General features: G+C 65.9%; 48 protein-coding genes (2 of these 48 cut by a window edge). 30 read left to right on the top strand and 18 right to left on the bottom strand.

The genetic code is table 11. The features are described 5' to 3' along the window. The 4 genes from ABIB38_RS17730 to ABIB38_RS17715 form a co-directional block, all read left to right on the top strand. Positions 1-815 carry the end of a molybdopterin-containing oxidoreductase family protein gene (locus ABIB38_RS17730; RefSeq protein WP_429205836.1) on the top strand. The gene continues 1,288 nt to the left of window position 1, outside the view, so 815 of the gene's 2,103 nt are visible here — the last part of the coding sequence; its start codon lies beyond the left edge, outside the window; the stop codon is at positions 813-815. Positions 816-840: 25 nt separating this feature from the next. Further along, the gene (locus ABIB38_RS17725) at positions 841-1,917 is read left to right on the top strand and encodes an aminopeptidase (protein WP_429205851.1); all 1,077 of its coding nucleotides are present in this window, start codon (positions 841-843) and stop codon (positions 1,915-1,917) included. 161 nt (positions 1,918-2,078) lie between these two features. Then, positions 2,079-3,770, top strand: coding sequence for a long-chain-fatty-acid--CoA ligase (locus ABIB38_RS17720; protein WP_429205834.1), 1,692 nt, complete (start codon positions 2,079-2,081; stop codon positions 3,768-3,770). Between the two features lie 85 nt (positions 3,771-3,855). After that, positions 3,856-5,538: a long-chain-fatty-acid--CoA ligase gene (locus ABIB38_RS17715; RefSeq protein WP_429205832.1), complete on the top strand. Its 1,683-nt coding sequence runs from the start codon at positions 3,856-3,858 to the stop codon at positions 5,536-5,538. Between the two features lie 179 nt (positions 5,539-5,717). Here ABIB38_RS17715 and ABIB38_RS17710 read toward each other — a convergent pair whose 3' ends face one another. Continuing rightward, positions 5,718-6,164 carry an acyl-CoA thioesterase gene (locus tag ABIB38_RS17710; protein WP_429205831.1) on the bottom strand — a complete coding sequence of 149 codons (447 nt, stop codon included), beginning with the start codon at positions 6,162-6,164 and terminating at the stop codon, positions 5,718-5,720. A gap of 62 nt (positions 6,165-6,226) precedes the next feature. On the opposite strand from ABIB38_RS17710, the gene ABIB38_RS17705 reads away from it, so the two are divergent. Beyond that, positions 6,227-8,104 carry an ABCB family ABC transporter ATP-binding protein/permease gene (locus ABIB38_RS17705; RefSeq protein WP_429205829.1) on the top strand — a complete coding sequence of 626 codons (1,878 nt, stop codon included), beginning with the start codon at positions 6,227-6,229 and terminating at the stop codon, positions 8,102-8,104. A 4-nt stretch (positions 8,105-8,108) separates the two neighbouring features. On the opposite strand, the gene ABIB38_RS17700 is transcribed toward ABIB38_RS17705, so the two are convergent. Next, entirely contained in the window at positions 8,109-9,392 is a 1,284-nt protein-coding gene (locus ABIB38_RS17700; protein WP_429205828.1) for an amidohydrolase family protein, read from the bottom strand. A gap of 89 nt (positions 9,393-9,481) precedes the next feature. Then, positions 9,482-10,750, bottom strand: a complete 1,269-nt coding sequence (locus tag ABIB38_RS17695; RefSeq protein ID WP_429205826.1) for a dicarboxylate/amino acid:cation symporter — start codon at positions 10,748-10,750, stop codon at positions 9,482-9,484. A 310-nt stretch (positions 10,751-11,060) separates the two neighbouring features. Here ABIB38_RS17695 and pyrC point away from each other — a divergent pair, with 310 nt between their 5' ends. The 5 genes from pyrC to ABIB38_RS17670 all read left to right on the top strand — a co-directional run bounded on the left by pyrC (position 11,061) and on the right by ABIB38_RS17670 (position 15,123). Further along, a complete protein-coding gene (gene pyrC, locus ABIB38_RS17690) occupies positions 11,061-12,110 on the top strand; it encodes a dihydroorotase (protein ID WP_429205824.1) in 1,050 nt (349 codons plus the stop codon). 8 nt (positions 12,111-12,118) lie between these two features. After that, positions 12,119-12,910 carry a DUF3025 domain-containing protein gene (locus ABIB38_RS17685; protein WP_429205822.1) on the top strand — a complete coding sequence of 264 codons (792 nt, stop codon included), beginning with the start codon at positions 12,119-12,121 and terminating at the stop codon, positions 12,908-12,910. A gap of 14 nt (positions 12,911-12,924) precedes the next feature. Continuing rightward, on the top strand, positions 12,925-13,914 hold the full coding sequence (locus ABIB38_RS17680) for a Gfo/Idh/MocA family protein (protein ID WP_429205821.1): 990 nt from the start codon (positions 12,925-12,927) through the stop codon (positions 13,912-13,914). Between the two features lie 10 nt (positions 13,915-13,924). After that, positions 13,925-14,284, top strand: a complete 360-nt coding sequence (locus ABIB38_RS17675; protein WP_429205819.1) for a glyoxalase superfamily protein — start codon at positions 13,925-13,927, stop codon at positions 14,282-14,284. A 95-nt stretch (positions 14,285-14,379) separates the two neighbouring features. Beyond that, complete coding sequence (locus ABIB38_RS17670; RefSeq protein ID WP_429205817.1) at positions 14,380-15,123, top strand: NYN domain-containing protein; 744 nt, start codon at positions 14,380-14,382, stop codon at positions 15,121-15,123. 63 nt (positions 15,124-15,186) lie between these two features. Here the strand turns inward: ABIB38_RS17670 and ABIB38_RS17665 are convergent, their stop codons facing one another. The 3 genes from ABIB38_RS17665 to recG all read right to left on the bottom strand — a co-directional run bounded on the left by ABIB38_RS17665 (position 15,187) and on the right by recG (position 18,598). After that, complete coding sequence (locus ABIB38_RS17665; protein WP_429205816.1) at positions 15,187-15,933, bottom strand: hypothetical protein; 747 nt, start codon at positions 15,931-15,933, stop codon at positions 15,187-15,189. A gap of 176 nt (positions 15,934-16,109) precedes the next feature. Further along, the gene (locus ABIB38_RS17660) at positions 16,110-16,511 is read right to left on the bottom strand and encodes a hypothetical protein (protein WP_429205815.1); all 402 of its coding nucleotides are present in this window, start codon (positions 16,509-16,511) and stop codon (positions 16,110-16,112) included. Between the two features lie 26 nt (positions 16,512-16,537). Then, a complete protein-coding gene (gene recG / locus ABIB38_RS17655) occupies positions 16,538-18,598 on the bottom strand; it encodes an ATP-dependent DNA helicase RecG (RefSeq protein ID WP_429205813.1) in 2,061 nt (686 codons plus the stop codon). 105 nt (positions 18,599-18,703) lie between these two features. On the opposite strand from recG, the gene queA reads away from it, so the two are divergent. The 5 genes from queA to secF all read left to right on the top strand — a co-directional run bounded on the left by queA (position 18,704) and on the right by secF (position 24,362). Beyond that, the gene (gene queA / locus ABIB38_RS17650) at positions 18,704-19,726 is read left to right on the top strand and encodes a tRNA preQ1(34) S-adenosylmethionine ribosyltransferase-isomerase QueA (protein ID WP_429205812.1); all 1,023 of its coding nucleotides are present in this window, start codon (positions 18,704-18,706) and stop codon (positions 19,724-19,726) included. Positions 19,727-19,746: 20 nt separating this feature from the next. Continuing rightward, positions 19,747-20,886, top strand: coding sequence for a tRNA guanosine(34) transglycosylase Tgt (gene tgt, locus ABIB38_RS17645; RefSeq protein WP_429205810.1), 1,140 nt, complete (start codon positions 19,747-19,749; stop codon positions 20,884-20,886). 178 nt (positions 20,887-21,064) lie between these two features. Further along, a complete protein-coding gene (yajC, locus tag ABIB38_RS17640; protein ID WP_429205809.1) occupies positions 21,065-21,394 on the top strand; it encodes a preprotein translocase subunit YajC in 330 nt (109 codons plus the stop codon). Positions 21,395-21,449: 55 nt separating this feature from the next. Further along, positions 21,450-23,324, top strand: coding sequence for a protein translocase subunit SecD (gene secD / locus ABIB38_RS17635; RefSeq protein WP_429205808.1), 1,875 nt, complete (start codon positions 21,450-21,452; stop codon positions 23,322-23,324). Positions 23,325-23,339: 15 nt separating this feature from the next. Beyond that, positions 23,340-24,362, top strand: a complete 1,023-nt coding sequence (secF, locus tag ABIB38_RS17630; protein WP_429205807.1) for a protein translocase subunit SecF — start codon at positions 23,340-23,342, stop codon at positions 24,360-24,362. Between the two features lie 372 nt (positions 24,363-24,734). Here the strand turns inward: secF and ABIB38_RS17625 are convergent, their stop codons facing one another. Together ABIB38_RS17625 and fabG are read right to left on the bottom strand one after the other, a co-directional pair. Beyond that, the gene (locus ABIB38_RS17625) at positions 24,735-26,564 is read right to left on the bottom strand and encodes a glycoside hydrolase family 15 protein (protein ID WP_429205806.1); all 1,830 of its coding nucleotides are present in this window, start codon (positions 26,562-26,564) and stop codon (positions 24,735-24,737) included. Then, entirely contained in the window at positions 26,557-27,354 is a 798-nt protein-coding gene (gene fabG, locus ABIB38_RS17620) for a 3-oxoacyl-ACP reductase FabG (RefSeq protein ID WP_429205805.1), read from the bottom strand. Before fabG ends, ABIB38_RS17625 begins: the two co-directional genes overlap by 8 nt. A gap of 346 nt (positions 27,355-27,700) precedes the next feature. Between fabG and ABIB38_RS17615 the strand changes: the two genes are divergently transcribed. Continuing rightward, positions 27,701-28,669, top strand: coding sequence for an IS1595 family transposase (locus ABIB38_RS17615; RefSeq protein WP_429205803.1), 969 nt, complete (start codon positions 27,701-27,703; stop codon positions 28,667-28,669). 37 nt (positions 28,670-28,706) lie between these two features. Here the strand turns inward: ABIB38_RS17615 and ABIB38_RS17610 are convergent, their stop codons facing one another. From ABIB38_RS17610 to ABIB38_RS17600, 3 genes are all read right to left on the bottom strand, one after another. Then, on the bottom strand, positions 28,707-29,540 hold the full coding sequence (locus ABIB38_RS17610; RefSeq protein ID WP_429205801.1) for an HDOD domain-containing protein: 834 nt from the start codon (positions 29,538-29,540) through the stop codon (positions 28,707-28,709). A 90-nt stretch (positions 29,541-29,630) separates the two neighbouring features. After that, complete coding sequence (locus ABIB38_RS17605) at positions 29,631-29,912, bottom strand: hypothetical protein (protein ID WP_429205799.1); 282 nt, start codon at positions 29,910-29,912, stop codon at positions 29,631-29,633. Next, on the bottom strand, positions 29,909-30,400 hold the full coding sequence (locus ABIB38_RS17600) for a MarR family winged helix-turn-helix transcriptional regulator (RefSeq protein WP_429205797.1): 492 nt from the start codon (positions 30,398-30,400) through the stop codon (positions 29,909-29,911). Before ABIB38_RS17600 ends, ABIB38_RS17605 begins: the two co-directional genes overlap by 4 nt. A 170-nt stretch (positions 30,401-30,570) precedes the next feature. Here ABIB38_RS17600 and ABIB38_RS17595 point away from each other — a divergent pair, with 170 nt between their 5' ends. The 11 genes from ABIB38_RS17595 (at position 30,571) to ABIB38_RS17545 (ending at position 47,335) form a co-directional block, all read left to right on the top strand. Further along, the gene (locus ABIB38_RS17595; protein ID WP_429205795.1) at positions 30,571-31,509 is read left to right on the top strand and encodes a GlxA family transcriptional regulator; all 939 of its coding nucleotides are present in this window, start codon (positions 30,571-30,573) and stop codon (positions 31,507-31,509) included. 133 nt (positions 31,510-31,642) lie between these two features. After that, positions 31,643-32,884, top strand: a complete 1,242-nt coding sequence (locus ABIB38_RS17590; protein ID WP_429205793.1) for an acetylornithine/succinyldiaminopimelate transaminase — start codon at positions 31,643-31,645, stop codon at positions 32,882-32,884. Positions 32,885-32,985: 101 nt separating this feature from the next. Further along, on the top strand, positions 32,986-34,047 hold the full coding sequence (locus ABIB38_RS17585) for an arginine N-succinyltransferase (RefSeq protein ID WP_429205791.1): 1,062 nt from the start codon (positions 32,986-32,988) through the stop codon (positions 34,045-34,047). Beyond that, positions 34,038-35,111, top strand: coding sequence for an arginine N-succinyltransferase (gene astA, locus ABIB38_RS17580; RefSeq protein WP_429205789.1), 1,074 nt, complete (start codon positions 34,038-34,040; stop codon positions 35,109-35,111). The genes ABIB38_RS17585 and astA overlap by 10 nt, the downstream gene beginning before the upstream one ends. Further along, positions 35,104-36,600: a succinylglutamate-semialdehyde dehydrogenase gene (astD, locus tag ABIB38_RS17575; RefSeq protein WP_429205788.1), complete on the top strand. Its 1,497-nt coding sequence runs from the start codon at positions 35,104-35,106 to the stop codon at positions 36,598-36,600. The genes astA and astD overlap by 8 nt, the downstream gene beginning before the upstream one ends. Positions 36,601-36,603: 3 nt before the next feature. Then, entirely contained in the window at positions 36,604-37,944 is a 1,341-nt protein-coding gene (gene astB, locus ABIB38_RS17570) for an N-succinylarginine dihydrolase (RefSeq protein ID WP_429205786.1), read from the top strand. Positions 37,945-38,058: 114 nt separating this feature from the next. After that, on the top strand, positions 38,059-42,762 hold the full coding sequence (locus ABIB38_RS17565; RefSeq protein ID WP_429205784.1) for an NAD-glutamate dehydrogenase domain-containing protein: 4,704 nt from the start codon (positions 38,059-38,061) through the stop codon (positions 42,760-42,762). A gap of 3 nt (positions 42,763-42,765) precedes the next feature. Next, positions 42,766-43,752, top strand: a complete 987-nt coding sequence (locus ABIB38_RS17560; protein ID WP_429205782.1) for a succinylglutamate desuccinylase — start codon at positions 42,766-42,768, stop codon at positions 43,750-43,752. A gap of 101 nt (positions 43,753-43,853) precedes the next feature. After that, entirely contained in the window at positions 43,854-44,966 is a 1,113-nt protein-coding gene (locus tag ABIB38_RS17555; RefSeq protein WP_429205780.1) for an NADH:flavin oxidoreductase/NADH oxidase, read from the top strand. A gap of 214 nt (positions 44,967-45,180) precedes the next feature. Beyond that, positions 45,181-46,662, top strand: coding sequence for an APC family permease (locus tag ABIB38_RS17550; protein WP_429205778.1), 1,482 nt, complete (start codon positions 45,181-45,183; stop codon positions 46,660-46,662). 13 nt (positions 46,663-46,675) lie between these two features. After that, entirely contained in the window at positions 46,676-47,335 is a 660-nt protein-coding gene (locus ABIB38_RS17545; protein ID WP_429205777.1) for a CatA-like O-acetyltransferase, read from the top strand. A 92-nt stretch (positions 47,336-47,427) separates the two neighbouring features. Here the strand turns inward: ABIB38_RS17545 and ABIB38_RS17540 are convergent, their stop codons facing one another. The 3 genes from ABIB38_RS17540 to ABIB38_RS17530 form a co-directional block, all read right to left on the bottom strand. Next, positions 47,428-49,587 carry a S46 family peptidase gene (locus tag ABIB38_RS17540; protein WP_429205775.1) on the bottom strand — a complete coding sequence of 720 codons (2,160 nt, stop codon included), beginning with the start codon at positions 49,585-49,587 and terminating at the stop codon, positions 47,428-47,430. A 145-nt stretch (positions 49,588-49,732) separates the two neighbouring features. Continuing rightward, positions 49,733-50,998, bottom strand: a complete 1,266-nt coding sequence (gene cls, locus ABIB38_RS17535) for a cardiolipin synthase (RefSeq protein ID WP_429205773.1) — start codon at positions 50,996-50,998, stop codon at positions 49,733-49,735. Between the two features lie 81 nt (positions 50,999-51,079). Further along, positions 51,080-51,349: a GlsB/YeaQ/YmgE family stress response membrane protein gene (locus ABIB38_RS17530; RefSeq protein WP_123067791.1), complete on the bottom strand. Its 270-nt coding sequence runs from the start codon at positions 51,347-51,349 to the stop codon at positions 51,080-51,082. 299 nt (positions 51,350-51,648) lie between these two features. Between ABIB38_RS17530 and ABIB38_RS17525 the strand changes: the two genes are divergently transcribed. Continuing rightward, the gene (locus ABIB38_RS17525; RefSeq protein ID WP_429205771.1) at positions 51,649-52,971 is read left to right on the top strand and encodes a hypothetical protein; all 1,323 of its coding nucleotides are present in this window, start codon (positions 51,649-51,651) and stop codon (positions 52,969-52,971) included. A gap of 100 nt (positions 52,972-53,071) precedes the next feature. Here ABIB38_RS17525 and ABIB38_RS17520 read toward each other — a convergent pair whose 3' ends face one another. The 4 genes from ABIB38_RS17520 to purB all read right to left on the bottom strand — a co-directional run bounded on the left by ABIB38_RS17520 (position 53,072) and on the right by purB (position 56,555). After that, positions 53,072-53,641, bottom strand: coding sequence for a YceI family protein (locus ABIB38_RS17520; protein WP_429205769.1), 570 nt, complete (start codon positions 53,639-53,641; stop codon positions 53,072-53,074). Positions 53,642-53,699: 58 nt separating this feature from the next. Further along, on the bottom strand, positions 53,700-54,254 hold the full coding sequence (locus ABIB38_RS17515) for a YceI family protein (protein ID WP_429205767.1): 555 nt from the start codon (positions 54,252-54,254) through the stop codon (positions 53,700-53,702). Beyond that, complete coding sequence (locus ABIB38_RS17510; RefSeq protein WP_429205766.1) at positions 54,251-54,799, bottom strand: cytochrome b; 549 nt, start codon at positions 54,797-54,799, stop codon at positions 54,251-54,253. The genes ABIB38_RS17515 and ABIB38_RS17510 overlap by 4 nt, the downstream gene beginning before the upstream one ends. Positions 54,800-55,175: 376 nt before the next feature. Then, positions 55,176-56,555 carry an adenylosuccinate lyase gene (purB, locus tag ABIB38_RS17505; RefSeq protein WP_429205764.1) on the bottom strand — a complete coding sequence of 460 codons (1,380 nt, stop codon included), beginning with the start codon at positions 56,553-56,555 and terminating at the stop codon, positions 55,176-55,178. A gap of 157 nt (positions 56,556-56,712) precedes the next feature. On the opposite strand from purB, the gene ABIB38_RS17500 reads away from it, so the two are divergent. Both ABIB38_RS17500 and ABIB38_RS17495 read left to right on the top strand, forming a co-directional pair. Beyond that, entirely contained in the window at positions 56,713-57,327 is a 615-nt protein-coding gene (locus ABIB38_RS17500; RefSeq protein ID WP_429205762.1) for a glutathione S-transferase C-terminal domain-containing protein, read from the top strand. A 14-nt stretch (positions 57,328-57,341) separates the two neighbouring features. Further along, positions 57,342-57,671: the 5' end (the start) of a PfkB family carbohydrate kinase gene (locus tag ABIB38_RS17495; protein ID WP_429205760.1), read on the top strand. It continues 597 nt past the right edge of the window; only the first 330 of its 927 coding nucleotides appear in the window; its start codon is at positions 57,342-57,344; the stop codon falls past the right edge of the window.

Raw genomic sequence — 57,671 nt, 5'->3', positions numbered from 1 at the left:
TGCCGGCCACTACCCAGCTCGAGCACGTCGATGCGCACCTGGCCTATGGCCACCTGTACATGATGGCGAATAATGCCGCCATCGCCCCGGTCGGCGAATCGAAGCCGAACACCGAATTCTTCCGCCTGCTGGCGGCGCGCATGGGTTATGACGACCCGTGCTTCCAGGAAAGCGACGACGAGATCGCGGCCCAGGCTTTCAACAAGAACGATGCGCGCGCGATCCACTTCGACTGGGAGTCGCTCAAGCGCAGCGGCTGGAAAAAGCTGAACATGCCGGCCGCGCCGTTCGCCGCGGGCGGTTTCTCGACCCCCTCCGGCAAGTGCGAATTCTTTTCCGAGAGCATGCTGGCCGATGGGCTCGATCCGGTGCCCACCTATATTCCGCCATACGAGTCCGTGGCGTCCAATCCGATTCTTGCCGAAAAATACCCGCTGGCGATGATTTCTCCGCCGGCACGGAACTTCCTCAACTCGACGTTTGTCAATGTAAAGAGCCTGCGTGCAACTGAGGGCGAACCGCACCTCGACATCCACCCGAACGACGCCGCGGCACGCGGCATCGCCCACGGTGACATGGCGCGCATTTTTAATGACCGCGGTTCGTTCATCGCCCGCGCACGCGTGACCGACAAGGCGCGTGCTGGATTGGTGGTGGGCTTGTCGATCTGGTGGAAGAAACTCGCCAGCGACGGCAAGAACGCCAATGAAGTCACCAGCCAGCGTCTGACCGACATGGGCCGGGCGCCCACTTTCTACGACACCCTGGTGCAGGTCGAAAGAGCTGCACCCTCGACGCGAGATGAAACCCTCTAGATTCTCCCAGGCCTTCAAGCCAGTCATGGTCGCGGCAGCCGCGGCCCTCATGTTGTCAAGCTGCTCATCCCTCTCCTACTACACCCAGGCCGCGCAAGGCCAGCTGCAATTGCTGACCAATGCGCGTCCGATCGACGACTGGATCGCCGACAGCAACACCAACGTCAAGCTGCGTCATCGCCTCGAGTCGGCGCGCCAGATCCGCCGCTTCGCCATCCAGGAAATGAAGCTGCCCGACAACGGCAGCTATACCAACTACACCCATCTCGGCCGGCCCTACGTGTTGTGGAACGTGGTCGCCACGCCCGAGCTGTCGCTCAAGCCAGTCCAGTGGTGCTTCCCGGTGGCCGGCTGCGTGAACTATCGCGGCTACTACAGCAAGGCCGAGGCCCAGGCGTATGCAAAGAAACTGCGTGCGCAGGGCAACGACGTCGAGGTCGGGGGCGTGAGCGCCTATTCGACCCTGGGCTGGTTCAGCGATCCGCTGATGTCGACCTTCATCAATTATCCGGACGCCGAGCTGGCGCGCCTGATCTTCCATGAACTGGCGCACCAGGTGGTCTACGTGGCGGGCGATTCGCAGTTCAACGAATCGTTTGCCAGCGCGGTGGAGCAGGCCGGCGTGGAAGCCTGGCTCGAGCGCTTCGGCAATCCCCAGATGAACGAAGCGTACGAGCGCTACAAGAACCGCAAGAGCGACTTCCTGGCCTTGCTGCTGCGCTATCGCGGCGAGCTGGAGCGTACTTACAAGAGCATGGAGCCCGACAGCGTCAAGCGCGCGGCCAAGGCGCGCCTGTTCCTGGGGCTGCAGGATGATTACCTGGTGCTCAAGGCGAACTGGGGCGGCTACGCCGGCTACGACCGCTTCTTTGCCGAGCCGCTGTCGAACGCCCATCTGGCTTCGGTGGCGACCTATAATGATTTCGTGCCGGCGTTTCGCGTTTTGCTGCACCGCGAGAAGTCGTGGCGCGGCTTCTACAAGGCCGTCAACCAGCTGGCCAAGCTCGGCAAGGAAGAGCGTCATCGCGTACTCAAGCGCCTCGGCGCGAAGGCCACGCCGGGCACGCTGGTGGTGCAGCGCACCATGGGAGCCTCTCCGTAGAGGGCCGGTTCCAATCGCCGCAAAACCGCTTGCGTACAGGGGCGCTGCCCGATAGCATCACCACCAGCGATGGCAAAGGCATAAGCCACGTGCACAGGCGCGCCCGGCAAGCCCCTCCGGCCGCCCGACCAAAACGATAAAAATCGAGACAGAGGTGAGCGATGGACAAAATTTGGCTGCAGTCGTATCCCCCGGGCGTGCCTGCGGAGATTGATCCGGATCAATACCGCTCCTTGGTGCATTTGCTCGAAGAATCCTTCAGCAAGTATGCGGACCGCAAAGCCTATGTGTGCATGGACAAGTTCCTTACCTATGGCGAACTCGATGCGTATTCGAAGCGGCTCGCCGCCTGGCTGCAGAGCCGCGGCCTGGCCCCGGGCGCGCGCGTGGCGATCATGATGCCGAACGTGCTGCAGTATCCGATCGCACTGGCCGCCGTGCTGCGCGCCGGCTACACCGTCGTCAACGTCAATCCGCTGTACACCGCGCGCGAACTGGAGCACCAGATCGGCGACTCGGGCAGCGAAGCGATCATCGTGCTGGAGAATTTCGCCCACACCGTGCAGAGCGTGATGGGCAAGACCCCGCTGCGCCACGTGGTGGTGGCCAGCATGGGCGAGATGCTGGGCGGCGTAAAGGGCATGCTGGTCAACTTCGTGGTGCGCAACGTCAAGAAGATGGTGCCCGAGTTCTCGCTGCCGAACATGGTCACCTTCAAGGAAGCGCTGGCCCAGGGCGAGCGCATGCCGTTCAAGCCGGCCGAACTCAGAGGCGACGACGTCGCCTTCCTGCAGTACACGGGCGGCACCACCGGCGTCTCGAAAGGCGCCACGCTCACCCACCGCAACGTGATCGCCAACGTGCTGCAGACCGAGGCCTGGGCAGAGCCGTGCATGAAGCAGACCGCTGGCGAGCAGGTCACGATCGTGTGCGCGCTGCCGCTGTACCACATCTTCGCGCTGACCGCCTGCGCGATGTGGGGCATGCGCATGGGCGCCCTGAACGTCCTGATCGTCAATCCGCGTGACATTCCCGCCTTCGTCAAGGAACTGGCGAAGTACCGCGTCAACATGCTGCCGGCCGTGAACACGCTGTACAACGCGCTGGCCAACAATCCCGAATTCGCCCACCTCGATTTCTCGTCGCTGCGCATGTGCAACGGCGGCGGCATGGCGGTGCAAAAGCCGGTGGCCGACAAGTGGCGCGAGCTGACCGGGGTGGCCATCGTCGAAGGCTACGGCCTGTCCGAGACGTCGCCAGTGGCCACCTGCAACCGTGCCGACAGCAAGGAATTCACCGGCACGATCGGCCTGCCGGTGCCGTCGACCGACATCGCGATCATCGACGACGAAGGCCGCCACATGGCGCCGGGAGAGATCGGCGAGATCGCCATCCGCGGCCCGCAGGTGATGGCCGGCTACTGGAACCGTCCCGACGAAACCGCGAAGGTGATGACCGCGGACGGCTTCTTCCGCTCGGGCGACGTCGGCATCATGGACGCAGCCGGCTTCGTGAAGATCGTCGACCGCAAGAAGGACATGATCCTGGTCTCGGGCTTCAACGTCTATCCGAACGAGCTCGAAGGCGTGATCGCCGGCCATCCGGGCGTGCTCGAATGCGCCGTGGTCGGCGTGCCCGACGACCATTCGGGCGAGGCGGTCAAGGTATTCGTGGTAAAGAAAGACCCTGACCTTACGGCCGAGCAGCTGATGGACTACTGCAAGCAGCAGTTCACCGGCTACAAGCGACCGAAGTACATCGAGTTCCGCGACGAGCTACCGAAGACCAACGTCGGCAAGATCCTGAGGCGCGCGCTGAGGGACGAGAAAAAGCAGGCGGAGACCGTGACGTAAGCATTGTGATGGGACTGACCCGGCGAAAGCCGCCCCGTCGGGCGGCTTTCGCGTTTTATTGGAACCAACAAGGAAGGCAGGACAGATGGACAAATTTTGGCTCTCGTCGTACGAGAACGGCGTGGCGGCTCAGATCGATCCGACCCAGTACCGCTCGCTGACGCATCTGCTGGAGGAGGCGTTTCGCAAGTACGCCGACCGCAAGGCCTATGCCTGCATGGGCAAGTCCATCACCTTCGCGGAACTGGATGCGATGTCGCTGCGCATGGCTGCCTGGCTGCAGGCGCGCGGCCTGAAGCCAGGCGCGCGCGTGGCGATCATGCTGCCCAACGTGCTGCAGTATCCGGTGGCGCTGGCCGCCGTGCTGCGCGCAGGCTACGTGGTCGTCAACGTCAACCCGCTGTACACGCCGCGCGAGCTGCAGCACCAGCTGGTCGATTCCGGCGCCGAGGCGATCGTGGTGCTCGAGAACTTCGCCCACACGCTCGAGCAGGTGGTGCGCCAGACGAACGTCAAGCACGTTGTGCTGGCCACCATGGGTGACCTGCTGGGCGGCCTGAAAGGCACGCTGGTCAATCTGGTGGTGCGCAAGGTCAAGAAGATGGTGCCGGCCTATTCGCTGCCGGGCGCGGTCGGCTTCAACACGGTGCTGGCCGACGGCGCGAGCGAGACGCTCAAGCCGGTCGCGGTCGGCCACGACGACATCGCCTTCCTGCAGTACACGGGCGGCACCACCGGGGTGTCGAAGGGCGCGGTGCTGCTGCACCGCCACGTGATCGCCAACGTGCTGCAGAACGAAGCCTGGTTCGGGCCGACCCTCGCCAAGCTGAAGGCCGGCGAACAGCCGCAGTTCGCCTGCGCGCTGCCGCTGTACCACATCTATGCGCTCACGGTCTGCGCACTGCTGGGCCTGCGCACCGGCGGCATGAACCTGTTGATCCCGAACCCGCGCGACATCAATGGCTTCATCAAGGAGCTGAAAGGCTATCGCATCAACATCTTCCCGGCCGTGAACACGCTGTACAACGGCCTGCTCAACAACGACGATTTCGCCAGGCTCGATTTCTCGGGCCTGATGGTGTGCCCGGGCGGCGGCATGGCGGTGCAGAAGGCCGTGGCCGACAAGTGGCTCAAGACCACCGGCATCCCGATCGTCGAGGGTTACGGCCTGTCCGAGACCTCGCCGGTGGTGACCGCCAATCGCTGCGACATTACCGAATTCACCGGCACCATCGGCCTGCCGCTGCCCTCGACCGAGCTGCGCATCCTGGACGAGGCGGGCGCCGAAGTCCCGTTCGGCACCGCCGGCGAGATCGCCGTGCGCGGCCCGCAGGTGATGGCCGGCTACTGGCAGCGCGACGACGAGACGGCCAAGGTCATGACCGCGGACGGCTTCTTCAAGACCGGCGACATCGGCATCATGGACGACAAGGGCTATACCCGCATCGTCGACCGCAAGAAGGACATGATCCTGGTCTCGGGTTTCAACGTCTATCCGAACGAGGTGGAGGGCGTGGTGGCCGCGCACCCGGGCGTGCTGGAAGTGGCGTGCGTGGGCGTGCCTGACCAGAACTCGGGCGAGGCCGTGAAGCTGTACGTGGTGAAGAAGGACGCCGATCTCACCACCGAACAGCTCAAGGAATTCTGCAAGGACCAGCTGACCGGCTACAAGCGGCCCAAGTTCATCGAATTTCGCGAGTCCCTGCCGAAGACGAACGTCGGCAAGATCCTGCGGCGCGAACTGCGCGACGAGAAGAAGAGCGCGTGATCGGCGATTGCGCGATCATGCGCAACGCCGACAATTTACGTTAGCCCCCGCACGTCGTTCCCGCGCAGGCGGGAACCTAAGTACTGCGTGCGTTGCGATAACGCGGGCAAACTTGGGTTCCCGCCGAGGCGCCCGGCGAGGGCGGGAACGACGTTTTTGGGCTAACAAAAAGGGGAAACTTAGCGGTGCGCCACCAGCGACTCGAGCGGCGGCAGCTGGCGCGGCTTGCGGTCCGGGCCGGTGGCGACATAGGTCAGCGTCGCCTCGGTCACCTTGACCACCTCGGCCGCCAGGCGGTTGCGCTCGGCGTACACCTCGACGAAGACGGTGACCGAGGTGTTGCCGACCTTGGTGATGTCGGCGTAGAACGACAGCAGGTCGCCCACGAACACCGGGTTCTTGAACAGGAAGGAGTTGACGGCGATGGTCGCCACGCGGCCGTTGGCGCGGCGGGTGGCCGGCAGCGAGCCGGCCAGGTCGACCTGGGCCATGATCCAGCCGCCGAACACGTCGCCGTACACATTGGCGTCGGACGGGGCGGGCATGACGCGCAATTCGGGCATTTTTCCTGCCGGCAGACGTACCGTGGTCGGGATGGTGGGTGGGGCGTTTTCGGGCGTGGTCATCGTGAATTCTCGGTAAAAGCTACAATCGACCCGAATTGAACCATAAATCCAGAAGCCCCGTCATGCGCCGTAACTCCGCACCGCTCCCTCCCGATACCCAAGCTGGCCCCCGTAACGACTGGGCCACGCTGACAACGCTGTTCCCCTACCTGTGGGTCTACAAGTGGCGGGTGATGGCCGCCATGGCCGCGCTGGTCGGCGCCAAGATGGCCAACGTCGGCGTGCCGCTGGTGCTCAAGAAGATCATCGACGGCCTGGCGATCGACCCGGCGCACCCGCATGCGCTGCTGGTGCTGCCGCTCGGCCTGCTGGTCGGCTATGGCCTGCTGCGCCTGTCGATGACGGTCTTCACCGAGCTGCGCGAATTCCTGTTCGCGCGCGTGACCCAGCGCGCGGTGCGCACCATCGCGCTCAAGGTATTCCGCCACCTGCATGCGCTGTCGCTGCGTTTCCACCTGAACCGCCAGACCGGCGGCATGACGCGCGACATCGAGCGCGGCACGCGGGGCGTCAATTCGCTGATTTCGTATTCGCTGTTTAACATCTTGCCGACCCTGGTCGAGATCACGCTGGTGCTGGTCTACCTGGTGTTCAACTACGACATCTGGTTCACGATCATCACGGCGGGGGCGCTGGCGTCCTACATCACCTTCACGGTGATCGTGACCGAGTGGCGCACGCACTTCCGGCGCACGATGAACGAGCTGGAGTCAAAAGCCAGTACCCGTGCAATCGACTCGCTGCTCAACTACGAGACGGTCAAGTACTTCGGCAACGAGGACTACGAGGCGCGGCGCTACGACGAAGGCCTGAAGAACTACGAGAACGCCGGGGTGCGCTCGCAGACCTCGCTGTCGTTCCTGAACACCGGACAGTCCTTGATCATCGCCACCGCCGTCACGCTGATCCTGTGGCGCGCGACCGAGGGCGTCATTGCCGGCACCATGAGCCTGGGCGACTTGGTGCTGGTCAATACCTTCATGATCCAGCTCTACCTGCCGCTCAACTTCCTGGGCGTGATCTACCGCGAGATCAAGCAAAGCCTGGCCGACATGGAGCGCCTGTTCGGCCTGCTGGACCAGAACCGCGAAGTGGCCGACAGTCCCAAGGCCCAGGCGCTGGTGACGAAAGGCGCCGAGGTCGCGTTCTCGCACGTCGAGTTCAGCTACGAATCCAAGCGGCAGATCCTGTTCGACGTCGACTTCACGATTCCCGCCGGGACCACGACCGCGGTCGTGGGCCATAGCGGCTCGGGCAAGTCGACCCTGTCGCGGCTGCTGTTTCGCTTCTACGACGTCAACGGCGGCGCGATCCGCATCGACGGCCAGGACCTGCGCGACGTCACCCAGGAATCGCTGCGCGCCGCGATCGGCATCGTGCCGCAGGACACGGTGCTGTTCAACGACACGATCGAATACAACATCGCCTATGGCCGGCCCGGCGCCAGCCGCGCGGACATCGTGGCGGCGGCGCGCGCGGCCTCGATCCACGACTTCATCGAGAGCCTGCCGGACGGCTACGGGAGCATGGTGGGCGAGCGCGGCCTGAAACTGTCGGGCGGAGAGAAGCAGCGGGTGGCGATCGCGCGCACCTTGCTCAAGGATCCGGCGATCCTGATCTTCGACGAGGCCACGTCGGCGCTCGATTCGCGCTCGGAGCAGGCGATCCAGGCGCAACTGAAGGAGATCGCGAAGAACCGCACGACCCTGGTGATCGCGCACCGCCTGTCGACGATCGCCGATGCGCAGCAGATCATCGTGCTCGACCACGGCAGGATCGTCGAGCGCGGCACGCATTATTCGCTGCTGGCGGAGCAGGGCCTGTATGCGCAGATGTGGGAACGGCAGCTGGCGCGGCCCGACGAGGACGTGGCCTCGCCGCCGCTGGAAATGATGGAGGGCATGGACGGCGCGCCATCCATGCCGAAGGCGCACTCCTGACGGCTCAGGGCTTCTTGTAGACCACGCCGTCCTTCATCACGAACTTGACCTGCTCGAGCACCTTGACGTCCTTGAGCGGGTCACCCTCGACCGCGATGATGTCGGCCGCGAAGCCCGCTTCGATCGCGCCCAGGCGCTTCGGCTGGTCGAGCAGGATGGCCGCGTTCACGGTGGCCGCGCGGATCGCGTCGAGCGGCGTCATGCCCGCTTCGACCATGTAGCCGAATTCCTTGGCGTTCTCGCCGTGCGGGAACACGCCGGCATCGGTGCCGAAGGCGATCTTCACGCCGGCTTGATAGGCGCGGCCGAAGGTGGCTTGCAGCTGCGGGCCGATCGCGGCCGCCTTCGGGCGCACCAGGGCCGAATAGTAATTCGGATCCTTGGCCTTGTCCGCCACGTAGCGGCCGGCCGAGATGGTCGGCACGTACCAGCCGCCGCCTTTCTTGAACAGCGCGACGACCTCGTCGTCCATCAGGGTGCCGTGTTCGATCGAGTCGACGCCGACGCGCAGCGCGCGCTTCATGCCTTCGGCGCCGTGGGCGTGGGCCGCGACGCGGAAACCGTAGTCCTTCGCGGTGCTCACCACGGCGCGCAGCTCGTCCTCGGTGTACTGCGAGTTCTGGCCGCTGGCCGCCTGGCTCAGCACGCCGCCGGTGGCGGTGACCTTGATCAGGTCGGCGCCGTCCTTGTAGCGGGTGCGCACCGCCTGGCGCGCTTCCTCGGGGCTGTTCAACACACCCTCGACCGGGCCGGGCGTGCCGATCTTCTCGGACAGGAAGTGCGACAGGTTGTTGGTCGGGTCGGCGTGGCCGCCGGTGGTGGCCAGCGATTTTCCGGCGGTGAACATGCGCGGGCCCGGCACGTCGCCGGCGGCGATGGCGCGCTTGAGCGCGATGTTCAGGTTGTCGGCGGCGCCCAGGTCGCGCACCGTGGTGAAGCCGGCCATCAGGGTGCGCTCGGCGTATTTCACCGAACGGAAGGCCATGTCGGCCGGGTTGGCGGTCAGGCGGTCGCGGTAGGCGTCGACCGCCGGCTGGGTTTCGCTGGTCAGGTGCACGTGCATGTCGATCAGGCCCGGCAGGCAGCTGTGGCGCGACAGGTCGATGTTGCCGGCGGCCTGCGCCATCGGCCCCACCGACACGATGCTGCCGTTCTCGATCACGATGCTGACGCGCTCGCGCCATGCGCCTTTCTGGACGTCCAGCAGCCGGCCGCAGTCGACCGTCTGGGTGGCGGCGTGCGCGCCGTTCAGGGCCAGCAGCATGCCGGCGGCAACCATCTGTTTCATCTCTCGCTCCCTTTTTTCATTATTGACGCATAAAAAAAGGCCCTCCATCGCTGGAAGGCCCCGTTACTACAAGCAGCCGTTCGCCGTCTTCATCGCAGCGGCGAGACGGCCGGTTCCTTGTTCGGTTCCCCCAGGTCGCCCTCCCACTTGGCGACGACGGCGGTGGCGATGCCGTTGCCGATCACGTTGGTGGCCGAGCGCGCCATGTCCAGGAAGTGGTCGATCGCCAGCAGCAGCAAGAGGCCCGCTTCCGGGATGTCGAACTGGTTCAGCGTGGCCGCGATCACGACCAGCGAGGCGCGCGGCACGCCGGCCATGCCTTTCGAGGTCAGCATCAGCACCAGCATCATGGTGATCTGGGTGCCCAGCGACAGCTCGATGCCGTAGGCCTGGGCGATGAAGACGGCGGCGAAGGTGCAGTACATCATCGAGCCGTCCAGGTTGAACGAGTAACCGATCGGCAGCACGAACGAGGCCAGGCGGTTCTTGACGCCGAAGCGCTCCAGGCTTTCCAGGGTTTTCGGGAAGGCGGCTTCGGACGAGGCGGTCGAGAAGGCCAGCACGGTCGGGCCGCGCAGCTCCGAGATCAGGCGCAGGATGCGCGGGCCGATCACGGCCATGCCGATGCCGATCAGGACGATCCACAAGAGCGCGATGCCGAAGTAGAACTGGGCCATGAAGATGCCATAGGTCGACAGCACGCCCAGGCCGCTCTTGGCGATGATGCCGGCCACCGCCGCGAACACCGCGATCGGCGCGAAGTTCATCACGTAGCCGGTCAGCTTGAGCATCACGTGGGCGACGCCGTCGATGACGTCGATCATCGGCGTGGCGCGCGCGCCGACGGCGGCGGCGGCGGTGCCGAAGAACAGCGAGAACACCACGATCTGCAGGATCTCGTTCTTGGCCATGCCGTCGACGATCGAGGTCGGGATCAGGTGGGTGATGAAGTCCTTCAGCGTCAGGCTGCCGCTGGTGATGCCCGATTGCGCGTCGACCGGCGGCATCATGCCCGCCGCGAACAATGCATCGCCCGGGCGGAAGATGTTCACCAGGACCAGGCCCAGCGACAGCGAGATGATCGAGGCGATCACGAACCAGCCCAGCGCCTTGACGCCGATGCGGCCGACTTCCTTGGCGTCGCCCATCCTGGCGATGCCGACCACCAGGGTCGCGAACACCAGCGGCGCGATGATCATCTTGATCAGGCGGAGGAACATCGTGGTAATCAGCGACATCGTGTCGGAGAAGCTCGTCGCGCCCGCCGTGTCCGTATTGGCGTTGACCAGGTAGCCGACCACGATGCCGATCACCAGGGCGATCATGATGAAGGTAGTCAGGCGGTTTCGGTTGTTCATAAAGCTTCCTGTCGTGTGGACCTGTGCAGGGCCGGCAACGGCGGATCGCGCTGTCGCGGGCGGATTGTTCGGGCAGTGACCGGTTTTCGAGGACCGAAGGCCGGGCGATTCTGAAGATTATGGCAAGTTCCGCAGTATCCTAGGCACTGTTAGTGCTGTCAAGCATGCTTACAAGGTTGACGTAACGGCATGCCGGCTACCCCGTCGGTATTCTCGGGCGGTCAACGCCGATGCTCTTGCGTGGTGGATGAAACGCACCTCCGGGCCCGCCGCGCGGGTAAAATACGCCATTCGTTTTTCGAGATCCGCCATGTCCACCATCGAGACCCCAGACACCATCACCATCACCCGTCCAGACGACTGGCACCTGCACCTGCGCGACGGCGCGGCGATGGCCAGCGTATTGCCGCACACCGCCCGCCAGTTCGGCCGCGCGATCGTGATGCCGAACCTGAGGCCGCCCGTGACCACGGCCGCCGCCGCCCTGGAGTACCGCGCCCGCATCCTGGCCGCGCTGCCGGAGGGGATGCGCTTTACGCCCTTGATGACGCTGTACCTGACCGACAATACCGATCCGGACGAGATCCGCCGCGCCCAGGACACCGGCTTCATCCACGCGGTCAAGCTGTACCCGGCCGGCGCCACCACCAACTCGGACGCCGGCGTCACCGACCTGAAAAAGTGCTACAAGACGCTGGAAGTGATGCAGGAAGTGGGCATGCCGCTGCTGGTGCATGGCGAAGTGACCGACAACGAGATCGACCTGTTCGACCGCGAAGCCGTGTTCATCGAGCGCGTGATGCGCCCGCTGCGCCGCGACATGCCGGCCCTGAACGTGGTGTTCGAGCACATCACCACCAAGGACGCTGCCCAGTACGTGGCCGAGGCCGAAGGCCCGATCGCGGCCACCATCACCGCCCACCACCTGCTGTACAACCGCAACGAGATCTTCCGCGGCGGCATCCGCCCGCACTTCTACTGCCTGCCGGTGCTCAAGCGCGAAGAACACCGCCTGGCGCTGGTCACCGCCGCCACCAGCGGCGACGAGCGCTTCTTCCTGGGCACCGACTCGGCCCCGCACGCGGTGCACACCAAATACGCCGCCTGCGGCTGCGCCGGCTGCTACACCGCGCTGCACGCGATGGAGATGTATACCGAAGCCTTCGCCCAGGCCGGCGCGCTCGACAAACTGGAAGCCTTCGCCAGCTTCAACGGCCCGGCCTTCTACAACCTGCCGCGCAACGAGGGCACGATCACGCTCAAGCGCGAAAGCTGGACCCTGCCGGAATCGGTGCCGATGGGCGAACACCAGCTGGTGCCGCTGAACGCGGGCGAGAGCATCAACTGGAAGATGGTGTAAGCCGTACCGTGCTGCCGCCGATCGACTGGGCGCAGCGGTGGTACGACGCGGTGCGCCCGGCGTTCGAGCGCGCCGCGCCGCCGCCGGATGGCTTCGTCGAGGCCTTCAACGCGGCGGCGCGCGCGCTCGACCTGCGTAACGGCGCCGGCATGCCGCTGTCCTTCGTGCCGCAGGCCGCGCTGCCGGAAGGGGCGGCCTATGAAGAATTCATCGGCGCCACCGGCCAGGTGCCGACCCGCGACAACCTGCACGACTTCTTCAATGCGTTGGTGTGGCAGACCTTCCCGGGTATCAAGCGCGCGCTGAACGCGCTGCAGGCGGCGCAGATCGCGCAGGCCGGCGTCGGCAAGTCGCGCGGGCCGGCGCGCGATGCCGCCACCATCTTCGACGAGAACGCGGCCTTGCTGGTGGTGCGCGACGATGAAACCGGGCGGGCGCTGGTCGAGGACTTGCGTGCGCACCGCTGGCTCGCGGCCCTGTACGATCGGCGTGACGCGTTCGGCAAGGACGTCGAGGTCTGGCTGTTCGGCCACGCGCTGATGGAAAAGCTGGTGGCGCCGCGCAAGGCGATCACCGCGCATACGCGGGTGGTGTTCGCCGGCGACGATTACTTCGCGCTGGCGTGGGACGCGCGCCGCGCATGGCTCGACCGCGAGGTGGCCGCCAGCCTGGCGCATCAGGAACTGACGCCGGGCGCCTTCACGCCCCTGCAGGTGCTGGGCATTCCAGGCTGGTGGCCTGGGCAAGACCCGGAATTTTATCTGGATACGACTGTGTTCCGTCCGAAGCGGACGGCTTGAATTGGGAGCAGCCAATGGCTGAAACGGTACGCTGGGGAATACTCGGCACGGGCAAGATTTCGCGTGCCTTTGCCAATGCACTGAAGGACGTGCCGGGGGCCGTGCTGGCCGCCGTGGGCTCGCGCAGCCAGGACAAGGCCGCGGCTTTCGCCGCGGAATTCGGCGCGCTGGCCAGCTACGGCTCCTGCGAGCTGCTGGCCGAGGCCAAGGGCATCGACCTGATCTACATCGGCACGCCGCATCCGGAACATGCCGGCAACGCCTTGATGGCGCTGCGCGCCGGCAAGGGCGTGCTGTGCGAGAAGCCGTTTACGATGAACCTGCGCGAGGCCGAGCAGGTGGTGACCCTGGCGCGCTCGAAGCGCCTGTTCCTGATGGAGGCGATGTGGACGCGCTACCTGCCGGCCTACCTGGAAGTCAAGCGCATCCTGGCCTCGGGCGAGATCGGCGCCCCGCGCCAGATCGTCGCCGACTTCGGCTTCGCCGCCGCCTTCGGTCCCGAGCACCGCGTGTTCAACCCCGATCTCGGCGGCGGCGCGCTGCTCGACCTGGGCATCTATCCGCTGTCGGTCGCGGCGGGCCTCTTGGGCCCCGTGCTCGAGGTCCGTGCGCAAGCCCAGATGGGCCCGACCGGCGTCGACGTGCAGACCGGCTTCATGCTCAAGCATGAAGGCGGCGCCATGTCGGTGTGCAGCTGCTCCTTCCTGGCGCGCTCGCCGGCCGAACTGACCGTGTCGGGCGAGCGCGGCCAGGTGCGGATGAACACCATGTTCCACCGCGCGACCTCGGTCACCGTCAAGCTGCACGACGGCAGCGAGCGCACGATCGAGACCCCGTATCTCGGCAACGGCTACGTGCACGAGGCGATCGAAGCCCAGCGCTGCTGGCGGCAGGGGCTGCTGGAAAGCCCGTCGATGACGCAGGACGAGACGCTGGCGCTGATGGGCGTGATGGACGAGATCCGGCGCCAGATCGGCCTGCGCTACGCGGCCGACCGCGCCTGAGGGACGCGCCATGAAGCTCGGGAGCGTTACGCCGATCCTGCGCATCTTTGATGAGGCCAGGGCGCGCGAATTCTACGTCGACTACCTCGGCTTCACGGTCGACTGGGACCACCGCTTCGGCCCCGGCATGCCGCTCTACCTGCAGGTCTCGCGCGGCGGCTGCGTGCTGCACCTGAGCGAGCACCACGGCGATTGCTGCCCCGGCGCGGCGCTGCGCATCGAGGTCGACGACATCGATGGCCTGCATGCCGAGCTGGCCGCCAGACAATATGGCTATGCGCGGCCCGGGATCGAGGACACGCCGTGGGAGGCGCGCGAGCTGAGCGTGAAGGATCCGTTCGGGAACCGGCTGACGTTCACCGGCGGGTGATGGTGCCGGGCGGCCTGCGGCAGTGGTGAGGAAGCGCGCATATTGATGCGTAGCGGCTCTGCTACAGTAGGTCGACCTGTAGCGCCGGAGACGCCATGACGAATGAAACAAAAGTCGCTGTCCTGCTCGACTGCGACAACACCAACCCGGCAGTCGTCGCCCATGCCATGCGGATCGTCCCCAAGCTGGGAAGGGTCGTGATCAAGCGCGGTTACGGCAACCACGCCACCCTGGCCAATAAATGGCAAGAGACCCTCGTCCAGCAGGCGTTTACGCCTTGCCTTCAATACCAGTACGCTGCCGGCAAGAACACCTCGGATATCGCGCTCGCGCTCGACGCGCTGGAAGCCTTGTTCGATCATCGCGCCGACTGCTTCTGCGTCGTGACGAGCGACTCGGATTTTGTCTACCTGTGCCGCAAGTTGCGTGAGCGCGGCGCCACCGTGCACATCGTCGGCGAAGCGAAAACGCCGCTAGCGCTGCGCAACGCCAGTGACCAGTTTCACGAATGGACGCCAGAATCGCCGGCGTCCGAGCCGGTTCCAGGGGCGGCCATGGCGATCGAACCGACGCGCAAGGCCGGTGTGCCGCCGCCTGCACAGGGGAAGCGTCGTCCGAAAATGGTGGTCGAGGCCGTGGCGCTGCTGGCTGGCGATTCGTCTGAGGGCAAGGTCCATCTCGGCACGCTCGGGCAGTACCTGCGCCGCATCGACCCCGGTTTTTCTCCGGACGGTCATGGCTACTCCGGCTTGCTCGACATGCTGCGTGCCTACAACCGGCTTGCGCTGACCAAGGAAGACGGTGGTCATTACACCGTCAAGCTGGCGCCGGCGCAGTAAATCCAGCGCCCTTTCGTCACCGGACGGGGGCACTGCTACAGCCTCGCTACTTGTGTTGCGATTTCATGTCGGCGGCGTGGCGGCATCCAGCCGCCTGAACAGGTCACGATGCAGTTCCCGCGTGTGTTTCTCCATGTGCGTGCGCGCATGCCGGATTTCTTTCAACTCGCGCTGCGCCACCGCCTCCTTGCCATTGGCGAGCGCCCACAGCGCCAGTTCGACGCGCGCCTCGACGCTGCCGAAGCGGTCGACGACCGCCTCGAACTCGGCGCCTGCGTCTTCTGGCCGGCCGGCAGCGGCATAAGCCCGGCCCAGCGCCAAGCCGACTTCGTCGGCGCGAAAGTTCGGATGCTTCGACTGCAGCGGCGCCAGCAGCGCGATCGCCGCCGCCGGCTGCCCATGCGCCGCATTGGCGCGCGCCGCGCCCAGGATCACCTCGGGATCGCCCGCGAACGGTCCGTTCAGGCAGGCGTCGAAATGCCGCACCGCTTCCTCGGATTCGCCGGCGTCCAGCAGGGCGGCGGCCAGGCGCATCCGGTTGTGGGCGGTCGGGGTCAGGTCGAAGGCGTGCCGGGCTGCGCGCACGTCGCGGCCCGGGTCGAGGCTTTGCTGGAGCGCGCGACCGGCGATGCGCCCGCGGCGCTCGAGGCGCGAGGCCGGCAGGTATTCCACGACGAAGTAGGCAAGGCTGCCGAGCAGCGGGAAAGAGAAGAGGATCAGCAGCCAGTACAGCTGGCGGCGGTTGCGTACGGCATGGACCGCGAAGAAGAGGGCGATGAGGAAGTGCAGGCCGAGTCCAAGAAAGGGCATTGTCGGTTCCGTGTCGGGTGATGAACGAGTGACGCGACTTGCTGAGCGTGATATCGCGCTGCCGCCACGATAGCCGGAATCGACGGTGAAATTTCTAACCGATTGTCACGGCGCCCGCCTGTGAGATGGTTATCCAGCCTGGTTATCCACCACGGTTATCCACCGCAGCAGGTTCATCAGTCGGCCACCGGCGCATCCACGATGTGCCGCGCATCGAGCGCGCGGATGCGCGGCTCGACGTAGTAGCCGCCCGCCTCGACATAGGTGAGGCAGTAGCGCAGGCATACGGTGCATTGCTGGACCGCGCAGCGGTTGTAAGGAAAATGGTGGATGGCGATCGGCGCGTCCGGCGACCAGTAATTGGTCCCGTGCGGATGGTATTCGGCGAAGGTCGGATCACAGTACGGATCGCCGGCCAGCGTGCCGGCCGGGCGCATCTGCGCCTGTGGGAACGAGACCGGCGTGCGCGTCCACCCGGGGTAGCTGGCGACCTCGCACGTGCAGTCCTGCGTCACCCGCGCCATGGCCTGGGCCAGGGCAGTCAGTTCGTCGATGTTCAGCGCCTGTTCCTGCTTCATTGCGTGTCTTTCCTTATGTTGAACCGTCAGACCTTCAAGAACTCTTCCCGTCCGCCCAGCCAGCGCGCCAGGTGCGCATCGACCACCGCGATCTTCTCGGGCTTTTCGCCGTCGAGCAGGTATTGCGCCACGTCGCGCGCCCGGTCGACAAGCCAGCCATCGAGCTCCAGGTCGGCAAAGCGCAGCATCGCCTGGCCCGACTGGCGCGCGCCCAGGAACTCCCCCGGCCCGCGGATCTCCAGGTCGCGCCGCGCGATCTCGAAGCCGTCGGTGGTCTCGCGCATCGTCATCAGGCGCTGCTTGGCCACCTGGCCCAGCGGGCTCTGGTACAACAGCAGACAGACCGACGCCGCCGAACCCCGCCCCACGCGTCCGCGCAGCTGGTGCAGCTGCGACAGGCCGAAGCGCTCGGCATGCTCGATCACCATCAGGGACGCGTTCGGCACGTCGACCCCGACCTCGATCACGGTGGTCGCCACCAGCACGTGCACCTGGCCGGCCGTGAAGGCGTCCATCACTTCCTGCTTTTCGGCCGGTTTCATGCGGCCATGCACCAGCCCCACCTGCAGTTCGGGCAGCGACTCGGCCAGGGTTTCGTAGGTCTCGGTCGCGGTCTGCAGCTGCAAGGCTTCGGATTCCTCGATCAGCGGACAGACCCAGTACACCTGGCGGCCTTCGAGCGCCGCCGCGTAGACGCGCTCGATCACCTCGTCGCGCCGCATCTGGTCGATCGCGCGCGTGACGATCGGGCTGCGCCCCGGCGGCAGCTCGTCGATCACCGACACTTCGAGGTCGGCGTAATAGGTCATCGCCAGCGTGCGCGGGATCGGCGTGGCCGACATCATGAGCTGGTGCGGCACCAGGCCGTCGCTGCCCTTGTTGCGCAGGGTGAGGCGCTGGCCGACGCCGAAGCGGTGCTGCTCGTCGACGATCACCAGGCCCAGTTTCGCGAACTGCACCGTGTCCTGGATCAGCGCATGGGTGCCGATCACCAGATTCGCCTGGCCCGACTCGATCAATTCGTTGGAGGCGGCCTTTTCTTTTTTTTTGAGGCTGCCGGTGAGCCAGGCCACCTTGACCCCGAGCGGCTCCATCCAGGCCGCGATCTTGCGAAAATGCTGCTCGGCCAGGATCTCGGTCGGCGCCATCAGCGCCGCCTGGTAGCCGCTGTCGATCGCCTGCGCCGCGGCCAGCGCCGAGACCACGGTCTTGCCGCTGCCGACGTCGCCCTGCAGCAGGCGCTGCATCGGATAGCCTTCGCGCAGGTCGTTGCGGATCTCTTGCACCACGCGCTGCTGGGCGCCGGTGAGCTTGAACGGCAGCGCCGCCAGGAAGGCTTCCGACAGCCGGCCCACCGCTGCCAGGATCGGCGCGCCTTTGTCGCGCCGCGCGCGCTGCGCGCGCTTGAGCGACAGCTGCTGCGCCAGCAGCTCGTCGAACTTCATGCGCTCCCAGGCCGGGTGCGATTTTTCGCCCAGCGCATGCTCGTCGACGTCGGCCGGCGGATAGTGCAGCAGCTTCACGGCCGGCTCGAAGTCGATCAGCCCCATTTTCGTGCGGATGCCCGCGGGGACGGTATCGCTCCAGTCGATACGCTTCATCGCATCGGCGATCGCGCGCCGCAGCACCGTCTGCGACAGGCCTTCGCCGGCCGGATACACGGGCGTGAGCGAGGAGGGGAGCGGCGCGCCCTCGTTGACCACTTTATAGGCAGGGTGCACCATCTCGGCCCCGAAGAAGCCGTGTTTCAGTTCGCCGCGCGCGCGAATCCGCACGCCTTCGGCCATCTGCTTGACCTGGCTGCCGTAGAAGTTCATGAAGCGCAGCAGCAGGTCGCCCGATTCGTCGGCGATGGTCACCAGGAGCTGGCGCCGCGGTTTGAACGAGATTTCGTTCTTGGTCACCACGCCTTCGACCTGCGACACGTGGCCGCCGCGCAGGCAGGCCTCGCGGATCGACACGATCCGGGTCTCGTCCTCGTAGCGCATCGGCAGGTGCAATACCAGGTCCATGTCGCTGCGCAGTCCAAGGCGGGCGAGCTTGCTTTCGAGGGTCTTGGGTGGATTTGTGGTCTTGGAGGCGGGCATATCGCGGCAAAATGGCGCTCGCTGGCGTAAAATAGAAGGTTCGCCATCAGCGCTGGAGCCTGTATTGTAAAGCTGGCAGCGCTTATTTTCCCAGAATTGAGAATAATGTACTCGCTTTCCGATTTCGACTTCGAGCTGCCCCCCGAGCGCATCGCGCAATTGCCGCTGCCTGACCGCAGCGCCTCGCGCCTGCTCCAGCTCGACGGTGACCAGATCACCGACCGCCACTTCGCCGACATCGTCGGCCAGCTCCAGCCGGGCGACCTGCTGGTGATGAACAATACCCGCGTGCTCAAGGCGCGCTTCTTCGGCGTCAAGGAAACCGGCGGCCAGGTCGAGGTGCTGGTCGAGCGCGTGCTCGACAGCCGCTCCGTGCTGGCCCAGGTGCGCGCCTCCAAATCGCCCAAGCCGGGCAACCGCATCCGCCTGGCCGACGCCTTCGACGTCACGGTCGGCGAACGCGCGGGCGAATTCTTCACCTTGCAATTCGAAGGCGATGTGTTCGAACTGATCGACGCCCACGGCCGCCTGCCGCTGCCGCCCTATATCGAGCACACCGCCGACGAATTCGACGAGCAGCGCTACCAGACCGTGTACTCGAAGGAGCCGGGCGCGGTCGCCGCGCCGACGGCCGGCCTGCACTTCGACCAGCCCCTGCTCGACAAGTTGGCGCAAAAAGGCGTCAAGTTCGCCTATGTCACCCTGCACGTCGGCGCAGGCACTTTCCAGCCGGTGCGGGTCGAGGATTTGAGCGAGCACAAGATGCACACCGAGTGGTACACCATTTCGCAAGAGACGGTGGATGCGGTGCGCGCCGCGAAAGCGGCGGGCCGCGACGTGGTCGCCGTCGGCACCACCAGCTTGCGCGCGCTGGAATCGGCCTCGCAAAGCGGCGAGCTGGTCGCCGGCAGCGCCGATACCGCGCTGTTCATCACGCCCGGCTATCGCTTCAAGACTGTTTCGCGCCTGATCACCAACTTCCACCTGCCCAAGTCGACCCTGTTGATGCTGGTGTCGGCCTTTGCCGGTTTCGATCCGATCCGCAAGGCCTATGCCCATGCGATCGCCAACGAATACCGCTTCTTCAGCTATGGCGACGCCATGCTGCTGACGACGCAGTCACGCTGAACCCTACGTTAAAGAACACGATGCTCGAATTTACCCTGCTCAAGAAAGACACCAGCGGCCTGTCGCACGCCCGTCGCGGCCGCCTGAAGCTGAACCACGGCACCATCGAAACGCCGATTTTCATGCCGGTCGGCACCTACGGGTCGGTCAAGGCGATGTCGCCGGTCGAACTCAAGGAAGTCGGCTCGCAGATTATCCTCGGCAACACTTTCCACCTGTGGCTGCGTCCCGGCGTGGACGTGATGAACAAGTTCGGCGGCCTGCATCAGTTCATGGGCTGGGACAAGCCGATCCTGACCGACTCGGGCGGCTTCCAGGTGTTTTCGCTGGGCGCCATGCGCAAGATCACGGAAGAGGGCGTCAAATTCGCCTCGCCGATCGACGGCTCGCGCCTGTTCCTGTCGCCCGAGATCTCGATGCAGATCCAGCGCGCGCTGAACTCCGACATCGTGATGCAGTTCGACGAATGCACGCCTTACGAAATCGACGGCCGTCCGGCGACGAGCGAAGAAGCGGCCAAGTCGATGCGCATGTCGCTGCGCTGGGCCCAGCGCTCGATGAACGAGTTCAACGGTGGCGGCAACCCGAACGCGCTGTTCGGCATCGTCCAGGGCGGCATGTACGAGCACCTGCGCGACGAGTCGCTGGCCGGCCTGGAAGACATCAACTTCCCGGGCCTGGCGATCGGCGGCCTGTCGGTGGGCGAACCGAAGGAAGACATGAAGCGCATCCTGGCCCACGTCGGCCCGCGCCTGCCCGAGCACAAGCCGCACTACCTGATGGGCGTCGGCACGCCGGAAGACCTGGTCGACGGCGTGGCGAACGGCGTCGACATGTTCGACTGCGTGATGCCGACCCGCAACGCGCGCAATGGCTGGCTGTTCACCCGTTTCGGCGACGTCAAGATCAAGAATGCGCGCTACAAGGATGACAAGGCGCCGCTGGACGAGAGCTGCGACTGCTATTGCTGCAAGAATTTCTCGCGCGCCTATCTGCATCACCTGCACCGCTCGAATGAAATCCTGGGCGCCCGCCTGAATACCATCCACAACCTGCATTATTACCTCAAGCTGATGCAGGAAATGCGCGACGCCATCGATGCCGACCGTTTCAATGAGTTCCGCATCGCCTTCAATGCGGGCCGCGCACGCGGCGTGTAAGCGCTCGCTCAGTCGCCGAGCCCGGCGCTGTCGTATTGACGGTAGCGCCGGATTTTAATTCCAGCAGGCTCTTGTAATACCTAAAAGCAAGATCACCTATTCCCGGATTTGGTTTTCGGTGACTGGCCGATGCTAGAATACACCGCTTATTTTTTTAACTTCACCATCGGAGTTCCTTGTGTTTATTTCCAACGCTTACGCGCAAACCGCCGCCGCAGACCCGGGCATCATGGGCAGCCTGACGACCTTCCTGCCGCTGATCCTGATGTTCGTGGTCATGTACTTCCTGATGATCCGTCCTCAGCAGAAACGCCAGCGCGAGCTGAAAGCGATGATGGAAGCACTGGCCAAGGGCGACGAAGTCGTGACCGCCGGCGGCATCGTGGGTCGCGTCTCGAAAGTGACCGACGCCTACGTGACCCTGGAAATCGCGGCCGGCACCGAAATCACCGTGCAGAAGAACGCGGTGACCACCCTGCTGCCGAAGGGCACCCTGAAAGCCCTGTAAGAGCAAGCCCGTGCGGCCCGCGGGCCGCACTGCCCAACCTGAACGCCGGAACACTATGAATCGCTATCCCGTCTGGAAATACCTAATGATCGTCATCGCGCTGCTGCTCGGCGCGTTGTACACGGCGCCCAACTACTTCGGCGAAACGCCGGCGTTGCAGGTGACATCGGGCCGTTCGACCCTGAACATCACCAGCGCCTCCACTACCCTGGTCGAGGATGCGCTCAAGCGTGCCGGCATTGCCCATACCGGGATCTCCCTTGAAGGCAGCGGTCACACGACGTCCGTACGTGCGCGCTTTGCCGGTACCGAAGAACAATTCAAGGCCAAGCTGGCCCTGGAACGCGAATTGAACCGCGACCCGGCCAATCCCGATTACATCGTCACCGTCAACCTGGTCACCAATACCCCGGCCTGGATGGAAAAGATCGGCGCGGGGCCAATGAGCCTTGGCCTGGACTTGCGCGGCGGCGTGCACTTCCTGCTGCAGGTCGATACCCGGGCAGTGGTCGACAACAAGGTCAAGGCGCTGCAGGCCAGCGTGCGCAGCAACCTGCGCGACGAAAACGTGCGCCACGCCGGCATCGAGCGCGTGGGCGACACCATCGAAGTGCGCTTCCGCGACGCCGCGACCCGCTCCACCGCACGCAATGTGCTGACCACCCGTTCGAACGAGCTGAACTTTGCCGACGCCGCCGACGGCGCCGACCAGAAGCTGGTCGTCAGCCTCAAGCCCGACGCGATCAAGCGCAGCGTCGAAGAGGGCGTCAAGCAGAACATCGTGACCCTATCCAAGCGCATCAATGAGCTGGGCACCACCGAGCCGATCATCCAGCAGCAGGGCGCCGACCGCATCGTGGTCCAGCTGCCTGGCGTGCAGGACGTGGCGCGCGCCAAGGACATCATCGGCCGCACCGCGACCCTCGAGCTGCGCATGGTCGACCAGACCGTGACCCCGGGCACCGAACTGTCGGCGGCGATCCCGCTCAATTCCGAACTGTTCACCGAAGGCCGCGGCGCCCCGGTCGTGCTGTCGCGCGACATCATCCTGACCGGCGAGTACATCTCGAGCGCCACCGCCAGCTTCGACCAGAACCAGCAGCCGGCCGTCTCGATCGACCTGAACGGCGACGGCGGCCGCCGCATCCGCCAGGCGACCCGCGACAACGTCGGCAAGCGCATGGCCATCCTGCTGAAAGAGAAGGGCGTGTACAACGTCCTGTCTGCCCCGACCATCCAGAGCGAGCTGGGTTCGACCTTCCAGATCACCAATATGGGGACCTCGCAGGACGCCAACGAACTGGCGCTGCTGCTGCGCTCGGGCGCGCTGTCGGCGCCGATGGAATTCGTCGAGGAACGCGTGATCGGCCCGCAGCTGGGCGCCGAGAACATCGAGCGCGGCCTGCAATCGACGATCTGGGGCTTCGTGGCGATCGCGGTCTTCATGGTCCTCTACTACCACCTGTTCGGCGTGTTCTCGGCGCTGGCGCTGGCGGCCAACGTGCTGTTCCTGCTGGCCCTGCTGTCTCTCCTGGGCATCACCCTGACCCTGCCGGGCATCGCCGCGATCGCGCTGGCGCTGGGCGTGGCGATCGACTCCAACGTGCTCGTCAACGAGCGCATCCGCGAAGAGTTGCGCGCCGGGGCGCCGCCGCAGGCGGCGATCGCGGCCGGTTCCAAGCACGCCTGGGACACCATCGTCGACTCCAACGTGACCACCCTGATCGTTGGCCTCGCGCTGCTGATCTTCGGTTCCGGCCCGGTGCGCGGCTTCGCCGTGGTGCACTGCCTGGGCATCCTGACCTCGATGTTCTCGGCCGTCGTCGTGGCCCGCGGCTTCGCCAACCTGTGGTACGGCCGCCAGAAGAAACTGACCAAGATTTCGATCGGCACGGTCTGGCAGCCGGGCATGTCGCCCACCAAGAAGTAAGGACTCGAGACTGACATGGAATTTTTCAAGATCAAACGGGACATCCCGTTCATGCGCCACGCCCTGATCCTCAATGCGATCTCGGTGATCACCTTCGTGCTGGCGGTGTTTTTCCTGTTCAGCAAAGGGCTGAATTTCTCGGTGGAATTCACCGGCGGCACCGTGATGGAGCTGCGCTATCCGCATGCGGCCAACCAGGAAAAGATCCGCGACACGCTGCGCGGCATGGGCTATTCGCACCCCGAGGTGGCCAGCTTCGGCACCGCCCAGGACATCATGCTGCGCCTGCCGATCCTGGAAGGCGCGGAAGCGGCCGGCACCTCGGCGCGCGTCTTCAACGCCATCTGCGCCGCCGAAGGCGGTGCGCCAAAGCAGCGCCAGGTCACGACCGACAAGGGTGAGGTGGTCAATCACACCAGCTGCGCCAGCGCTTCCGGTGAAGAGCTGATCAGCCTGCAGCGGGTGGAGTTCGTCGGCCCGTCGGTCGGCGACGAGCTGGCCCAGAACGGCCTGAACGCGCTGATCATGGTCATCGTCGGCATCATGATCTACCTGGCGATCCGCTTCGAATGGAAGTTCGCCGTCGCCGCCGTGGTCGCCAACCTGCACGACGTGGTCATCATCCTCGGCTTCTTCGCCTTCTTCCAGTGGGAATTTTCGCTGACGGTGCTGGCGGCAACGCTGGCGGTGCTGGGCTACTCGGTCAACGAGTCGGTCGTCATCTTCGACCGGATCCGCGAGATGTTCCGCCGGCAGCGCCGGATGTCGACGGCGGAAGTCATCGACCACGCGATCACCAGCACCATCTCGCGCACCATCATCACCCACGGATCGACCCTGATGATGGTGATGTCGATGCTGTTCTTCGGCGGCTATGCGCTGCACTACTTCGCGATCGCGCTGGCCATCGGCATCCTGTTCGGCGTGTACTCGTCGGTGTTCGTGGCGGCGGCGGTGGCCATGTGGCTGGGCGTCAAGCGCGAAGACCTGATCAAGCCGGTCAAGGAAAAAGACGAGACCGACGGCGCGGTGGTCTGAGCCGCCGTCCCCCGCATGAACATGCCGCCCCGGCCCTGTCGCGGCGGCATGTTGTTTGATGCGACTCCGTTATACGGCGAATTTGACAGTGTTGTGTGTGGCAGCGCACGGATTTGCCTTTCTGGCGCGCCTATAGTGAACCTGTCTCTTTCAGGACATCCCTAGTTTTGGACTTCACCCGCTTCGGTAACGAAGCGGGTTTTTTTTGGCCGGCATTTCTTGCCTTGGATTGAGAATATTAAAAAGACATGTTCAGTGTGAAATGACGCACCGAGGGCCGGGCGCCGCTCGCATAAGATGGACTCGTCTCTTTCAGGACATTCCTAGTTTTGGACTTTACCCGCACCGGCAACGGCGCGGGTTTTTTTTGTCCTAGAGCTGCCAGGGATGCTTGATATCGCCGTCGAGCGCCGCATCCAGATAGGTCGCGGCGCTGATCAAGGCCAGGTGGGTAAACGCTTGCGGGAAGTTGCCGAGCAGCTCAGCCTGGTTGGTAAACTCTTCGGCATACAAGTGGACGTGGTTGCCGTAGGCGAGCAGCTTTTCCATATTGTTGCGGGCCTGGTCGATGCGGCCGGCGCGCGCCAGGCATTCGACGTACCAGAAGGAGCAGGCCGCGAACGCGCCTTCCTGGCCCTCGAGGCCGTCGTCGCGGTCGTAGCGCAGCACCAGCGCATCGTCGCCGAGCTGTTCGCCGATCGCGTCCAGGGTGGCCAGCCACTGCGGATCTGTCGAGCCGACGAAGCGCACCAGCGGCATCATCAGCAGCGCGCCGTCCAGGTCGCGCGAACCCTTGCTGCGCACGAAGTGGCCCAGCTCCTCGTTCCAGAACGTGTCCCAGATATAGCGCGAGATCTCGTTGCGCGTCGCGATCCAGCGCTCGAACGGCGCCCTGAGCGAGCGCTTGCCGGCCAGCCGCACCGCGCGGTCGACCGCCACCCAGCACATGAGTTGGGAATGCAAATGCTCGCGTGGCGGCTCGCGTCCTTCCCAGATGCCGGCATCCGGACGCTGCCAGTTTTCGCAGACAAAATTGACGACCTGACACACGCCGACCCAGTCGGCATGGGAAATCGCCTCGCCATATTTATTGCTGAGGTAGATCGAATCGAGCAGGGCGCCGAAGATATCGAGCTGCAACTGGGTGGCGGCGGCATTGCCGATGCGAACCGGTTTGGAGCCGGCGTAGCCCGCCAGGTGGTCGAGGTCGATTTCCTCCTTCACCGGGCTGCCGTCCAGCGCATACATGATGCGCAGGTGGCTGTCGGTCGAATCGTGCTTCGGCCGTTCGGCCGACCAGCGCGTGAACGCCTTGGCCTCGTCGACGTAGCCGAGCCGCATCAGCGCGTACACGGTGAACGAGGCGTCGCGGATCCAGGTGGCGCGGTAGTCCCAGTTGCGCGAACCGCCCAGCACCTCGGGCAGGCCGAAGGTCGCGGCTGCGACCATCGAGCCGTGGCGGCACGAGGTCATCAGCTTGAGCACCAGCGCCGAGCGGTTGACCGCTTCGCGCCAGCGGCCCTTGTAGGTCGAGCGTCGGGTCCAGTCCTGCCAGCGCCGCACGACTTCGGCGAGCAGGGCGTCGCGTGCGCTGGCATCGAGCGCCGAGTCGCCGTCCTCGTCGAGCACGAAATCCATCACGTCGCCGGCGCGCAAGACGATCGATGCGCCGGCGCCGCCGTCGGTTGCCGTGAAGTTGACCGGCGCCGACAAGCGCAGGCGCAGGCCGCCGGTGGCATCAGGGGTGGCGAATACCACATGGTCCTGCCCCACCGTGACGTCGGGTCGCTGGCGGGCGTAGTCGAAGCGCGGCTGGCAATTGATCCGGATGCGGGCTTCGCCGCTGCCGACCCGCACCCGGCGCACCAGGCGCGCCGCGCCATGGCCGAGTTCCTCGGGACCGGCCATGAAATCGATGAGTTCGACGTTGGACGTCTCGCCCAGCCACTGGGTCAGCAGCACATTGGTGTCGGGCACATAGGTCTGCACCACGCGCATGTCCGGGTCCTCGGGCGCGATGGTGAAGTGTCCGCCCTGCTCGGGGTCGAGCAGGGCGGCGAAGATGCTGGGACTGTCGAAGTCGGGCCAGCACAGGAAGTCGACCGTGCCGTCGAGCGCCACCAGCGCGATCGTGGCCATGTTGCCGATGGCGCCATGGTCGCCGATCGGGCGCGGCGGGCGGGTTGCCTTGAGTTCAGCCATTGTCTTCGAATCCTGGATAGAGCGACATGCCGCCGTCGACGTAGACCGTGGCGCCGGTCATGTAGTCGGCCAGGTCGGACGCCATGAACAGCGCCAGGCTGGCCACGTCGTCGGCCTCGCCGATGCGTCCATACGGAATCAGCTCGAGCAGCTTCTTGCCCGCCTCGCCTTCGGTGGCGTCCTCGTTGATCGGGGTGCGGATGGCGCCGGGCGCGATGCCGTTGACGCGGATGCGTTCCCGCGCCACTTCCTGGGCCAGCGAGCGCATGAACATGCCGATGCCGCCCTTGGACGCGGCATAGTTGACGTGGCCGGCCCAGGGAATCGTTTCATGGACCGAACTCATGCACAGGATGACGCCATTGGCGCGCATGCGGCCACGGTTGCCCTGGCGCCGAAAGCGCCGCACCGCCGCGCGGGCGCACAGGAACTGGCCGGTCAGGTTAACGTCGAGCACGGTCTTCCACTCTTCCAGCGACATGTCGGCGATCCGCGCATCCTTCTGCATGCCCGCGTTGGCGACCAGGATATCGAGGCCGCCGAAGGCCTGGTCGGTCTCGTCGAACAGGCGTGCGACGTCGTCCTCGCTGGACACATCGCACTGCACCGCCAGCGCCTGGCCGCCGGCTTGCTGGATTTGGCGCACGACTTCGTCGGCCTTGTCCTGGCTGCTGTTGTAGTTGACCACCACCTTGGCGCCGGCTGCGGCGAAGGCGATGCAGATGGCGCGGCCGATGCCGGAGTCGCCGCCGGTCACGAGCGCCACCTGGTCGTTCAGGCTGATTTTCATGAAATGTCCTCCAGAGCGTGATTGCGCCGGACGCGCTCTGCAGTCGCGTCCTGGCTGGACGACCTTAGCAGAAAGTAGGGATCGGACATGCACGCCTGGGTGGCGTGTGGTGCACGGCAAATGAAACGCGGAGCCTGGCCGATAGTGTGCGTGAGCGTACGGAGTGCGCCACGCCACCGGCATAAGATGAGGCTGTCTCTTTCAGGACATCCCTAGTTTTGGACTTGGCCCGCTCCTTACCGAGCGGGCGTTTTTTTTGACGCTGTCCTCGTTAGCTGTGGATGAGCATTGAACTGCTGAGCTGACCCGCGGTCCAATCCCGGTCGTCATCGATCGGGAGCGTACGATGAAAGCGCCGCAGTTTACGAAGCTGTTCGCCCAGCTGCTAAAGCTGAACCAGCCGCAGCGCCAGAAGGTGCTCGCCGCCCTGCATCCGGCAGCCGGGCTGGACCGGGTGACCGGCCTTATCGGCGAGATCCGGTCAAAGGGCCGGCGCTGCCCGGGCTGTGCCTGCGAACGTTGCCACCGGCATGGCCAGGCCAATGGTCTGCAACGCTATCGCTGCTGCGCGTGCGGCCGCACTTTCAACGACCTGACCGGCACGCCGCTGGCACGGCTCAGGCTCAAGGGCAAGTGGCTCGACTATCTGGAAACGGTGCTTGATTCCCGCTCGGTCCGCTCTGCGGCCAGGCGTGTCGGCGTGCACCGCAATACCGCCTTTCGCTGGCGTCATCGCTTTCTCGAGCGGGCCAAGGACGACCGCCCGGCGCGTCTTTCAGGCATCGTCGAGGCCGACGAGATGTTCCTGCTCGAATCGCAAAAAGGATCACGCAAGCTCGATCGCCAGCCGCGCAAGCGCGGCGGCAGGGCTGCCCTGCGCGGGATCTCGCATCATCTCGACTGCATCCTGGTGGCACGCGACCGCAGCGGCCAGACCATCGACGCCGTGACCGGACGCGGCGCCTTGAAGGCAGCGCAGCTGGTCAGGCACCTGCTGCCGAAACTCGATCCCCAGGCGCTGCTGGTAACGGACGCCAACGCCGCCTATGCCGCCTTCGCCCGTACCCACGGCATCGCGCATCAAGCGGTCAATCTCAGTGCCGGCGAACGGGTGCGCAAGGGCGTCGAGGGCGCCATCCATGTGCAGAATATCAACGCCTACCACCGGCGCTTCAAGGAATGGCTGGCGCGCTTCCATGGCGTAGCTTCATGCCGACTGCCCAACTACCTGGGCTGGCATTGGGCGCTCGATGGCGGGCGGGTACCATCTGTCGAGCAATTGCTGCGCATCGCATTCGGGGTCATCAACACCTAACGAGCACAGCGCCTTTTTTTTGGGGAACGGACGTCGCTTACAGCAGCGCCGACGTCAGGCTCTTGACTTCCTCGCTTGACTCTTCCAGCACGCCCTTGAGCGTGCCCGCGCCGAACACGAAGTCGATGGTCGCGGCCGCGGTATGGGTGGTGGCGCCGGGCGGCGCGAACAGCGGAGAAGGCAGGGGCGCCAGGTCGTTGGCCAGCAGCAGGGTGTCGCCCAGGGTTTCCGGCGGCAGCGCGCGCATGCCGTCCCACAGCGCCTCGATCGCGCTCATGACCGGCGCCGGGACGCCCAGCTTGTGCAGCACGCCGCGGCCGACGGCCGCTTCGCCATGGTCGAGCCAGGCGTCGAGGTTGTCGTCCAGCAGGCCAGGGAGGGCTTCGGCGCGCGACAGCAGGTAGAAGCCGCCGACCTCGTGCACGATGCCGGCGAACAGCGCGGTGTCGGGATCGACGAAGGACACGCGGCGCGCGATCACCTGGGCCAGCGCAGCCACGTGGGCCGAATGGGCCCATAGCTGGTCGGCCTTGTGACGCAGGCCCGGATCGCGGATCTCGCTGGCCAGCTGGCGCACGATGACCGAGGCCGCCAGGGCGCCCAGGGTGCGAAAGCCCACGCGCTGGACCGCCGCGCGCACGTTGGTGACGTCGTTGCCGCTGCGGTTATAGGCCACCGAGTTGGCGATCGCGACCGTGCGCGCCGCCAGTAGCGGCTCGGCCTGCACCAGGCGGGCGGCGGCTTCGATATGGCAGTCGGGTTCGCCCAGCGCCCGCTGCAGGGTCAGCGAGGCGTTGACGCTGGTGGGGAAGGCAAGTTCGCCGCGGCTGGCTTCGGCGGCAATGCTGTCGAGTGCGGAGACTGGGTCCATGAAAAAATTATACCCTCAACGCAACACCTTGCATGCAAAAATATTGCCCCACAGTATTGATTTCGGTGGGGCCGTGGCATCCAGGCGTCGTTACTCTTCGCTGAAGATGGCGTCGCAGCCTTCCTTCTGTTCTTCGAGGTTTTCCAGCTCGTCGACCAGGCCGAGGTCGAGCAGTTCCTCGACCGCGTTCATGTAACTATTGAGTTTGGTTGCACCGATGAGGCGATAGATCTCGCCCGTCTCGTTGCGCACGCCGATCAGCATCGGTTCCTGGCGCACTTCGTCCAGCGGGGCGACGTCGAGCAGGATGTTGCCGATGATGTGCTTGTCGAAATGGGCCGGCTTCTTGCCGTCGATGAGAGAAGTTTTCAAGGCGTTTCCTTCAGTTGGGAGGGGAATGGCGTCGGGTTGCCGCCCAGGTCGATGCAGCTGCCGTCGCCGTGGATGCGGGTGCGCAGCAGGTCGAGCGCCTGCTCGAGCGCGGCGAAATCGGCATCGCTGTAAGCGGTGAATAATTCTTTTCCACGTGCAATCACTTTTGGGAACACATTGCAGAACACCTGGTCGCCGGCCGGCGTCAGACGCACGAAGAACGATCGCTTGTCGTCGTTGCTGCGCTCGCGCAGCACCAGGCCTTTTTGTTCCAGCCGCTCGATGACGCCGGTCAGGGTGCCTTTGGTGATCAGGGTCCGTTCGCCCAGTTCCTTGTAGCTCATGCCGGTGGTATTGCCCAGGGTGGCGATGATATCGAACTGCGCATGCGTCAACCCGTGCTGGCGTACGGCATCGCCCGAGACGCGCTCGAAGCCCTGCATGCACTCGGCCAGCAGCCGGACGCTTTTTAGATATCGTTCCCCCATGGGCCGGGATTATAGCCGCCCACCGCGCCTTCCGTTGCCCGCTACGCAATATCTCCATGGTGCAACACGCCCGGAACGGCGCTATTGTTCTCCGGTATGATAGACGACCATGTCCAACCACGTCCGCCGCGAATTTGCCTTCCCCGCCATGGCATCGACCGTCCGTTGCGATGCAGCCTGACCTGTCCGTGCTGGCGCAGGAACGGCCGTTGCGCGTCCTGCTGGTCAATGCCGGCGAGCCCGATGCGCTGACCTGGTCCGGGCTGTACCAGCCGCTGCGCCTGGCGGCCAAGGTGCTGGGGCCGGACCGGCTGCACGTCGACGTGCGCGGCCCGGACAAGTTCATGAGCGACGCCGGGCGCCACTGGCACCTGGTGCTGCTGGTGGCCGACGAGGCCGAGGCCGCCCTGCGGCCGGCCAATCTGCGCGCGCTGGTCGAGCGCTGCCGCGCCGCGCCGTATTGGGGCGGGGTGGGGGCCGGGGTACTGTGGCTGGCCGATGCCGGCGTGCTGCACGGCGCCCGCGCCGCGCTGCCCTGGGCGCTGTATCCGGACGTCAATGCCCAGGCCGAGCAAGCCCTGCTCAGTCCCCACCTGTACGAGTTCGACGGCCACCGCCTCACCTGCTGCGGCGGCGCGGCCAGCATCGACTTCGCCCTGATGCTGGTCGAGCTGCTGTTCGGCGCCACGGTCCAGGCCCAGGTCAAGGAAACCCTGTGCATCGACCGGGTGCGCGGCCCGGACGAGCGCCAGCGGGTGGCGCTGCAGGCCCGCTTCGGCGTCCTGCAGCCGAAGCTGTCCGAGGCGGTGGCGCTGATGGAGGCGAACATCGAAGAGCCGCTCTCGACCGACGAGATCGCCCAGCTGGCCGGCGTCTCGCGGCGCCAGCTGGAGCGCCTGTTCAAGCAATACCTGGGCAGCCTGCCGTCGCGCTACTACCTGGAGCTGCGCCTGCGCCGCGCACGCCAACTGCTGCTCGACACCAATCACTCGATCGTGCAGGTGGGGCTGATGTGCGGCTTTTCGTCCGGATCGCATTTCTCGACCGCATTCGGTTCGCTGTTCGGCAATACGCCACGGGAAGAACGGCAGAGAAAGCTTGCTCAATAGTCAAGCAGCGTCAAAAATGAAAATGCCTGTCGCACTTCTAAAAGAAGTTGTCAGGAAGCGTTTCTATAATGGCCCGATCATGCGGTGATTCCATCCCGCGCCACCCACACTGATTGGATGAGGAAAAGAAGCCATGAACGCAAAGCTTGATTCGGGTATCGCCACGCGGCCTGTCACTCGGCAGACCTTCGACGAGGTCCTGGTTCCCACCTATGCTCCGGCCGAGATGGTGCCGGTGCGCGCGTCGGGCCTCGACCTGTGGGACCAGGAAGGCAAGCATTACCTCGACTTCACCTCGGGCATCGCCGTCACCGCCCTGGGCCACGCCAATCCGGAAGTGATCGAAGCGCTGACCAGGCAACTGAACACCCTGTGGCACGTCGGCAACGGCTACACCAACGAGCCGGTGCTGCGCCTGGCCTCGGCCCTGATCGACGCCACCTTCGCCGAACGCGCCTTCTTCTGCAACTCGGGCGCCGAAGCCAACGAAGCGGCCCTCAAGCTGGCGCGCAAATACGCGCACGGCAAGTTCGGCCCGCACAAGTCGCGTATCGTCTCCTGCCTGTCGTCGTTCCACGGCCGCACCCTGTTTACCGTCTCGGTCGGCGGCCAGCCGAAGTACACCGAAGGCTTCGAGCCGCTGCCGCAAGACCTCTCCCACATCCCGTACAACGACATCGAGGCGGCGCGCGCCGCCATCCTCGATGACGTCGCCGCCGTGATCGTCGAGCCGATCCAGGGCGAGGGCGGCGTCATCCCGGGCAACCCGGACTACCTGAAAGCGCTGCGCGAGTTCTGCGACAAGACCGGCGCGCTGCTGGTGTTCGACGAAGTGCAGTCGGGCATGGGCCGCACCGGTTCGCTGTTCGCCTATGAACAGATGGGCGTGGTGCCGGACGTGCTGACCTCGGCCAAGGCGCTGGGCAACGGCTATCCGATCGGCGCCATGCTGACCACCACCGAGATCGCCCAGTACCTGGCGGTCGGCACCCACGGCACCACCTACGGCGGCAATCCGCTGGCGTCGACCGTGGGCCTCAAGGTTCTCGAGCTGATCAACCAGCCGGCCTTCCTGGGCCGCGTCAAGGAAGCCAGCGCCAGGGTCATGGCCAATCTGCAGCAGCTGGCGGCGGATTATCCGAACGTGTTCGGCCAGCCGCGCGGCATGGGCCTGCTCATCGGCCTGCCGATGGCCGAAGGCTTCAAGGGCCGCTCGAAGGACTACACCAAGCTGTGCGAAAAGCTGGGACTGATGCTGCTGATCGCAGGTCCCGACGTCGTGCGCCTGGCGCCGGCGCTGGTGGTGTCGGACGAGCAGATCCTCGAGGCCGACCGCATCATGCGCGCGGCGGTGGCGGAATTCACCGGCGCCTGATCGCCAGGCTCCGGTCGCGGCCGGCCCGCCTGCGAGGGCGGGCCGGCCGCGGGCATCGTCTCCACATATTGTCTCCACCTACGTTTCGCCAGGGAGTACCCATGTATGTTGTCCGTGCGGTAGATCGCGCCGATATCGGCGCGCTGGAAGCGATGGCTGCCCTCTCGATGCCGGGCGTGCACACGCTGCCGCGCACGCGCGAGGGCGTCAACGCGGCGGTCGAGCGCTCGATCGCCTCGTTCGCGGCCCAGGTCGATATCCCGAGCGAAGAATCGTATCTGTTCGTGCTGGAAGACCTGCGCTCGCGCGAAGTGGTCGGCACCGCCATCATCCACGCCTCGGCCGGCTCGAACGGCACCTATTTCGCCTTCCGCAACGACGTGATCCAGCAGGTCTCGCGCGACCTGAACATCAGCCACAGCGTGCATGCGCTGACCCTGTGCTCCGAGCTGACCGCCTATTCGCAGCTGTCCGGATTCTTCCTGCGCCACCGCGACAGCGCCGGCGTCGAGGCCGCGCTGCTGTCGCGCGCGCGCCTGCTGTACGCCATGCTGGCGCCGCACCGCTTCGGCGACCGCTTCTTCGTGCCGCTGGCCGGGCGCCTGGACAGCGACGGCGAGTCGCCGTTCTGGAATGCGCTGGGCCGCAAGTTCTTCAAGATGGATTTCCTCGAGGCCGAGCGCCTGATCGAGGGCGCCCGCAACCGCACCCTGATCGTCGAGCTGATGCCGCACTACCCGGTCTACGTGCCGCTGCTGCCGGGCGACGCCCAGGCCGCGCTGGGCCAGATCCATCCCGGCGGCCAGATGGCCTTCGACCTGCTGGCGCAAGAAGGCTTCGAAGCCGACGAATACATCGACATCTTCGACGGCGGCCCGATCCTGCAGGCGCACAGGAACGCGCTGCGCTCGTTCTGCGCCTCGCACCGGCTGCGCGTGGGCGCGGGGCCCGAATCCGGCCCGCCCTTCGCAGCGGACGTGGAACCGGTCGACTACGCCGTGGCCACCATCGACAATGGTTTTCGCGCCGTGACCGTGCGCACGGCGCCGATCGAACATGCGCACACCATCGCGTTGCCGCGCGACGTCCAGCAGGCGCTGGGCGTGGCGCCGGGCGACGAAGTGGTGTGCGTGCGCATCCAGGGAGAACCCGCATGCTCGTGATCCGTTCCGCCAAGTCCTCCGACCTCGACGCCCTGATCGAGATGGCGCGCCAGGCCGGCAGCGGCATGACGACGCTCAAGCCCGATCCCGCGATGCTGGGCCAGCGCCTGGCCACGTCCGAGGCGTCGTTCGCCGAAACCGTCCCGCCCGAGCAGCGCGACTACATGTTCGTGCTCGAGCACACCGGGCCTGCCGGCGAGGCCCGCAGCATCGCCGGCGTGTGCGCGATCAAGGGCGCGGTCGGCCTGACCGAGCCGTTCTACAACTACCGCATCGGCACCCTGGTGCACTGCAGCCGCGAGCTGAACGTGTTCACCCGGATGGAGACGCTGTACCTGTCGAACGACCTCACCGGCTCGACCGAACTGTGTTCGCTGTTCCTGCTGCCGCAGTACCGCGCCGGCTTCAACGGCAAGTGGCTGTCCAAGAGCCGCTTCCTGTTCATCGCCCAGTTCCAGCACCTGTTCACCGAAAAGATCATCGCCGAGATGCGCGGCTACCAGGACGAAACGGGCAATTCGCCGTTCTACGAAGGCCTGGGCCGCCACTTCTTCAAGATGGACTTCAACCACGTCGACGACCTGACCGCGATCGGCAAGAAGTCCTTCATCGCCGAGCTGATGCCGCGCCAGCCGCTGTACGTCGACTACCTGCCGCAGTCGGCGATCGACGTGATCGGCAAGGTGCACACCTCGACCCAGCCGGCGCGGCGCCTGCTGGAGCAGGAGGGCATGCACTACGAGGGCTACGTCGACATCTTCGACGCAGGTCCGGTGCTGCAGGGCCGCGTGTCCGAACTGCGCGCGGTGCGCGACAGCGTGCTGGCGGTGGCGGCCGAAGGGCTGCCGGTCGAGGATCACGCCGGGGCCGAACCTGCGCCGGACACCGAGCACATGCTGGTGTCGAACACCCGCCTCGGCGACTTCCGGATGATCCTGACCCGCGCCGTGCCGGGCGCCGCCAGCGTCGTGCTCAAGCCCGAGGAGCTGGCCCAGCTGGGCTGCCGCGCGGGCGACAAGGTGCGTACCCTGACACTCAATACCAGGAAGACTTCCCATGGCTAATCTCTCGAACTACATCAACGGCGAGTGGCTCGCCGGCAGCGGTCGCGAACTGGCCACCGTCGATCCCTCGACCGGCCGCCAGACCTGGACCAGCAACGAATCGACGCAAGAAGACGTGGCGCGCGCGGCCCAGGCGGCGCGCGACAGCTTCGAGGCCTGGGCGCTGCGCCCATTGGAAGAACGCATCGCCATCGCCACGCGTTTTCGCGACCTGCTGAAGGAAAACGCCGAGGAACTGGCGGCGACCATCGCCGAGGAGGTTGGCAAGCCGCTGTGGGAAGCGCGCACGGAAGTGGCGACCATGGCCAACAAGATCGACATCTCGGTGCAGGCGTACGGCGCCCGCACGGGAGAGAGCGCCAGCAAGGTCGCCGACGGCAGCGCCGTGCTGCGCCACCGTCCGCACGGCGTGTTCGCCGTCTATGGTCCCTATAACTTCCCCGGCCACCTGCCGAACGGCCACATCGTGCCGGCCCTGATTGCCGGGAACACGGTGGTGTTCAAGCCGAGCGAGTACGCGCCGCGCACCGCGGTGAAGACCGTCGAATTATGGGAGAAAGCCGGCCTGCCGAAGGGCGTGCTCAATCTGGTCAACGGCGGCCGCGAGACCGGTATCGCGCTGGGACGGGAGCCGCTGGTCGATGGCGTGCTGTTCACCGGCAGCAGCCAGACCGGCGCGGCCTTGCATCAACAGTTCGGCGGCCAGCCGGGCAAGATGCTGGCGCTGGAAATGGGCGGCAACAATCCGCTGGTCGTGTGGGATCTCAATGACAACCCGCTCGATATCGACGCCGCCGTCCACCACACCGTGATGTCGGCCTTCATCTCGGCCGGCCAGCGCTGCACCTGCGCGCGCCGCCTGGTGATCCAGGACAACGAGGCGGGGCAGGCCTTCCTGAAGCGTCTGGTCGAGGTCGCGGCGAACCTGCAGGTCGGCCCGTCGAACGCCGAGCCCCAACCGTTCATGGGGCCGGTGGTCTCGAGCGCCGTCGCGGCGCGCCTGGTGCAGGCGCAGGCCGACATGGCGACGAAAGGCGGCACGATCCTGCTGCAGATGCGCCAGCTCGACACCAGGGCCGGTTTCGTCACCGCCGGCATCGTCGACACCACCGATGCCATCGGCATCCCGGATGAAGAATGGTTCGGCCCGCTGCTGCAGGTGATCCGCGTGAACGACTTCGACCACGCCCTGCGCGTGGCCAACGCCACCGAATTCGGCCTGGCTGCCGCGTTGCTGTCGCCGTCGGAAGACTTGTGGAAGCGGTTTGCCGTGCGCGCCAGGGCCGGCATCGTCAACTGGAACCGCCCGACCACGGGCGCGGCCAGCTCGGCGCCGTTCGGCGGCGTCGGCAAGTCGGGCAACCACCGTCCGAGCGCCTATTACGCGGCCGACTACTGCGCCTATCCGGTGGCCTCGATCGAGACGGCCGAACTCGAGATGCCGGCCAGGCTGTCGCCTGGCCTGGTCTTCCCGGCGCAAGGAGCTTGAAGCATGCGTGACGCCCGTGAATTCAACTTCGACGGCCTGGTCGGCCCGTCGCACAACTACGCCGGCCTCTCGTTCGGTAACGTCGCCTCGTTCAGCAACGTGCGCTCGGCCTCGAATCCGCGCCAGGCCGCGCTGCAGGGTCTGGCCAAGATGCGCGAACTGGCCGCGCGCGGCTTCGCCCAGGCGGTGATGCCGCCGCAGGGCCGGCCGAACTTCCGGTTGCTGCGCAGCCTGGGCTTCTCGGGCCTTGATTCCGATGTGTTGGCGCGCGCCTGGCGCGAAGCGCCGGTGATCCTGGCCTGCGCCTGGTCGGCCGCGCCGATGTGGACCGCGAATGCCGGCACCGTCAGCCCATCGGCCGACTCGCTCGACGGCCGCGTGCACTTTACCGCCGCCAACCTGAACAACAAGCTGCACCGCGCCGAAGAGCACCTGCAGGCGACCCGCACCCTGCGCGCGATCTTCGCCGACGCCAATCACTTCGTGGTGCATGACGCCTTGCCGTCGGTGCCGGCCTTCGCCGACGAGGGCGCCGCCAACCACACGCGCTTTGCCGCCAGCCATGGCGCGGCCGGCGTCGAGTTCTTCGTCTATGGCCGCGTGGAGTTCGACCCATCGGCGCCGAGCCCCAGGAAATACCCGGCGCGCCAGACGCTGGAAGCCTCGCAGGCGATCGCGCGCCTGCATGGCCTGGACCCGGCGCGCACCGTGTTCGCCGCGCAGAATCCGGACGTGATCGACCAGGGCGTGTTCCACAACGACGTGATCGCGGTCGGCAATGGCAACGTGCTGTTCTACCACGAGCAGGCGTTCGCCGACGAACAGGGCACCCTGGACGCGCTGCGCCGGGCCCTGGCCGGCGTCGATACCGAGCTGCAGGCGGTGCGCGTGGCGAGCGGCCAGGTGCCGGTGGCCGACGCCGTGGCCAGCTACCTGTTCAACAGCCAGCTGCTGTCCAAGCCGGACGGCCGCATGGCGCTGGTGGTGCCGCACGAATGCCGCGAGAACGCGGCCGTGTCGAACTACCTGGCCGGCCTGGTCGCCAGCGGCGGCCCGATCGACGAACTGGTCGAATTCGACCTGCGCCAGAGCATGCGCAATGGCGGCGGACCGGCCTGCCTGCGCCTGCGCGTGGCGCTGACCGCCGAAGAAGCCGCCGCCATGCACCAGGGCGTGATCATGACCGAGGCGCTGTATGCGCAGTTGGTGGCCTGGGTCGAGCGCCATTACCGCGACCGCATCGAGCCGAAGGACCTGGCCGATCCGCAGCTGGCGCTCGAGTGCGCGACGGCGCTGGAAGAACTCACCCGCATCCTCCGATTGCCGGGGTTATACGATTTGTAACGATGTAGTAGTCGGGCGGGAAGATCCCTGTCCTCGAATGTAAGCCTAGAAAAGCAGGGCCGCGTCGGGCCACGAGCCCGAGACGCACCAGGCACCCAACTTTGGAGAAGCAAGATGAAAGACATGCCCCACGATTTGCGCAACCAGACGCTCGCTCTGGTCGGTGCAAACCAGTCCGCCGACAGCGCGCAGGTCAATACCCTGATCGCCGCCTGGCTCGGTTCGCTCGACGACGAAGACCTGGCCGGCACCGCGCCGCACAGCCTGGCGCCGGTGCTGGTGGAAGGGTTCTCGCAGCTGGCCAGGCGCAGCGGTCCCGGCGCCCAGATCGCCACCATGCGCTACTCGGACGGCCGCGGCGGCATCGCCACCGCGCTCTTGATTCTGAACGACGACCGCCCCTACCTGGTCGACTCCTTCGTCATGGCCTTGCGCCGCGAACGTCTCACCGCCGCCGGCGTGATGAACGCCGTGCTGCCGGTGCGCCGCGACGGACAAGGCGCGGTGGCCGGGGTCGGCGAAGCCGGCAGCCCGCTGGAATCGATCGTGCTGTGCCTGCTGAACGATGAATTGCAGTTCGAAGAACTGGACAAGCTGACCGCGCGCCTGCGCATGGTCGCCAGCGACGCCGCCACCGTGCAGCGCGACGCCGTCGCCATGGGCGACCGCCTGACCGCCGTGGCCGCCGCCGCCGCTGCCGCCGGCACCCCGGAAGGCCAGGAAGTCGCGGCCTTCCTCGAGTGGGCCAAGAACGAGGGCTTCGAGCCGTTCGGCTATGCCTACTACGTCGTCAAGCCGGGCGCGCGCGAACTCGAACGCGACATCCCGAGCCGCATCGGCGTGCTGAAGGATACCGCGCACCCGGTCTACGGCACTTGCCTGGCCAGCATTCCGGGCGACTTCGAGACCCTGTCGCTGCGCGCCGAAAACCTGTCGATCGTCAAGGCCGACGTGGCCGGCACCCTGCACCGCGACGCGCCGCTGGACTTCATCGGCGTGCGCGACCTGGATGCGCAAGGCAAGATCCTGGGCGAGCACTGCTTCATCGGCCTGTTCACCCGCGCCGCCACCTCGACCCCGCTGGCGCGCCTGCCGTTCGCGCGCGGCCGCGTGGCGCGCGTGCTGACGATCGCCGGCGTGCGCCAGGAAGGCTTCCGCGCCGAGAAGTTCATCGAGATCCTCGAGTCGCTGCCGCGCACCGAAGCGCTGGAAGCCGAGCCCGAATGGCTGGCCGAAGTCTGCAGCGCCGTGGTCTCGCTGTACAAGCAGCCGCGCGCGAAGGTCTTTGCGCGACGCGACGTCTACCAGCGCCACCTGAACGTGCTGGTCTACCTGCCGCGCGAGCGCTTTTCGGCCGCGGTGGCCGCCAGCCTGGCCGGCGCCCTGAAGGAAAGCGCGGGCGCGCGCGAGGTCGACGTCCAGACCCTGGTGGCCGACGGCCCGCTGGCGCGCGTCTACCTGATCGCGCACGCCGCGCGCTATCCGCTCGACCTGGAAAGCGACATCCAGCGTCCGCTGCTGGGCGTGCTCGATGGCTGGCACGACCGTTTCGCCGAGTTGATCAACTCGGTCGACGACAGCCGCCAGCGCAGCCTGATGCGCAAGATCGTGCCGACCCTGCCGGTCAACTTCGTGACCGCGACCGCGCCCGAAACGGCGTTTCGCGACGTGCATGCGCTGCTCACCAAATGCCGCCCCGACCGCGTGACCGCGCGCATCGAGAACGAGGACGCCGCCGGCGCCTCGATCCGCCTGTATTCGAGCGAGACCGTGCCGTCGCTGTCGCGCATCCTGCCGGCGCTGCAGAACGCCGGCATCGCGGTCGACCGCGAGCAGACCTTCCGCCACACCGGCCTGGACGGCGTGCGCCGCTACGTGACCGCGCTGACGGTCGATGCCGAGAGCGCGGCCAAGCTGGCCAAGCCGGGCATCGCCCCCGTGGCCGAAGAATTGTTCAGTGCCCTGTTCAACGACGAAGCCGAAGACGGCCGCATGAACGGCCTGACCATCGAAGGCGGCCTGTCGCTGCGCGAAGTGCAGCTGGTGCGCGCCTACATCAGCTACTGGCGCCAGCTGGGCTCGAAGTTCTCGGTGCGCTACATGGCCGAGACCCTGCGCACCCAGCCGGCCCTGGTGAAGGAGTTCGTCGCCGGCTTCATCCAGCGCTTCGACCCGAGCCTGAGCCTTGATCAGCGCAACGAAGGCAGCAGCAGGCTGACCTCCCTCAAGACCGGCTTGCCGAGCGTGAACCACGCCGACACCGAAGAAATCATGGGCGCGCTGGTCGACTTGGCGCTGGCCACCGTGCGCACCAACTACTTCCAGAACAGCGGCGAAAAGATCATCTTCAAGGTCGACACCAGCAACCTGGCGCTGGCGCCGGAGCCGCGTCCCTACCGCGAGATCTATGTGTTCTCGCGCCGCTTCGAGGGCGTGCACCTGCGCGGCGGCCCGGTCGCGCGCGGCGGCCTGCGCTGGTCGGACCGCATGGAAGACTACCGCACCGAGGTGCTGGGCCTGGTGAAGGCGCAGATGGTCAAGAACGCCGTCATCGTGCCGGCCGGCTCGAAGGGCGGCTTCGTGTGCAAGCAGATGCCGACCGGCGCCCCGCGCGAGGTCGTGGCGGCTGAAGGCGAAGCAGTCTATCGCCTGTTCATCGCCAGCCTGCTGGAAGTGACCGACAACCGCGTGCAGGGCGCGATCGTGCCGCCCGCGGCCACCACGCGCCATGACGGGGACGATCCTTACCTGGTGGTGGCCGCCGACAAGGGCACCGCGACCTTCTCCGACATCGCCAACAGCATCGCGGTCGAGCGCGGCTTCTGGCTGGGCGACGCCTTCGCCTCGGGCGGCTCGAACGGCTACGACCACAAGAAGATGGGCATCACCGCCAAGGGCGCGTTCGAGGCGGTCAAGCGCCACTTCTACGAACTGGGCCACGACCTGGCCAACAACCCGATCACCATGACCGGCGTGGGCGACATGTCGGGCGACGTGTTCGGCAACGGCGTGCTGCTGTCGCGCCAACTGAAGCTGGTGGCCGCGTTCGACCACCGCCACATCTTCCTCGATCCGACGCCCGACGTGGAAGTGTCGTTCAAGGAGCGCGAGCGCATGTTCGCGCTGCCGCGCTCGTCGTGGGAAGACTATGACAAGAACCTGATCTCGCCAGGGGGCGGCGTGTACCCGCGCAACGCCCGCTCGATCGCGCTGTCGCCGCAGATCCGCGAAGTGCTGGGCATCGAAGAGACGGCGCTGGCGCCGCAGGAACTGATGCACCGCATCGTCAAGGCCCCGGTCGACCTGTTCTACAACGGCGGCATCGGCACCTACATCAAGGCCTCGACCGAGACGCACGCCCAGGTGAAGGACCGCGCCAACGACGCGATCCGCGTCAACGGCAACGAGCTGCGCTGCAAGGTGGTGGCCGAGGGCGGCAATCTGGGCGCGACCCAGGCCGGCCGCATCGAATTCGCGCTCGCCGGCGGCCGCATCTTCACCGATGCGATCGACAATTCGGCCGGCGTGGATTGCTCGGACCACGAAGTCAACGTCAAGATCTGGCTCGACACCGAAGTCAACGCCGGCAAGCTCCCGGCGTCCGACCGCAACCGCATCCTGAACGAGATGACGGGCGAGATCGAGCGCCTGGTCCTGCGCGACAATACGCTGCAGACCCATTTGCTGACGCGCGAAGTGCAGGCGCAGGCCAATAGCGCGGTGGTCGACGGCTACATGGCCCTGATCGGCAACCTGGAAGCCGAAGGCGCGGTTTCGCGCGAGCTCGAACAACTGCCGCTGGACGCCGAACTGCAGCGCCGCAAGTCGCTGGGCCTGGGCCTGACGGCGCCGGAACTGGCGGTGGTCATCGCCAACGTCAAGAACCGCTTCAAGCGCACGCTGGCGGCGCTGCCGCTGACCGACGAAGTATGGGCCGATTCGCTGCTGCGTCCCTACTTCCCGGCCCAGCTGGTGGCGACCCGCGATCCGCTGGACCATCCGCTGGCCAACACCATCCTGGCCACCGTGCTGGCCAACGAGGCGGTCAACCGCTGCGGTCCCCTGATGCTGCGCGACCTGGCGCTGGAACACCGCATCGACGAGACCGAAGTGGTCAAGGCATGGGCGCGCGCCTGGGCGGCGCTGCACCTGGCGCCGGTATTCGAGGCGCTCGACGCCGACGCGCTGGTGGTGCCGCGCGACGTCTCGGTCTCGGTCGACAACCGCAGCCGCGCCATGCTGCGCGCCACGGTCGAAGGCGTGCTGTCGCTGCCGGCCAATTCGGACGGCCTCAAGGAACTGTCGACCTTGTTCGCCGAGGCCGACCAGAGCCAGGCGCCGCAGATCCGTTCGGAAGCCGACGGCCACACCGGCCTGCCGGCGCCGTTCGCGGCGGCCTGGAAGGCGGTCGAGATCATCGAGTCGCAGGCCTCGTTCCTGTTCGCCGCCGTGTCGGTGCAGCGTCCTGCCGGCATGACCCTGCTGCAGTTCCTGCAGATCGGCACCGTGCTGCGCCAGAAGGTCGGCATCGACACGCTGGAACTGGGCCTGAAGCTGCCGGCGCAGAGCAAGTCGCAGGAACAGCTGCGCAACTACGCGCTGCAGTCGCTGCGCCGCGCCCAGCAGCGTTTGCTGCTGCAGGTGATCGAGCGTGCCGGCAAGGATGGCGAGAGCGGCGGCAATATGGAAGCGGCGGTCGAGGAAGTGATGGCCGCGCGCGGCCTGACCGGCTTCGCCCAGCCGGCCGACCTGGAGCAGGCGATGCTGGACGTGTGGGCCTTGTCCGAAGGCCTGAGCCCCGAACGGCTGGCGGCCTGAGTCATGAGCGCATTGCCTGAAGCAGTGCGCGCGCTGGCCGAGGCGGATTTCGCCGCGGTCGCGCAGCGCTTCGAGCGCGCCGGCTTCGCGGTCGCGCAGCCGGCGTCCGGCGTGCTGACCGTCAAGGCGGCGCTGCCGGATGCCGGCCGTCCCAGCGTGCTGGTGTCGGTCGGCGTGCATGGCGACGAGACCGGGCCGATCGAGATGGTCGCCTGGCTGGTCGAGGCGCTGTCGCGCACGCCGCAAGCGCTGGCGGTGGACTTGATGCTGTGCGTCGGCAACATCGACGCCATCCGTGCGGCCAGGCGCTTCGTCGATGCGGACCTGAACCGCATGTTCCGTCCCGAGCGTGGTGCGCTGGCCGGAACCTTCGAGGCCGGCCGCGCCGACGTGCTGATCGACGTCACCCGCGCCTTTTTCGAAGGCAGCGGGCCGCGGCGCTGGCACCTCGACCTGCACACGGCGATCCGGCCCTCGCACTATCCGATGTTCGCGATCGTGCCCGAGCTGATCGAGGACCGGGCGCGCGACGCCCTGATCGCGTGGATGGGCGAGGCCGGGATCCAGGCCATCATCATGAATCCGGCCTCCGCCGGCACCTACAGCTATTTCACGTCCGAGCACCTCGGCGCGGCCGGCAGCACGGTCGAGCTGGGGCGGGTCGGCACGCTGGGGCAGAACGACCTGTCGCAGTTCGCGGATGCGTCGGGCGCGCTGGAGCGCTTGCTGCGCGGCCAGCCCGCGCAAGCGGCAAAGGCCGCGCCGCACGTGTTCGCGACGGCGCAGTCGATCACCAAGCTGTCCGATGCGTTCAGCATGCGCGTGGGTCGCGAGACCTGGAACTTCACGCCGCTGCAACGGGGCGAGGTGATCGCCGTCGATGGCGACACGGTCTACCGGGTCGAGCACGACGAGGAGCTGGTCGTGTTCCCGAACCCCGACGTGCGCGTCGGTTTGCGCGCCGGGATCATGGTGGTGCGGATTGACTAGCAAGCGCAGTTGGCACAGGCGCGCCGCGGCGCGCCGAGCTGCCTTCTGCACGAATCCGCCCGCCGGGCTAGACTGGTGATTCCCGATCTGCAGGAGTCATCATGAGCAAGCTGTTTTCCCCGTATTCCCTGGGCTCACTCGAGCTGTCCAACCGCATCACCATCGCCCCGATGTGCCAATATTCGGCCGTCGACGGCCTAGCTACCGACTGGCACATGATCCACCTCGGCAGCCTGGCCCTGTCCGGCGCCGCGCTCCTGATCATCGAAGCCACGGCCGTCACCCCCGAAGGCCGCATCTCTCCGGACGACCTGGGCCTGTGGTCCGACGCACATGCCGCCGCCCTGGAACCGGTCATCGCCGCGATCCGCCGCCATTCCCCGATCAAGGTCGCCGTCCAGCTGGCCCACGCCGGCCGCAAGGCGTCGAGCGAAGCGCCGTGGGAAGGTGGGGCGAACATCCCGCCCGACCAGCCGCGCGGCTGGCAGACCGAAGCCCCGTCCGCCGTGCCGCATGCCGACGGCGAGACCGTGCCGCTGGCGCTGGACGACGCGGGACTCGCGCGCGTGAAGGACGCCTTCGTGGCCGCCGCCCGCCGCGCCCAGGCGCTGGGCCTGGACTCGATCGAGCTGCACGGCGCCCATGGCTACCTGCTGCACCAGTTCCTGTCGCCGCTGGCCAACCACCGCGACGACGCGTATGGCGGTTCGCTGGAAAACCGCATGCGCTACCCGCTTGAGGTGCTGGCCGCCGTGCGCGCGGCGGTGCCGGGGATGACGGTGGGGATGCGCATCTCGGCCACCGACTGGGTCGAGGGCGGCTGGGACCTGGAGCAGAGCGTGCGCTTCGCCCACGCGCTCAAGGCCCAGGGCTGCGACTTCATCCACGTCTCGACCGGCGGCGTCTCGCCCCTCCAGAAGATTCCGGTGGGGCCGGGCTACCAGATCGAATTCGCCGAGCGCATCAAGCGCGAGACGGGCTTGCCGACCATCGGCGTGGGCCTGATCACCGAGGCGCGCCAGGCCGAGGAGATTCTGCAGCGGGACCAGGCCGACGTCATCGCCCTGGCGCGCGCCATGCTGTACGACCCGCGCTGGCCCTGGCATGCGGCGGCCGAACTGGGCGACCAGGTGGTCGCGCCGCCGCAGTACTGGCGTTCGCAGCCGCGCGAGCACAAGGAACTGTTCGGCGAAACCCGGCTGGGCCAGCGCTGATCCGTTCGCCCGCGCCTCGAACTCGGGCGCGGGCGGTATCCGCATGGTTGGCCACCCGGCCCGGCGCCGCAGCGGCGGCGCCCCTTCATCCTGATGCATCTTATTAAACAATTTATTGCGGGGGAGGCGGACTCACCTATAATCGCATCTTCGTTTTGAGACTGTTGAGCTGCGGCCGTCGCCGCGATCACTACCGCGCATCGAAGGACTCGCCGTGAACCAGACCCTGGGCCAGAAGCTGTTACGTACCAAATCGGCGGCAAGCCATCACGAGGAGACCGCCAGCGTCGGCGTCGCCGGCGCCGTGCCCGGCCTGCATCGTTCGCTCGGCCTGTTCCCCCTGACCATGATCGGCGTGGGCGCCACGATCGGCACCGGCATCTTCTTCACGATGGTCGAAGCGGTGCCGAAGGCCGGTCCCGCGGTCGTGCTGTCGTTCCTGCTGGCGGCGCTGACCGCCGGCCTGACCGCGCTGTGCTACGCCGAACTGGCCGGCCGCGTCCCGGCCTCGGGTTCCTCGTATTCCTTCGCCTACGCCACCGTCGGCGAATTCGCGGCCTTCGTCGTCGCCGCCTGCCTGCTGCTCGAATACGGGCTGGCGGCGAGCGCGACCTCGATCGGCTGGTCCGACTACCTGAACAACTTCCTGATGAATGCCTTCGGCTGGCAGATACCGGAGCAGCTACGCTCGCCGATGTTCGTCTCGGACCACCATGCCGTGAGCTTCCATCCGGGGAACATCAACCTGCCGCCGATCCTCCTGGTCATCATGTGCGGCTTCCTGCTGGTGCGCGGCGCCAGGGAATCGGCCACCACCAACGCCATCATGGTGATCATCAAGCTGGCGATCCTGGTGTTCTTCGCCGCGATCGCCTTCACCGGTTTCGACGCCAACAACTTCGAGCCCTTCTTCAACACGAACGAGGCCTCGGGCTACGCAGGCATGGCCGGCGTGACCGCCGCCGCCGGCACCGTGTTCTTTTCCTTCATCGGCCTGGACACCATCGCCACCGCCGGCGAAGAAGTGAAGGACCCGCGCCGCAACGTGCCGATCGGGATCCTGGCCGCCCTGATCATCGTGACCGTGTTCTACATGCTGGTCGCGGTGGCCGCCATGGGCGCCCAGCCGGCCCATATGTTCGAAGGCCAGCAGGCCGGCCTGTCGGTGATCCTGCAGAACGTCACCGGCCAGGCCTGGCCGGCGCTGGTGCTGTCGGCCGGCGCCGTGGTGTCGGTGTTCTCGGTGACCCTGGTGACGATCTACGGCCAGACCCGCATCCTGTACGCGATCAGCCGCGACGGCCTGATCCCGCAGGTGTTCCAGAAGGTGAGCGCGCGCACCCAGGCGCCGGTGAAGAACACCATGATCGTGTGCGTGGTGGTCGGGCTGGTGGCCGGCAGCGTCGACGCCACCTTCTTGTGGGATATGGTGAGCATGGGCACCCTGACCGCCTTCATGGTGGTCTCGATCGCGGTGCCGGTAATCCGCAAGCGCCAGGGGCCTGATGCGCCGCCGGGCTTTCGCGTGCCGTTCGGCCCCTACGTGATCCCGGGCCTGTCGGTGCTGGCCTGCCTGTACATCATGAAGGACCTGTCGCCCGCGACCTTCCGCGTGTTCTTCATCTGGATGGCGGTGGCGGTCGTTGCCTACTTCGGATACGGCATGCGCAACAGCCGCCTGAACAAGGCCAGGTAAGTTGGCAACCAGGATGGACAAGTTCGAACGACGGCGCGACCGTTTCGCGCTGTTCGACGGCATGGACAGCCCCGCGGTCAACCTGTGCTTTCCGCTCGAGCTGCCGGACTTTCGCCCGTGGTGCAAGGCGCAGGGCCTGGCGCCCTTCCACGTGCTGCTGTGCGCGGCGCTGCGCTCGGTCCTGAAGATCGAGAATTTTTGCTACCGCATCCACGACGACGACGTGATCCGCATCGAGCGCCTGATTCCGTCGTTCACCGTCAAGAACCGCAACGACGACCTCAATTTCGCCACCTTCGACTGGTCCGACGACCTGCGCGAATTCGTCGCGCGCGGCCGCGCGGCCGGCCTCGAGGCGATGGGCATGACGGGTTTGAACCAGCGCTACGCCACGCTGTCGCCGCGCGACGCCAAGGACCAGGTGTTCGTCACCTGCATTCCGTGGCTCGACTTCACCTCGATCCAGCATCCGACCACGCGCGTCGGCCGCTCGGACATTCCGTCGCTGGCCTGGGGGCGCTTTCGCGACGGGGCGGACGGCAAGCTCGTGCTGCCGTTCTCGGTGCAGGCCCACCACGGCTTCGTCGACGGGTTCCACATCTACCAGCTGGGCCAGCAGATGGCGGCCGAACTGGCGGCGATGATGCGCGCCGCTTCGCCGGCGGCCGCGTAGTCTTTCAGCGCCGAAGGAATAAACTGCGCAACATCCCATGAAAAAGGCCGCGCCCCTTGCGGTGACGCGGCCTGTATGGGATGCAGGAACGATTACTGCACGTTCATCTCTTTGAGCAGATTATCCGCCTTGTCGACTTCCTTCATATTCCACAGCATGTAGCGGCTGTCGACCTGGATCGAGCGGGTCATGGCCTTGTTGAAGTCCCAGTCCGAGATGATCGAATCCAGGGTGCCGTCGAAGGCCAGGCCAATCAGCTCGCCCTTGGCGTTCAGCGCGGCCGAACCCGAATTGCCGCCGGTGATGTCCAGCGTCGCCAGGAAGTTGACCGGCAGGGTCCTGAGTTTCGGGTCCTGATACTTGCCGAAGTTCTTCGCCCGGATCGCGGCCAGCTGGTTGTCCGGTGCGTCGAACTCGCCTTCATCGGTGTGCTTGGCGGTCACGCCGGCCACGGTGGTGAAGGCGGTCCAGCCGGTGGTGCCGTCGGCGCCCACGTCGCGGCCGGCGATCTTGCCGAAGGTGACGCGCAGCGTGGAATTGGCGTCCGGGTAGACGGCCTGGCCACGGCTGTTCATGTAGGCGATCTTTGCCTTCATATAGTTGCCGTAGGCTTGCTGGATCTTGCCGGCGGCTTCCTCGCCTTTTTCCTCGTCCTTGATGTCGGCGTCGTACATCGCGACCGCGGCCTTGATGAAGCTGTCGTTCGATGCCTTGAACTCGGCCGGCGACTTCTTCAGCCACGCGGTGCGCTCTTCCTTGTTGGCCAGCCTGGAGCCGGCATAGATGCGGTCCAGCGCCGACTTCAGCTCGGCTTCGCTCATGCCCGGCTTGATGCCGAGGGCGGCGTCGAACGCCGCGTCATGCTCGGCGGCCGGCTGCGCGTTGTACTGCTTCAGGAAGTTCAGCACCAGCGCCTTGTCGACTTTTTCGTCGTAGGTGCGGTCCTGGCCTTCGATGACCGAGGTCAGGCGCGGCAGGTCGCGTTCCTGGTAGCCGGTCTTGCGCTCGGTGTCCGGCTTGGCGCGTTCGTTGGCCAGGCGGTACAGCGTGCGCGCCGAGGTCAGGAACTTCGGCTGCGAGTAGGTCAGGAAGAAGCCCTTTTTGGTGCCGGCGTCGCGCTCGGCGATCAGCTTTTCGGCCGCTTCGATGTCGGCGCCGTATTGCGCCTTGCGCGATGCATCGGCGTTCACCCAGGCCTTGAGCGCGTTGTGCTCGGCGGTCTTGCGCTGCAAGAAGTCGCTGTTCTGGTACGAGACCAGCATGCCCTTGCGGTTCTTGTAGTAGTTGTTCACGCCGGCGATCTGGCCGGCATATTTCAGGCGCGCGGCCGGATCGTTCCTGGTCTCGCGGTCGATGATGGCCAGGGTCTCGCCGGATGCCCGCACGAAGGCCGGGTAGTTCCAGTCGAAGGTGAACGCCACTTCGGACGGCAGGCGGTGGCGGTTGGTGCGGCCAGGGTAGCCCAGCACCATCACGAAGTCGCCTTCCTTGGCGTGGTCTTGCGCCAGCTTGATGACGTGCTTCGGCTTGTACGGCACGTTGTCCTTCGAGAACTCGGCCGATTTGCCGTCGCGGCTCACATAGGCGCGGTAAAAGCCGTAGTCGCCGGTGTGGCGCGGCCACATCCAGTTGTCGGTGTCGCCGCCGAACTTGCCGACGCCTTCGGCCGGCGCATGCACCAGGCGCACGTCGCGGATCTCGAGCTGCTTCAGGCGGTAGAACTCCAGGCCGCCGTAGAAGCTGGCCACGGTGCAGCGGTAGCCGGCATCCTGTTCGCAGGCCGCCACCAGGGTCTTCTGGTTCTTCTCGATGGCGTCGATGCGGGCCTTGCCGGTCAGCTTGGCAACCACAGGGGTGATGATCTGGTTGGTGACGTTGGTGACCTCGTCGGTGACGAAGATGCGGCTGCCGGGCGCGGCCGGCAGTTCGTCGGCCATGGTCTTGGCCAGGAAGCCGTTCTTGAGCAGGTCGCGCTCCGGGGTCGAATTGACGGCGATGCTGTTGTAGACGCAGTGGTGGTTGGTGACCACCAGGCCTTGCGGCGACACGAACGAAGCCGAGCACCCGCCCAGGCTGACGATGGCGCCCATCGGGAACTCGGTCAGGCGGGTCAGGTTGGCCGGATCCAGCTTGAGGCCGGCGGCTTTCAGTTGCTTGGCTACTTGTGGCAGCTGTTGCGGCATCCACATGCCTTCGTCCGCGTGGGCGGCGAAGCTGCTCAGGATGGCGAGCGAGAGAAGGGTCTTTTTCATGCGCGTGATCTGGTTGGGATGGGATACTCGGATTGGAAAGCGTCCATGAGTATCGTTAATCCCATGATGGATCGTCAACCGCTATTTCGAGCGCGCAATCAAAAACCCTTTTTTCGTCAAATGGCCGTGGTTTGTTCCATCTTTATTACAGCTGCTTGTCCACCAGCGAGGCCGCCCATGTCGCCAGGCGCTGCCACCATGGCCGCTTGGCGAACTTGTGTTCGGTCACTGGCGTCGCCCGGGCCCAGTCGTGTTCGTAGATCTCGCTCATCTGCATGGCGAAGCCTTCGTCCATCACGTTCAGGTTGGCTTCGTCGTTGATGCTGAACGAACGGTTGTCGAAATTGGTCGAGCCGACCGACACCAGCAGCTTGTCGACGATCAGCGTCTTGACGTGGTACATGGTCGGCTTGTACTCCGAGATCTGCACGCCGGCGTCGAGCAGCTCCGGCCAGCGGTCGCGCGAGGCTGCCTTGACCAGGTCGGAATCGATGATCGGGCCGGGCGTGATCAGGCGCACGCGCACACCGCGTTTCGCCGCCGCGATCAGGGTGCGGATGGTCAGGTCGTCCGGCACGAAATAGGCCGCCGACAGGTCGATCGTTTCGCGCGCGGCGGTGATCGACATCAGGTACATCAGGTGCATGCTCTCGCTGCCGCCGGTCGGCGAGCTGGAGAACATCTGCGCCGGCATCGTGCCCTTCGGCTCCAGCGCCGGGAAATAATCGGGCCCGTCCAGCACCACGCCGGTGGCCTTGACCCAGTTGTCGTTGAACACCGCCTGGATCTGGCCGACGACCGGGCCTTCCACGCGGAAGTGGCTGTCGCGCCAGTGATCTTCGTCTTCGGCATTGCCGAGCCACTGGTCGGCGATGCCGACGCCGCCGGTGAAGCCGATCTTGCCGTCGATGACCAGCAGCTTGCGGTGGGTGCGGTTGTTCATGCGCGCCAGCTTCCACCAGACCGGCTTGTGGTAGCGCTGCACGCGTACGCCGGCTTTCTTCATCTCGTCCACCAGCGCATTGTCCATCTTCATGCTGCCCATGAAGTCGAGCATGACGTGGACCTTGACGCCGGCGCGTGCGCGCTCGGACAGCGCTTCGGAGAATTCCTTGCCGATCGATTCCGACCAGTAGATATAGGTTTCCAGCGTGATCGTCTTTTCCGCCTGGCGGATCGCGGCCAGCATGGCCGGGAAGATCTCGTCGCCATTGACCAGGGCATCGACCTTGTTACCTTCGAGAATCGGTGGTCCCAGCAGGACGCCCATCGAGCGCCGGAATTGCGGGTCGTGGGTATCGTACTGCCGCGTCAGCTGCCGCTCGATCTGCTTTTCGCTCGGCATGAAATTCAGCGCCAGCACACCGAGTACCAGCGTCGCGGCGATCGTGATCAACACTGTCCAGAACATTTTTGAGCTCATCAATAAAACCACAGAGGAAAAAAAACCAACGCCGCAGCGTTGGTTTTTAGGAATAGCGCCTTGCCCGCATTAACGAACGCGGCCGCGACGCAGCAGGTTGACGATGGCCAACAGGATGACCGCGCCCAGGAACGATACCAGGAGCGAAGCGACGCTGAAGTCGTCCGAGTTGATGGTGCCGGTGCCAAACAGCGGCGACAGCAGCCAGCCGCCCAGGAAGGCGCCGATGATACCAACGACCACATTAAGAATGATGCCTTGCTCTGCGTCGGTCTTCATGACCATGCTGGCAAGCCAGCCAAGGATGCCGCCGACGACGATCCAGATGATGAATAACATGGTGCTTCCTCCTCAAGTTGAAAGACATACTCCCAGGCCCAACAATTGCCGTGACCATGGGAAAAAGTCTAGAGATGCTCCCCCATCAAGTCGGTGCGGCAACTCACGTTAGATAGCGTTTTTGCATCGCTGTTCATGCACCGGCCCGGTGTCATCTCACTGTTGCTGCGGAATACGGCGGGTCAGCGCCGAAGGGTGCGTGAACGAACAGAGCCATAAGGCAGAGCGGAATAAGGTGGACGTCCCTGGCAGTGCCGCTTCACAGCGCCTGGCCACCCATCTACCAGAAAGGATTCGTCATGAGCAGCTTCGACACCAATCGTCAGAACCAGAACCAGCGCATGGTCACGGGCCTGTTCCCCGACCGCGCCAGCGCCGAGCGTGCCTATGGCACCGTGTCCGACCGCGGCTACAGCCGCGACGACGTCAACCTGATGATGTCCGACGCTACCCGCCAGACCCACTTCGCGGATAAAGATACGGAACTGGGCAGCAAGGCGGCCGAAGGCGCGGGCATCGGCGCCGGCATCGGCGGCACCATCGGCGCCGTGCTGGCCGGTATCGCTGCCGTGGGCACGACCCTGGTGCTGCCGGGCCTGGGCGTGGTCGTCGCTGGTCCACTGGCGGCGGCCCTGGCCGGCGCCGGCGCAGGCGGCATCACGGGCGGCCTGATCGGTGCGCTGATCGGCGCCGGCATTCCCGAAGAACGCGCCGCGCACTATGAAGAAGGCATCAAGAACGGCGGCATCCTGATGGGCGTGCATGCCCGCTCGGACGAGGACGCGGCCCATATCGAGGAAAACTGGACCAAGCAGGGCGGCTCGCACGTGATCGGCGCCGGCCTGGGCATCGCGGGCGGCGCGGCGCTGGGCGCCACGGTCGGCACCGTGGCCGGTCCGATCGGCACCGTGGCCGGCGCCGTGGTCGGCGGCGTGGCTGGCGGCATCGCCGGCAAGGGTGTGGGCGAAGTGGTCAATCCGAAGGCCGGCGACGACCTGGCTGAACACCACCTGGCCAAGGGCGTGGGCGCCGGCACCGGCGCGGCCGCCGGTGCGGCGGTCGGCGCCGTGGGCGGCCCGATCGGGATGGCGGCGGGCGCCGTGGTCGGCGGCCTGGCCGGCGGTGCGGCGGGCCGCGGCGCGGGCGAGGTCGTCAATCCGAAAGCCAGCGACGAACTGCATGACCATAACCTGGCGCAGGGCGTGGGCGCCGGCGGCGGCGCCACCGCGGGCGCGATCATCGGCGCCGCGGCCGGCCCGCTGGGCGTGGCGGCGGGCGCGGCGATCGGCGGCCTGGCGGGCGGCGCAGCCGGCAAGGGCGTCGGCCACATGGTCAATCCGCACGAGGAAAACGAGTACTGGCGCACCCAGTACCAGACTCAGCCGTATTACTCGCCGGGCTACACCTACGACGACTATGAGCCGGCCTATGCGCTGGGCTACAACAGCTATGGCAAGTACGATGGCGGCTATGACGCCAACGAAAGCCACCTGGCCGGCGAGTGGGAACGCTCGAAGGGCAACTCGCGCCTGCAGTGGGACCAGGCCAAGGCGGCCACCCGCGCTGGTTGGCACCGCGTCGAGCGCGCGATTCCGGGCGATTTCGACCGCGACGGACGCTGATCGCACGGCGTTGAAACGCACGTAAAAAAGCCCCGCCGGCTTGTCCGGCGGGGCTTTTTACATGGGGTTTTTTATATGATGCGATCGATTGTGCGACCGATCAGCGCTTGACGGCTTCGACCTGGATCGCCAGCTTCACTTCCGGCGAGAAGTTCGGCAGGCCGAAGCTGATGCCGAAGTCGTCGCGCTTGAAGGTGCCCACCACGTCGGCGCCGCAGGCTTCTTTCTTGAGCATCGGGTGCATGATGCACTTGAACTTGTTGATCTGCAGGGTCAGCGGCTTGGTCACGCCGTGCAGGGTCAGCTCGCCGTCGACCGAGGTCGGCACGTCGCCGGTGTACTTGATCGACTTCGACTTGAAGGTCGCGGTCGGGTACTTGGCGGCATCGAAAATGTCCGGCTTCTTGGCGTGCTCGTTCATCTTTTCATGGCCGAAGTCGATGCTGTTGATGTCGACGGTGATGTCCAGCGAGCCGGTCTTGGCTTCGCGGTCCAGGGTCACGGTGCCGCTCGACTTGTTGAACTTGCCGCGCCATACCGACAGGCCCATGTGGTCGGCTTCGAAGCTCGGGTAGGTGTGGTTCGGCTCGATGTCATAGGTGACCGGCGCGGCGAAGGCGGTGCTGGCGGCGAGGGCGGCGGCGGCCGCGATCAGGTGCTTGATCTTCATGTGGTGATGTTCCCTTTTGTGAGTGGGTGGTGAGGTGTGGTGAGGTGTGTGATTGGGGTCAAGGCGCCGCGGTGACGCGGAACTTGATCACGACTTCGTCGGCGACCATGCTCGTGTCCTTCCACTCGCCTTCGCCGATGTTGAAGGCCAGCCGCCTGATCGGCAACTGACCCTCGAATACCTGTTTGCCGCCTTCGGCCTTGACCGCCAGCGGGAAGCTGACGTCGGCGGTTTTCCCTTTCAGGGTCAGCTTGCCCGACACGGTCAGCTTGCCGGCGCCGTTTGGTGCGATGCTGGTGGACACGAAGCTGGCCTTAGGGAATTGCGCGGAATTGAACCATTCCTTCTTGGCGACTTCCTTGTTGTACATCGGGTCGCCGATGTCGAAGCTGGCGGTATTGATCTCGACGCTCGCTTTCGAGGCGGCCGGCTTGGCCGCGTCATAGTCGATGCTGGCGCTGAAGCTGCGAAACGGCGCTTCCACCGGCACGTTCATCTGCTTGAACACGGCCGAGACGCTGCTCCTGGCCGGGTCGGTCTTGAGCGGGACGGCGGCGGCGATGGCGCTGGCGCCGACCAGGGTTGCCACCAGCAGAGCCTTGAATGGGTTCATCGTTTTTCCTTCGGGGTAGGGATGGGGAGCATGCGCTGCATCACGCCGTCGCGGTCGACCAGCAGGTGCTTGAACGCGGCCAGCACGTGCAGGGCCACCAGGGCGGCCAGCAGCATATTGAGCCAGTAGTGCACGTCGCGCAGCACGGCGCGCAGCGCGGGATCGGGCCCGATCAGCACCGGCAGCGGGATCTCGCTGAAATAGACGACCGGGAAGCCGGCCGCCAGGCTGAAGAAATAGCCCGACAGCGGCACCGCGAACATCAGCACGTACAGCAGGCCGTGCAGGCCATGCGCGGCGCCGCGCTGCCAGGCCGGCATGGCGTCGGCATACTGCGGCGGGTGGTTGAACAGGCGCCACAAGAGGCGCAGCGCCGCCAGGCCGAGCACGGTGACGCCAGCCCATTTATGCCAGTTGGTGTAGCGGATCTTGGCCATGCTGATGCCCTGGATGTCGGTCATGACCAGGCCGAGCGTGAAGGTGCCGACGATGGCGATGGCGATCAGCCAGTGCAGCACGATTGCGGGCATCGTATAGCGGCGCATGTTTGTGTTCAGGCAATTAGTACGAGTTAGAACTAACCAACTATAGCAAAAAAGCGCTCACGCTGCTGCCGGGCTTGAATTTCTGTCGCAACACTAGCACGGACTTGTAAAAAACGCAGTATCCGGCGCGACCGCATGACCAGCCGGCGATGAATTTTTGTTGCTGATTGTTGCCTTGGCCTCGTGTCGGTCACGGGGGCGGCCGCCTGTCTGGCCGGCGGCCGTCGCCATGCCTTCTTGCATGGCGCTGGACGCGCGCGTCGGCGTGATGTACCGCGCGCGGTGCGAGCCGCGGGCGGGTGGGGAGCTGAGGTGGGTTACTGAGGTAGGTTACTGAGGCGATGCCGCCGCAGCGGCGGCATCGATCGACGCGGTGTCAGATATCGGCCGCCAGCTTTGCCGCCAGGCCGGTGTAGTTTGCCGGCGTCATCGCCAGCATCAGGTCCTTGGCTTCCTGCGGCACGGCCAGGGTCTCGATGAACTCGCGCAGTGCGTCGCGCGTGATGCCCTTGCCGCGGGTCAGTTCCTTCAGCTGCTCGTAGGGATTGGCGATGCCGTAGCGGCGCATCACGGTCTGCACCGGCTCGGCCAGCACTTCCCAGTTCGCATCCAGGTCCTGCTCCAGGCGGGCGGCGTTGACTTCGAGCTTGTTCAGGCCGCGCAGGCAGCTGTCGTAGGCCAGCAGGGCGTAGCCGAAGCCGACGCCGATATTGCGCAGCACCGTCGAATCGGTCAGGTCGCGCTGCATGCGCGAGACCGGCAGCTTGTCGGCCATGTGGCGCAGCATCGCATTGGCCAGGCCCAGGTTGCCTTCCGAGTTCTCGAAGTCGATCGGGTTGACCTTGTGCGGCATGGTCGACGAACCGATTTCGCCGGCCCGCAGCTTCTGCTTGAAGTAGCCCAGCGACACATAGGTCCAGATGTCGCGGTTCAGGTCGAGCAGGATGGTGTTGGTGCGCGCGATCGCGTCGAACATCTCGGCCATGTAGTCGTGCGGCTCGATCTGGATCGTGTACGGATTGAAGCTCAAGCCCAGGCGCTGCTCGATCACGTTCTTCGAGAAGCTTGGCCAGTCGAATTCCGGATACGCCGACAGGTGCGCGTTGTAGTTGCCGACCGCGCCATTCATCTTGCCCAGGATCTCGACGTCGGCGATGCGCTTGACCGCGCGTTGCAGGCGCGCGACCACGTTGGCGAATTCCTTGCCGAGCGTCGTCGGGCTGGCGGTCTGGCCGTGGGTGCGCGACAGCATTGGCAGCGCCGCGTTGGCGTGGGCGATCTCGGTCAGTTTCGCGATGATGGCCTGCAGGGCCGGCAGCAGCACGCCGTCGCGCGCGCTTTTCAGCATCATGCCGTGCGAGGTGTTGTTGATGTCTTCCGAGGTGCAGGCGAAGTGGATGAACTCGCTGGCCGCGACCAGTTCCGGCACGTCCTTGACCTGTTCCTTGAGCCAGTATTCGACCGCCTTGACGTCATGGTTGGTGACCGCTTCGATTTCCTTGATGCGCGCGGCATCCTGTTCGCCAAATTGCGCGGCGAGCTTGTCGAGGTGAGCGATCGCGTCAGCCGAGAACGGCTTGATCTCGGCAAAGCCGGCCTGCGACAGCGCCTGCAGCCACGCGATCTCGACCTTCACGCGGTGGTGCATGAAACCAGTTTCCGACAGGATCGGGCGCAGCTTGTCGGTTTTCGAAGCGTAACGGCCGTCGAGCGGGGACAGGGCCGACAAGGTAGGGGACAGGGCGGTAGAGGTCATGGCAGCAGTGGCGGTCAAAAACGCGGATTTTACCACCGGACGGGCGGCGAACCCTTGCGCATGCTGCGGTGCACGACTGTGTTGGGGCGGCGACAGCGCAGGTTTTGCTGCAGGGCCCGATGTTATACTGGGCTTCGATTCCCAACTGCGACCTCCCATGAAACTCATCGGTTCTGTCACCAGCCCCTACGTCCGCAAGGTCCGTGTCGTGATGGCGGATAAAAAGCTCGACTATTCCTTTATTCAAGAGAACGTCTGGGCCGCCGACACCACCATCCAGCAGACGAATCCGCTGGGCAAGGTTCCATGCCTGGTGATGGAAGACGGCAGCACCCTGTACGACTCGCGCGTGATCGCCGAATACCTCGACACGCTCACCCCGGTCTGCAAGCTGCTGCCGCCGAACGGCCGTGACCGGGCCGAGGTCAAGGTCTGGGAAGCCCTGGCCGACGGCGTGCTCGACGCCGGCATCCTGGTGCGCCTGGAAACCACCCTGCGTCCCGAAGCCCAGCAGAGCCCGGAATGGATCGCCCGCCAATGGGGCAAGGTGCACGCCGGCCTGCGCGTGATGTCCGAGCGCCTGGGCGAGTCAAGCTTCTGCGCCGGCAACCACTATTCGCTGGCCGACGTCGCCGTCGGCTGCGCCCTGGGCTGGATCGCCTTCCGCTTCCCCGACATCGACTGGCGCGGCGACTATCCGAACCTGGCCCGCCTGTTCGATAAATTGTCCGAGCGTCAGTCGTTCAAGGACACCGTCCCCTCCCTCGCATGAACGGCGCGCCGGGCATGTCCACTGCCGTGGTGTTCGGCGAAGCGCTGGTCGACGATTTTCAGTCCGAGCAGGTCGTCGGCGGGGCGCCGTTCAACGTGGCGCGCCACCTGGCCGCCTTCATGGCGAGGGTAGCGGTCATTACCCGCATTGGCGAGGACAAGAACGGCCGGCTGGTGCGCGCCGAATTCGAGCGCTTCGCCATGAGCGAGGCCGGCCTGCAGCTCGACCCGCTCGAAGAAACCGGCCGCGTGGTGGTCGAGCGCGGCCCGCGCGGCCACCGTTTCACGATCCTGCCGAACCAGGCCTACGACTTCATCGACCGCGCCGCGGCGGTGGCGAGCATG

Source organism: Massilia sp. UYP11 (assembly GCF_050434805.1).
In the GTDB taxonomy this organism is placed as follows: Bacteria; Pseudomonadota; Gammaproteobacteria; order Burkholderiales; family Burkholderiaceae_D; genus Telluria.
The sequence above is the reverse complement of the archived record's forward strand: the minus strand, read 5'-3'. Positions and strand labels throughout refer to the sequence as shown.

Excerpts from the sequence above, each read along its gene's own strand:
- ABIB38_RS17725 (WP_429205851.1), top strand. The coding sequence starts at position 841 with ATGGTCGCGGCAGCCGCGGCCCTCATGTTGTCAAGCTGCTCATCCCTC.
- ABIB38_RS17720 (WP_429205834.1), top strand. The coding sequence starts at position 2,079 with ATGGACAAAATTTGGCTGCAGTCGTATCCCCCGGGCGTGCCTGCGGAG.
- ABIB38_RS17715 (WP_429205832.1), top strand. The coding sequence starts at position 3,856 with ATGGACAAATTTTGGCTCTCGTCGTACGAGAACGGCGTGGCGGCTCAG.
- ABIB38_RS17710 (WP_429205831.1), bottom strand. The coding sequence starts at position 6,164 with ATGACCACGCCCGAAAACGCCCCACCCACCATCCCGACCACGGTACGT.
- ABIB38_RS17705 (WP_429205829.1), top strand. The coding sequence starts at position 6,227 with ATGCGCCGTAACTCCGCACCGCTCCCTCCCGATACCCAAGCTGGCCCC.
- ABIB38_RS17700 (WP_429205828.1), bottom strand. The coding sequence starts at position 9,392 with ATGAAACAGATGGTTGCCGCCGGCATGCTGCTGGCCCTGAACGGCGCG.
- ABIB38_RS17695 (WP_429205826.1), bottom strand. The coding sequence starts at position 10,750 with ATGAACAACCGAAACCGCCTGACTACCTTCATCATGATCGCCCTGGTG.
- pyrC (WP_429205824.1), top strand. The coding sequence starts at position 11,061 with ATGTCCACCATCGAGACCCCAGACACCATCACCATCACCCGTCCAGAC.
- ABIB38_RS17680 (WP_429205821.1), top strand. The coding sequence starts at position 12,925 with ATGGCTGAAACGGTACGCTGGGGAATACTCGGCACGGGCAAGATTTCG.
- ABIB38_RS17675 (WP_429205819.1), top strand. The coding sequence starts at position 13,925 with ATGAAGCTCGGGAGCGTTACGCCGATCCTGCGCATCTTTGATGAGGCC.
- ABIB38_RS17670 (WP_429205817.1), top strand. The coding sequence starts at position 14,380 with ATGACGAATGAAACAAAAGTCGCTGTCCTGCTCGACTGCGACAACACC.
- ABIB38_RS17665 (WP_429205816.1), bottom strand. The coding sequence starts at position 15,933 with ATGCCCTTTCTTGGACTCGGCCTGCACTTCCTCATCGCCCTCTTCTTC.
- ABIB38_RS17660 (WP_429205815.1), bottom strand. The coding sequence starts at position 16,511 with ATGAAGCAGGAACAGGCGCTGAACATCGACGAACTGACTGCCCTGGCC.
- recG (WP_429205813.1), bottom strand. The coding sequence starts at position 18,598 with ATGCCCGCCTCCAAGACCACAAATCCACCCAAGACCCTCGAAAGCAAG.
- queA (WP_429205812.1), top strand. The coding sequence starts at position 18,704 with ATGTACTCGCTTTCCGATTTCGACTTCGAGCTGCCCCCCGAGCGCATC.
- tgt (WP_429205810.1), top strand. The coding sequence starts at position 19,747 with ATGCTCGAATTTACCCTGCTCAAGAAAGACACCAGCGGCCTGTCGCAC.
- secD (WP_429205808.1), top strand. The coding sequence starts at position 21,450 with ATGAATCGCTATCCCGTCTGGAAATACCTAATGATCGTCATCGCGCTG.
- secF (WP_429205807.1), top strand. The coding sequence starts at position 23,340 with ATGGAATTTTTCAAGATCAAACGGGACATCCCGTTCATGCGCCACGCC.
- ABIB38_RS17625 (WP_429205806.1), bottom strand. The coding sequence starts at position 26,564 with ATGGCTGAACTCAAGGCAACCCGCCCGCCGCGCCCGATCGGCGACCAT.
- fabG (WP_429205805.1), bottom strand. The coding sequence starts at position 27,354 with ATGAAAATCAGCCTGAACGACCAGGTGGCGCTCGTGACCGGCGGCGAC.
- ABIB38_RS17615 (WP_429205803.1), top strand. The coding sequence starts at position 27,701 with ATGAAAGCGCCGCAGTTTACGAAGCTGTTCGCCCAGCTGCTAAAGCTG.
- ABIB38_RS17610 (WP_429205801.1), bottom strand. The coding sequence starts at position 29,540 with ATGGACCCAGTCTCCGCACTCGACAGCATTGCCGCCGAAGCCAGCCGC.
- ABIB38_RS17600 (WP_429205797.1), bottom strand. The coding sequence starts at position 30,400 with ATGGGGGAACGATATCTAAAAAGCGTCCGGCTGCTGGCCGAGTGCATG.
- ABIB38_RS17595 (WP_429205795.1), top strand. The coding sequence starts at position 30,571 with ATGCAGCCTGACCTGTCCGTGCTGGCGCAGGAACGGCCGTTGCGCGTC.
- ABIB38_RS17590 (WP_429205793.1), top strand. The coding sequence starts at position 31,643 with ATGAACGCAAAGCTTGATTCGGGTATCGCCACGCGGCCTGTCACTCGG.
- ABIB38_RS17585 (WP_429205791.1), top strand. The coding sequence starts at position 32,986 with ATGTATGTTGTCCGTGCGGTAGATCGCGCCGATATCGGCGCGCTGGAA.
- astA (WP_429205789.1), top strand. The coding sequence starts at position 34,038 with ATGCTCGTGATCCGTTCCGCCAAGTCCTCCGACCTCGACGCCCTGATC.
- astD (WP_429205788.1), top strand. The coding sequence starts at position 35,104 with ATGGCTAATCTCTCGAACTACATCAACGGCGAGTGGCTCGCCGGCAGC.
- astB (WP_429205786.1), top strand. The coding sequence starts at position 36,604 with ATGCGTGACGCCCGTGAATTCAACTTCGACGGCCTGGTCGGCCCGTCG.
- ABIB38_RS17565 (WP_429205784.1), top strand. The coding sequence starts at position 38,059 with ATGAAAGACATGCCCCACGATTTGCGCAACCAGACGCTCGCTCTGGTC.
- ABIB38_RS17560 (WP_429205782.1), top strand. The coding sequence starts at position 42,766 with ATGAGCGCATTGCCTGAAGCAGTGCGCGCGCTGGCCGAGGCGGATTTC.
- ABIB38_RS17555 (WP_429205780.1), top strand. The coding sequence starts at position 43,854 with ATGAGCAAGCTGTTTTCCCCGTATTCCCTGGGCTCACTCGAGCTGTCC.
- ABIB38_RS17545 (WP_429205777.1), top strand. The coding sequence starts at position 46,676 with ATGGACAAGTTCGAACGACGGCGCGACCGTTTCGCGCTGTTCGACGGC.
- ABIB38_RS17540 (WP_429205775.1), bottom strand. The coding sequence starts at position 49,587 with ATGAAAAAGACCCTTCTCTCGCTCGCCATCCTGAGCAGCTTCGCCGCC.
- cls (WP_429205773.1), bottom strand. The coding sequence starts at position 50,998 with ATGTTCTGGACAGTGTTGATCACGATCGCCGCGACGCTGGTACTCGGT.
- ABIB38_RS17530 (WP_123067791.1), bottom strand. The coding sequence starts at position 51,349 with ATGTTATTCATCATCTGGATCGTCGTCGGCGGCATCCTTGGCTGGCTT.
- ABIB38_RS17525 (WP_429205771.1), top strand. The coding sequence starts at position 51,649 with ATGAGCAGCTTCGACACCAATCGTCAGAACCAGAACCAGCGCATGGTC.
- ABIB38_RS17520 (WP_429205769.1), bottom strand. The coding sequence starts at position 53,641 with ATGAAGATCAAGCACCTGATCGCGGCCGCCGCCGCCCTCGCCGCCAGC.
- ABIB38_RS17515 (WP_429205767.1), bottom strand. The coding sequence starts at position 54,254 with ATGAACCCATTCAAGGCTCTGCTGGTGGCAACCCTGGTCGGCGCCAGC.
- ABIB38_RS17510 (WP_429205766.1), bottom strand. The coding sequence starts at position 54,799 with ATGCGCCGCTATACGATGCCCGCAATCGTGCTGCACTGGCTGATCGCC.
- purB (WP_429205764.1), bottom strand. The coding sequence starts at position 56,555 with ATGACCTCTACCGCCCTGTCCCCTACCTTGTCGGCCCTGTCCCCGCTC.
- ABIB38_RS17500 (WP_429205762.1), top strand. The coding sequence starts at position 56,713 with ATGAAACTCATCGGTTCTGTCACCAGCCCCTACGTCCGCAAGGTCCGT.